The 57486-nt window shown below is 56.8% G+C and carries 56 protein-coding genes and 1 other RNA gene (2 of these 57 only partly in view); 28 read left to right on the top strand and 29 right to left on the bottom strand.

Features of this window, described 5'->3' with window-relative positions; all coding sequences use genetic code 11:
• A protein-coding gene (locus JM93_RS22325) for a hypothetical protein (protein ID WP_341873625.1) crosses the window boundary here: on the bottom strand, window positions 1-52 show its 5' portion. Its footprint begins 362 nt before the window's first position; 52 of the gene's 414 nt are visible here — the first part of the coding sequence; the start codon lies at window positions 50-52; its stop codon lies beyond the left edge, outside the window.
• 84 nt (window positions 53-136) lie between these two features.
• Entirely contained in the window at window positions 137-1426 is a 1290-nt protein-coding gene (locus JM93_RS06110) for a B12-binding domain-containing radical SAM protein (RefSeq protein ID WP_341873624.1), read from the bottom strand.
• A 616-nt stretch (window positions 1427-2042) separates the two neighbouring features.
• On the opposite strand from JM93_RS06110, the gene JM93_RS06105 reads away from it, so the two are divergent.
• Both JM93_RS06105 and ilvN read left to right on the top strand, forming a co-directional pair.
• The gene (locus tag JM93_RS06105; protein WP_145341320.1) at window positions 2043-3818 is read left to right on the top strand and encodes an acetolactate synthase 3 large subunit; all 1776 of its coding nucleotides are present in this window, start codon (window positions 2043-2045) and stop codon (window positions 3816-3818) included.
• 23 nt (window positions 3819-3841) lie between these two features.
• Entirely contained in the window at window positions 3842-4414 is a 573-nt protein-coding gene (ilvN, locus tag JM93_RS06100) for an acetolactate synthase small subunit (protein WP_145341318.1), read from the top strand.
• 78 nt (window positions 4415-4492) lie between these two features.
• Here the strand turns inward: ilvN and JM93_RS06095 are convergent, their stop codons facing one another.
• On the bottom strand, window positions 4493-5209 hold the full coding sequence (locus tag JM93_RS06095; RefSeq protein WP_145341316.1) for an SDR family oxidoreductase: 717 nt from the start codon (window positions 5207-5209) through the stop codon (window positions 4493-4495).
• A 167-nt stretch (window positions 5210-5376) separates the two neighbouring features.
• Here JM93_RS06095 and JM93_RS06090 point away from each other — a divergent pair, with 167 nt between their 5' ends.
• The gene (locus JM93_RS06090; protein ID WP_145341314.1) at window positions 5377-6204 is read left to right on the top strand and encodes an arylamine N-acetyltransferase family protein; all 828 of its coding nucleotides are present in this window, start codon (window positions 5377-5379) and stop codon (window positions 6202-6204) included.
• A 17-nt stretch (window positions 6205-6221) separates the two neighbouring features.
• Here the strand turns inward: JM93_RS06090 and JM93_RS06085 are convergent, their stop codons facing one another.
• Entirely contained in the window at window positions 6222-7118 is an 897-nt protein-coding gene (locus tag JM93_RS06085) for a DUF5996 family protein (protein ID WP_145341312.1), read from the bottom strand.
• Between the two features lie 247 nt (window positions 7119-7365).
• Between JM93_RS06085 and serA the strand changes: the two genes are divergently transcribed.
• From serA to JM93_RS06070, 3 genes are all read left to right on the top strand, one after another.
• The gene (gene serA / locus JM93_RS06080; protein ID WP_145341310.1) at window positions 7366-8610 is read left to right on the top strand and encodes a phosphoglycerate dehydrogenase; all 1245 of its coding nucleotides are present in this window, start codon (window positions 7366-7368) and stop codon (window positions 8608-8610) included.
• 334 nt (window positions 8611-8944) lie between these two features.
• The gene (locus tag JM93_RS06075) at window positions 8945-9739 is read left to right on the top strand and encodes a hypothetical protein (protein WP_145341308.1); all 795 of its coding nucleotides are present in this window, start codon (window positions 8945-8947) and stop codon (window positions 9737-9739) included.
• Window positions 9740-10152: 413 nt separating this feature from the next.
• A complete protein-coding gene (locus JM93_RS06070; protein WP_145341306.1) occupies window positions 10153-10584 on the top strand; it encodes a thiol-disulfide oxidoreductase DCC family protein in 432 nt (143 codons plus the stop codon).
• 60 nt (window positions 10585-10644) lie between these two features.
• Here the strand turns inward: JM93_RS06070 and JM93_RS06065 are convergent, their stop codons facing one another.
• Window positions 10645-11271, bottom strand: a complete 627-nt coding sequence (locus JM93_RS06065; RefSeq protein WP_145341304.1) for a DUF1826 domain-containing protein — start codon at window positions 11269-11271, stop codon at window positions 10645-10647.
• Window positions 11268-12482: a GTP-binding protein gene (locus JM93_RS06060; RefSeq protein WP_145341302.1), complete on the bottom strand. Its 1215-nt coding sequence runs from the start codon at window positions 12480-12482 to the stop codon at window positions 11268-11270. The genes JM93_RS06065 and JM93_RS06060 overlap by 4 nt, the downstream gene beginning before the upstream one ends.
• Before the next feature lie 237 nt (window positions 12483-12719).
• Between JM93_RS06060 and JM93_RS06055 the strand changes: the two genes are divergently transcribed.
• Together JM93_RS06055 and JM93_RS06050 are read left to right on the top strand one after the other, a co-directional pair.
• Entirely contained in the window at window positions 12720-13469 is a 750-nt protein-coding gene (locus JM93_RS06055; RefSeq protein WP_145341300.1) for a pyridoxine 5'-phosphate synthase, read from the top strand.
• Window positions 13470-13479: 10 nt separating this feature from the next.
• The gene (locus JM93_RS06050; protein WP_145341298.1) at window positions 13480-14103 is read left to right on the top strand and encodes a LysE family translocator; all 624 of its coding nucleotides are present in this window, start codon (window positions 13480-13482) and stop codon (window positions 14101-14103) included.
• Here the strand turns inward: JM93_RS06050 and JM93_RS22090 are convergent.
• Together JM93_RS22090 and JM93_RS06040 are read right to left on the bottom strand one after the other, a co-directional pair.
• Window positions 14100-14270 (bottom strand): hypothetical protein, encoded by a 171-nt coding sequence (locus JM93_RS22090; protein WP_244300772.1) that lies wholly within the window; start codon window positions 14268-14270, stop codon window positions 14100-14102. The genes JM93_RS06050 and JM93_RS22090 overlap by 4 nt on opposite strands.
• 214 nt (window positions 14271-14484) lie before the next feature.
• Entirely contained in the window at window positions 14485-15108 is a 624-nt protein-coding gene (locus JM93_RS06040) for an MliC family protein (protein WP_145341295.1), read from the bottom strand.
• 218 nt (window positions 15109-15326) lie between these two features.
• Between JM93_RS06040 and JM93_RS06035 the strand changes: the two genes are divergently transcribed.
• The 3 genes from JM93_RS06035 to JM93_RS06025 all read left to right on the top strand — a co-directional run bounded on the left by JM93_RS06035 (window position 15327) and on the right by JM93_RS06025 (window position 18723).
• On the top strand, window positions 15327-15977 hold the full coding sequence (locus JM93_RS06035; protein ID WP_145341293.1) for a TetR/AcrR family transcriptional regulator C-terminal domain-containing protein: 651 nt from the start codon (window positions 15327-15329) through the stop codon (window positions 15975-15977).
• 46 nt (window positions 15978-16023) lie between these two features.
• Entirely contained in the window at window positions 16024-17043 is a 1020-nt protein-coding gene (ilvC, locus tag JM93_RS06030; RefSeq protein WP_145341291.1) for a ketol-acid reductoisomerase, read from the top strand.
• Between the two features lie 513 nt (window positions 17044-17556).
• Entirely contained in the window at window positions 17557-18723 is a 1167-nt protein-coding gene (locus JM93_RS06025) for a GGDEF domain-containing protein (RefSeq protein ID WP_170230552.1), read from the top strand.
• A gap of 22 nt (window positions 18724-18745) precedes the next feature.
• Here the strand turns inward: JM93_RS06025 and JM93_RS06020 are convergent, their stop codons facing one another.
• From JM93_RS06020 to JM93_RS06000, 5 genes are read right to left on the bottom strand one after another with little or no spacing between them, the layout of a single operon-like run.
• Window positions 18746-19345: a GNAT family N-acetyltransferase gene (locus JM93_RS06020; RefSeq protein WP_145341287.1), complete on the bottom strand. Its 600-nt coding sequence runs from the start codon at window positions 19343-19345 to the stop codon at window positions 18746-18748.
• 25 nt (window positions 19346-19370) lie between these two features.
• Window positions 19371-20297 carry a D-alanyl-D-alanine carboxypeptidase family protein gene (locus JM93_RS06015; RefSeq protein ID WP_145341285.1) on the bottom strand — a complete coding sequence of 309 codons (927 nt, stop codon included), beginning with the start codon at window positions 20295-20297 and terminating at the stop codon, window positions 19371-19373.
• Between the two features lie 16 nt (window positions 20298-20313).
• Entirely contained in the window at window positions 20314-21075 is a 762-nt protein-coding gene (locus JM93_RS06010; RefSeq protein ID WP_145341282.1) for an ABC transporter permease, read from the bottom strand.
• The gene (locus tag JM93_RS06005) at window positions 21072-21569 is read right to left on the bottom strand and encodes a GNAT family N-acetyltransferase (RefSeq protein ID WP_145341280.1); all 498 of its coding nucleotides are present in this window, start codon (window positions 21567-21569) and stop codon (window positions 21072-21074) included. Before JM93_RS06005 ends, JM93_RS06010 begins: the two co-directional genes overlap by 4 nt.
• A 3-nt stretch (window positions 21570-21572) precedes the next feature.
• Entirely contained in the window at window positions 21573-22496 is a 924-nt protein-coding gene (locus tag JM93_RS06000; protein WP_145341278.1) for an ABC transporter ATP-binding protein, read from the bottom strand.
• Between the two features lie 222 nt (window positions 22497-22718).
• Between JM93_RS06000 and JM93_RS05995 the strand changes: the two genes are divergently transcribed.
• From JM93_RS05995 to JM93_RS05975, 5 genes are all read left to right on the top strand, one after another.
• On the top strand, window positions 22719-23624 hold the full coding sequence (locus JM93_RS05995; RefSeq protein ID WP_145341277.1) for a pirin family protein: 906 nt from the start codon (window positions 22719-22721) through the stop codon (window positions 23622-23624).
• Window positions 23625-23744: 120 nt separating this feature from the next.
• Window positions 23745-24923, top strand: coding sequence for a GNAT family N-acetyltransferase (locus JM93_RS05990; RefSeq protein WP_145341276.1), 1179 nt, complete (start codon window positions 23745-23747; stop codon window positions 24921-24923).
• A gap of 115 nt (window positions 24924-25038) precedes the next feature.
• Complete coding sequence (locus JM93_RS05985; RefSeq protein ID WP_145341275.1) at window positions 25039-25950, top strand: PhzF family phenazine biosynthesis protein; 912 nt, start codon at window positions 25039-25041, stop codon at window positions 25948-25950.
• 449 nt (window positions 25951-26399) lie between these two features.
• Window positions 26400-27950, top strand: a complete 1551-nt coding sequence (locus JM93_RS05980; RefSeq protein WP_145341274.1) for a 2-isopropylmalate synthase — start codon at window positions 26400-26402, stop codon at window positions 27948-27950.
• Between the two features lie 165 nt (window positions 27951-28115).
• Complete coding sequence (locus tag JM93_RS05975; RefSeq protein WP_145341273.1) at window positions 28116-29327, top strand: hypothetical protein; 1212 nt, start codon at window positions 28116-28118, stop codon at window positions 29325-29327.
• 187 nt (window positions 29328-29514) lie between these two features.
• Here JM93_RS05975 and JM93_RS05970 read toward each other — a convergent pair whose 3' ends face one another.
• The 3 genes from JM93_RS05970 to miaA form a co-directional block, all read right to left on the bottom strand.
• Window positions 29515-30057, bottom strand: a complete 543-nt coding sequence (locus JM93_RS05970) for a GNAT family N-acetyltransferase (protein WP_145341272.1) — start codon at window positions 30055-30057, stop codon at window positions 29515-29517.
• A gap of 185 nt (window positions 30058-30242) precedes the next feature.
• Window positions 30243-30785, bottom strand: a complete 543-nt coding sequence (locus tag JM93_RS05965) for a GNAT family N-acetyltransferase (protein WP_145341271.1) — start codon at window positions 30783-30785, stop codon at window positions 30243-30245.
• Between the two features lie 178 nt (window positions 30786-30963).
• Window positions 30964-31914: a tRNA (adenosine(37)-N6)-dimethylallyltransferase MiaA gene (miaA, locus tag JM93_RS05960; protein WP_145341270.1), complete on the bottom strand. Its 951-nt coding sequence runs from the start codon at window positions 31912-31914 to the stop codon at window positions 30964-30966.
• A gap of 21 nt (window positions 31915-31935) precedes the next feature.
• Here miaA and serB point away from each other — a divergent pair, with 21 nt between their 5' ends.
• Window positions 31936-32826, top strand: coding sequence for a phosphoserine phosphatase SerB (serB, locus tag JM93_RS05955; RefSeq protein ID WP_145341269.1), 891 nt, complete (start codon window positions 31936-31938; stop codon window positions 32824-32826).
• Window positions 32827-33156: 330 nt separating this feature from the next.
• Complete coding sequence (locus JM93_RS05950; RefSeq protein WP_145341268.1) at window positions 33157-33495, top strand: hypothetical protein; 339 nt, start codon at window positions 33157-33159, stop codon at window positions 33493-33495.
• Between the two features lie 96 nt (window positions 33496-33591).
• On the opposite strand, the gene JM93_RS05945 is transcribed toward JM93_RS05950, so the two are convergent.
• The 6 genes from JM93_RS05945 to JM93_RS05920 all read right to left on the bottom strand — a co-directional run bounded on the left by JM93_RS05945 (window position 33592) and on the right by JM93_RS05920 (window position 38728).
• The gene (locus tag JM93_RS05945) at window positions 33592-35076 is read right to left on the bottom strand and encodes a DegQ family serine endoprotease (protein ID WP_145341267.1); all 1485 of its coding nucleotides are present in this window, start codon (window positions 35074-35076) and stop codon (window positions 33592-33594) included.
• Window positions 35077-35199: 123 nt separating this feature from the next.
• Window positions 35200-35385 carry a DUF2065 domain-containing protein gene (locus tag JM93_RS05940; RefSeq protein ID WP_145341266.1) on the bottom strand — a complete coding sequence of 62 codons (186 nt, stop codon included), beginning with the start codon at window positions 35383-35385 and terminating at the stop codon, window positions 35200-35202.
• On the bottom strand, window positions 35382-36320 hold the full coding sequence (hflC, locus tag JM93_RS05935) for a protease modulator HflC (protein ID WP_145341265.1): 939 nt from the start codon (window positions 36318-36320) through the stop codon (window positions 35382-35384). The genes JM93_RS05940 and hflC overlap by 4 nt, the downstream gene beginning before the upstream one ends.
• 2 nt (window positions 36321-36322) lie before the next feature.
• Window positions 36323-37510 carry an FtsH protease activity modulator HflK gene (gene hflK / locus JM93_RS05930; RefSeq protein WP_145341264.1) on the bottom strand — a complete coding sequence of 396 codons (1188 nt, stop codon included), beginning with the start codon at window positions 37508-37510 and terminating at the stop codon, window positions 36323-36325.
• Window positions 37511-37725: 215 nt separating this feature from the next.
• Entirely contained in the window at window positions 37726-38208 is a 483-nt protein-coding gene (locus tag JM93_RS05925) for a GNAT family N-acetyltransferase (protein WP_145341263.1), read from the bottom strand.
• Entirely contained in the window at window positions 38201-38728 is a 528-nt protein-coding gene (locus JM93_RS05920) for a dihydrofolate reductase (RefSeq protein ID WP_145341262.1), read from the bottom strand. Before JM93_RS05920 ends, JM93_RS05925 begins: the two co-directional genes overlap by 8 nt.
• Window positions 38729-38947: 219 nt before the next feature.
• On the opposite strand from JM93_RS05920, the gene JM93_RS05915 reads away from it, so the two are divergent.
• Complete coding sequence (locus JM93_RS05915) at window positions 38948-40312, top strand: GH1 family beta-glucosidase (protein WP_145341261.1); 1365 nt, start codon at window positions 38948-38950, stop codon at window positions 40310-40312.
• A 9-nt stretch (window positions 40313-40321) separates the two neighbouring features.
• Here JM93_RS05915 and JM93_RS05910 read toward each other — a convergent pair whose 3' ends face one another.
• A complete protein-coding gene (locus JM93_RS05910; protein WP_196220750.1) occupies window positions 40322-40636 on the bottom strand; it encodes a hypothetical protein in 315 nt (104 codons plus the stop codon).
• A 265-nt stretch (window positions 40637-40901) separates the two neighbouring features.
• Between JM93_RS05910 and JM93_RS05905 the strand changes: the two genes are divergently transcribed.
• Complete coding sequence (locus JM93_RS05905) at window positions 40902-42293, top strand: multicopper oxidase family protein (RefSeq protein ID WP_145341260.1); 1392 nt, start codon at window positions 40902-40904, stop codon at window positions 42291-42293.
• A 42-nt stretch (window positions 42294-42335) separates the two neighbouring features.
• Here the strand turns inward: JM93_RS05905 and JM93_RS05900 are convergent, their stop codons facing one another.
• The gene (locus tag JM93_RS05900) at window positions 42336-43616 is read right to left on the bottom strand and encodes a hemolysin family protein (protein ID WP_145341259.1); all 1281 of its coding nucleotides are present in this window, start codon (window positions 43614-43616) and stop codon (window positions 42336-42338) included.
• A 186-nt stretch (window positions 43617-43802) separates the two neighbouring features.
• Window positions 43803-44573, bottom strand: a complete 771-nt coding sequence (locus tag JM93_RS05895; RefSeq protein WP_244300771.1) for a DUF2161 domain-containing phosphodiesterase — start codon at window positions 44571-44573, stop codon at window positions 43803-43805.
• A 185-nt stretch (window positions 44574-44758) separates the two neighbouring features.
• On the opposite strand from JM93_RS05895, the gene JM93_RS05890 reads away from it, so the two are divergent.
• A complete protein-coding gene (locus tag JM93_RS05890) occupies window positions 44759-46480 on the top strand; it encodes an AMP-binding protein (protein ID WP_145341258.1) in 1722 nt (573 codons plus the stop codon).
• A 5-nt stretch (window positions 46481-46485) separates the two neighbouring features.
• Window positions 46486-47367 (top strand): bile acid:sodium symporter, encoded by an 882-nt coding sequence (locus tag JM93_RS05885; protein WP_145341257.1) that lies wholly within the window; start codon window positions 46486-46488, stop codon window positions 47365-47367.
• Window positions 47368-47422: 55 nt separating this feature from the next.
• Here the strand turns inward: JM93_RS05885 and JM93_RS05880 are convergent, their stop codons facing one another.
• Together JM93_RS05880 and JM93_RS05875 are read right to left on the bottom strand one after the other, a co-directional pair.
• On the bottom strand, window positions 47423-48217 hold the full coding sequence (locus tag JM93_RS05880; protein WP_145341256.1) for a thymidylate synthase: 795 nt from the start codon (window positions 48215-48217) through the stop codon (window positions 47423-47425).
• A gap of 115 nt (window positions 48218-48332) precedes the next feature.
• On the bottom strand, window positions 48333-49052 hold the full coding sequence (locus tag JM93_RS05875; RefSeq protein ID WP_145341255.1) for a copper homeostasis protein CutC: 720 nt from the start codon (window positions 49050-49052) through the stop codon (window positions 48333-48335).
• A gap of 109 nt (window positions 49053-49161) precedes the next feature.
• Here JM93_RS05875 and ssrA point away from each other — a divergent pair.
• The 4 genes from ssrA to JM93_RS05855 all read left to right on the top strand — a co-directional run bounded on the left by ssrA (window position 49162) and on the right by JM93_RS05855 (window position 50746).
• Window positions 49162-49532, top strand: a transfer-messenger RNA (tmRNA) gene (ssrA, locus tag JM93_RS05870).
• Window positions 49533-49699: 167 nt separating this feature from the next.
• Complete coding sequence (locus JM93_RS05865) at window positions 49700-50287, top strand: SspB family protein (protein WP_145341254.1); 588 nt, start codon at window positions 49700-49702, stop codon at window positions 50285-50287.
• Between the two features lie 12 nt (window positions 50288-50299).
• Window positions 50300-50500 carry a DUF4169 family protein gene (locus JM93_RS05860; RefSeq protein ID WP_145341253.1) on the top strand — a complete coding sequence of 67 codons (201 nt, stop codon included), beginning with the start codon at window positions 50300-50302 and terminating at the stop codon, window positions 50498-50500.
• A gap of 18 nt (window positions 50501-50518) precedes the next feature.
• Window positions 50519-50746 carry a ribbon-helix-helix domain-containing protein gene (locus JM93_RS05855; protein ID WP_145341252.1) on the top strand — a complete coding sequence of 76 codons (228 nt, stop codon included), beginning with the start codon at window positions 50519-50521 and terminating at the stop codon, window positions 50744-50746.
• Between the two features lie 22 nt (window positions 50747-50768).
• On the opposite strand, the gene JM93_RS05850 is transcribed toward JM93_RS05855, so the two are convergent.
• Together JM93_RS05850 and JM93_RS05845 are read right to left on the bottom strand one after the other, a co-directional pair.
• Window positions 50769-54866: an AsmA family protein gene (locus tag JM93_RS05850; protein ID WP_145341251.1), complete on the bottom strand. Its 4098-nt coding sequence runs from the start codon at window positions 54864-54866 to the stop codon at window positions 50769-50771.
• Between the two features lie 103 nt (window positions 54867-54969).
• Window positions 54970-56385, bottom strand: coding sequence for an FAD-binding oxidoreductase (locus JM93_RS05845; protein WP_145341250.1), 1416 nt, complete (start codon window positions 56383-56385; stop codon window positions 54970-54972).
• Window positions 56386-56495: 110 nt separating this feature from the next.
• On the opposite strand from JM93_RS05845, the gene JM93_RS05840 reads away from it, so the two are divergent.
• A complete protein-coding gene (locus JM93_RS05840) occupies window positions 56496-56987 on the top strand; it encodes a thioesterase family protein (RefSeq protein ID WP_244300770.1) in 492 nt (163 codons plus the stop codon).
• Between the two features lie 174 nt (window positions 56988-57161).
• Window positions 57162-57486, top strand: the 5' portion of a protein-coding gene (locus JM93_RS05835; protein ID WP_145341249.1) for a chloride channel protein. 1319 nt of this gene lie beyond the right edge of the window; the window shows 325 of its 1644 coding nt (coding positions 1-325); its start codon is at window positions 57162-57164; the stop codon falls past the right edge of the window.

The following is a 57486-nucleotide window of genomic DNA, read 5'->3' as shown; positions in this document are numbered from 1 at the left end:
CATAGAGCCGCGCCGCCTCGCCATAGAGCAAAAGACGGTTGGCGGTTGTCATCTTTTTATCGCTCCCCAACGCGGCTGCACGCTTCAACACCGTTGCACAGTGATCCCGCGTATAAAACCTCTGCCAGGCTTCGCGTTAGACCTTGTCGAGCTCCCCCGGCGCAAAGTTCGGGTGGTCAAACACAGAGTGCGTCAAATCATATTTGTTGAGATCCGGATCCAGGGTGTCTCCGCGCGCAACTGCGTTTTTATGGTCGACCGAGCCATGCAACGGGGTCAGGACCGAAAGCGAGAGGATATCGACGGCAAGCTCACGCTTGATGATATCGATGTCTTCAAGGATTGATTGCCGTGTATCATTCGGAAATCCGATGATGTACCCGGCCGTGATGACCACTGGGTGTTGCTTCCAGGCCAAAAACATGTCCCGGTAGTCCGTGATTTTGTTTTGACGTTTTTTGGATGCCGCCAGATTATCCGGATTGATGTTCTCCAGCCCGACAAACACCTGATCCACACCAGCACGCACGCATTTTTCGATAAAATTCGGGATCTTGTGGCACAAGGTGTCCACCTGAATGATCAGTGTGAAGTCGAAACCGGAATTTTCGCGCAAATCGATCAGTCTATCCAGAAAAGCCTCCCAGTTCCGGTTGCGCGCAAAATTGTCATCCGTGATGAAAAACTTGGTAATGCCTTTGGCCTCGTTGTCGCGAATGATCTGTTCCAGGTCTTCCGGAGAGCGAAAACGGCTGGTGCGTCCCTGCACATTGATGATGCAGCAAAATGTGCATTCGAACGGGCATCCGCGGCCAAGATCGAAACTGCTGTACCCCAAGGTCGACCGCTCGATCACCGCTTGATCGACCCGGGGGATGGGAGAACCTGGCAAATCAGGAAGGTCACGCACGAAATTATACGTGTCTTTCAACGTCCCGGAGTAAGCGTCTTTTAGAACAGGATCAAAACGGCCACCTTCGGCTTCGCCCAAAAACATGCTGATCCCGAGAGTTCGGGCCTCGACCATCTCTTCCGGCATCTCATTCAGCATTGTCATGCAGCCGGTAACGTGAAACCCACCAATGGACACGGGAATCTCAGCCTTCCGGAAGGGGCGGGCGAGATCCATAGCGCGCGGAAACTGGTTCGTTTGAACACCGACGAAACACACCAGCGCTTTGCTGCCTGCGGCCCTAATGTCTCGAATGATATCGGCCGGAATAATCCGCGTATTGCCCTCATCAAGACTGTGGATCTGCAGATCCACGTTGTCGCCAAGTATGTTCCGGTCGCGGCAATCCTCCGCAATACCATAAAGGCAAGCAAGGGAGTTGGCTGGAATGGTTGTCCGCAACCAATGGACCGGATACCCATTGTCGTCATACCGCGTCGGCCTGATCAGGTACAAACTGAAAACCTCCCGCATATGCCCCCCCCAGTCCATCCCGAAGAATTATACGTTTCAGCAAACACACCAAGACATGCCGCAACGAGACTTTCATCAGGTTACGTGGATTAAGCGTCTCCAACAACAGCCCGTATGCATGAAAAGTGACACTCCAATGCCTTCTCGACCGGTATCAGACGTCGCCCCCACCGCCGGAACACAGAACGTATGGGAGTGGCGGGACTTTGCTCAATTATACGCCATCCGCAATTTTCAAAAACGCCGAACGAATATCACGCAATATTTGCAATTAAACGCTTGACCGCCCCAGCCCCCCTGACTAGGGTGCATCGCATCACGAACCGGTCGGTACCGGACGTGTACGGACCAGTTGTTTGAGGAACCGGGCGACATGCCAATGTCTCTGATCCTAGTGGTAGGAAAGCGCACCGCCGGAACGGGTTAGCCCGTTCGGAACAGGCAGGTGCGCATGAAGGTCCCTCAGGGGCCTTTTTTTGTACCCCGCCCCTTCCGAAAGCTCCGAGCGACTTTCACCCGGCAAACTGCTGACCGTTTCGAAAGGACACGAGTTGAAAGCCAGACGTCTGAAAGCGGACATGACCCGCAAGACAGGGCAAATGCGAGGAAAGCGAGCATGACACGGGAAATGACCGGCGCAGAAATGGTAATCCATGCGCTGAAAGACCAGGGAGTTGACACTGTATTCGGCTATCCCGGCGGCGCCGTGCTTCCCATATATGACGAGATCATTCAACAAGACGGGCTCGAGCACATTCTGGTGCGTCATGAGCAGGGCGCGGGCCACGCAGCTGAGGGATATGCACGTTCCACCGGCAAGCCGGGTGTCGTTCTGGTCACATCGGGTCCCGGCGCGACTAACATGGTCACCGCGCTGACCGATGCCATGCTGGATTCCATCCCGCTTGTCTGCCTGACCGGCCAGGTTCCGACCCATTTGATCGGAAACGATGCGTTCCAAGAGTGCGACACGGTCGGCATTACGCGGCCCTGCACCAAGCACAATTGGCTTGTGCGGGATGTAGAGGACTTGCCGCGCATCCTCCACGAGGCTTTCTATGTCGCGACATCTGGCCGCCCAGGACCGGTCGTTGTCGACATACCGAAAGATGTTCAATTTGCCACCGGCACGTATCAGGGCCCCAACGCCAATCCGGGCGCCGGCCACAAGAGTTACCGGCCACAGGTCAAGGGCGATGCACAGGCCATCCGCATGGCCGCGGAAATGATCTCCAAGGCGAAAAAGCCGATCCTGTATACTGGCGGCGGCGTGATCAACTCCGGTCCTGAGGCCGCTCAGCTGTTGCGCGAATTGGTCAGCCTGACAGGCTTTCCGATCACCTCGACTTTGATGGGTCTTGGCGCCTACCCGGCCTCCGGCGACAATTGGCTCGGCATGTTGGGCATGCACGGAACCTATGAAGCCAACATGGCCATGCATGACTGCGACCTGATGATCAACATCGGAGCGCGCTTCGATGACCGCATCACGGGCCGCCTGGACGCTTTTGCACCCAACTCGGTCAAGATACACATCGACATCGATCCCTCTTCGGTCAACAAGACCGTCAAGGTCGATCTGCCGATCATCGGAGATGTCGGTCATGTTCTGGAGGATTTGGTCCGGATCTGGCGCACATCCTCCATGAAAACCAACGAAGCGGCACTGAAAGACTGGTGGGCGCAAATCGACGCCTGGCGTGCACGCAACTCGCTCGCCTACCGGCCAAACCAAGACGTTATCATGCCGCAATATGCCATACAGCGGCTTTATGAACTCACCAAGGACAAAAAGACCTTCATCTCAACCGAAGTCGGTCAACACCAAATGTGGGCCGCCCAATTTTATGGGTTCGAGGCGCCCAACCGCTGGCTGACCTCCGGCGGCCTTGGCACCATGGGGTATGGCCTGCCCGCGGCTATCGGCGCACAGGTCGCGCACCGGGACGCGCTTTGTATCGACATCGCAGGGGATGCCTCGATCCTCATGAACATTCAGGAAATGTCGACCGCCGTTCAGTATCAGCTTCCGGTCAAGGTCTTCATCTTGAACAACCAGTATATGGGCATGGTTCGTCAGTGGCAGCAGCTGCTGCACGGCAACCGGTTGTCGCATTCCTACACGGACAGCCTGCCGGACTTCGTCAAACTGGCCGAGGCCTATGGCGGCGTTGGTTTCCGGGTGGACAAACCGGCCGATCTCGACGGCGCGATCGAGGAAATGGTCGCCATCGACCGCCCTGTTCTGTTCGACTGCCGGGTCGCCAATCTGGCCAACTGCTTCCCGATGATCCCGTCCGGAAAGGCGCATAACGAAATGCTGCTGCCCGATGAGGCCAATGACGAAGCGGTCGCGAATGCCATCGGCTCCGCCGGCAAGGCACTTGTTTAAGGCGAAAGTGGAAAGACAAGACAATGAACGCACAAAATCTATCCGCTCCGTCCGCCTACTTTCTTGCTGACGTCAGCGACGAGAACGAAACTCATACCTTGTCGGTCATCGTCGACAACGAACCGGGCGTGCTGGCGCGCGTGATCGGTCTGTTTTCGGGGCGCGGCTATAACATCGACAGCCTGACAGTGTCGGAAACCGAGCATGAGCGGCACCTGTCGCGCATCACCATTGTGACCACCGGGACTCCGATGATCATCGAGCAGATCCGCCATCAGCTCGACCGGCTGGTTCCCGTTCACCGGGTGACGGACCTGACCGTTCAGGCGAAGCAGGCCAGCCAGGACAAGCCGCTGGAGCGCGAGCTGGCGCTTGTGAAGGTCGCGGGCACCGGAGAGAAACGTCTGGAGGCACTCCGTCTGGGCGATGCCTTCCGGGCAACGGTGATTGATGCCACCACCGAGCATTTCGTCTTCGAAATCACCGGACGGACCAACAAGGTCGAACAGTTCATCTCGATCATGAAACCGCTCGGGCTCGTCGAGGTGTCCCGCACCGGCGTCGCCGCCGTCCAGCGCGGACCGGAAGGCCTCTAAGGCCCGAAAGAAAAGACACAAGACGTAAATCAAACCCCGGGCCAATGACCCGGGGTTTTTTCTTGGGGCTTGACCGGGCTATTCGATCACCAACGTCGGCACCGCGACATTTGGCGGAAGATTGAGAATGAACAGGATCGCCTCGACCACCTCGCGGTTGCTGAGCGCATGCCGGGAGCCCGGCGGAACAGACCAGGCAGGATCGGCAGGCGATATGTCGTCGATGTAGCTGGGAAAGACGGACGTGACCCGGATACGGGTTTCGGCAAGTTCATCTGCCAATCCCTGAACCATCCCGGCTTGGGCCGACTTGGCCGCGCGGAACGGGGTGCCCCCGCCCGGCTGGCGGCGGTTTTGAAGACCGCTAGTGGAGACCACCGTGTGAATATCCGCGTCCGGACGCGCCTTCAGACCCGGCAGCACATGGCGTGTGAGGATCAGGGCCCCGATGGCAGCTGAGGCAATGCACGCCTCGATGCCGGCATCCGAAACATCGTCCAGCCTCTCATCAAGCCACATCGCGCCGTTGTGGATCAGACCGTCCAGATCGGGGTGACCGGCCGCAAGACGGGCTCCGGCGGCAGCGCTGCTCTCCCGGTCGGCAAGATCGCACAGCAGTGTGTCCACACCCCTTCCGGTCCTGTCGCGGATGATCGCGGCGGTTTCGCCCAAGGCCGCCTCACTGCGCCCCAAAAGCACGAGGTGGCTTCCGGCATCTGCCATGACGATTGCCAGCGCCGCCCCCAGACCCCGGCCGGCGCCAGTGATCGCGTATTTGCGTCCCGTAACTCTCATTTGTGTCCCGTCTCCCGAATAAACTCTGTGGTTTGTCTGGCTCGACGGGAGCCCGGTAGCAGCTCAAGTTAAGGTGAGGTCAAGCGTGTTTCAGTGCGCAAATCCCAAGCCCATTTCACCAAAAAATCGGCTGGGACCGTTCCTTGTTCAGGGATAGGCTCGCGCGCATGACCACAGACTTTGACCTTTCAGCCTACCTTGCCCGCGTCGGTCTTGAGCCTCAGACGACCGGCAGGCCACGTCTCGATCAGCTGCAGCAGGCACAGATCCGGACCATTCCGTTTGAAAACATCCTGCCGTTTCTGGGGCGCGTCCCGGAGACCGGCCCGGCCGATGTTTTTGCCAAGCTCGTCCCCGGCCGGTGCGGCGGCTTTTGCTTTGAGCTCAACACCCTGTTCGCCGAAGCCCTTACGGCGCTGGATTTTTCCTTCAGGCCGGTGATGGCCCGGGTGCGGATGGGGGCCGAACGCGGCGGTGCGCGAACCCATCTGGCCTTTGTTGTCGATCTGGATGGTGACGAATGGCTCGCCGACACCGGGTTCGGCGGTCAGGGACCGGCCCTCCCCTTGCGGCTTGCCGAAACCGGTGAGCAAACCGCCGGCGGGAAAACGTACCGGATCCACAAGGACGATGCGGAAGGCGAACAGGTGCTGGAGGTGCGGCTCGACGGCGACTGGTTCCCGCTTTATGGGTTCGACAGGGTGCCGGTGAAACCCGGCGATATTGAAGCGGCGACCTTTGTCTGCGCGCTGTCGCCCCGGCAGTCTTTCCGCAACACCCTGAAGGCATTCCGCCGCACCGAAACGGGAACGGTGAGCTTCCTTGACGGCCGCGCACGCTGGACCGGCAAGGGCGATGAACGCGAAGAAAAGCTCTGCTCCGCCCGGGAGCTCATTTCCTTCATGCATGAGGACATGGGGCTGGCCTACCCTGAAGAGAACTTGACCGCCGCATGGGACCGCCTGCAGGATCTTCACACCCAACAGGCAGGTTAGACAAGACGCACTGCCTCTCAGGCATGGGCGTGCACAAGATCCCCGGCCGGCCAATTGGCCTTGACGGCAGCCCCGTCATAGAGGCTGTCGAGGAACGCCAGAATGGCCGCCGACGGGTCCACAGCGTTCCGTGCGTCCTCATATTTCAAGATGGCCAGCGCTCCGCCGTTCTTTTCCGCCCAAAACGCATTGGCGGGCTGGAGCGGCACCTTGTTCATGCCGTCCGGTTCCGGATAGGCATAACCGTAGAAGGCGGCTTCCGGGAAGGTGTCGTCACCGGGCCAGAACCCCACCGAGATGACCTCGTGGGAATAGGCTTCCCGGTCGGACTGGCGGCCGCCCTCGAGCGGATGCGCGCGGCCGGAAAACCGGGTCACCACCAGATCGAACGAGTGCCAGTACAGCTGGACCGGGGTCTGTTTGCCGGCAAACCGGGTCCGGAAAATTTCGAAGACGCTGGAGATCCGACACAAAGCCCGCCAGAACCGGGAGACGGCTGCCGCGTCATAGGCCCGCGCCCTGGTATCCTCCGGAAACGGCGTGGTGGACTTGTTGTCATACGGCACCGGCACAATCTGAGCGAAGATCCCCATGTCGGACAGGCGCGAGAACAAGGCCTCGTAGAAAGCGGCAACGGTCAGGCCGGGCACGGAAAATTCCGACTGGTGGCCATCGTTGCGGGTGATGACGACCTTGTGGTCAAGCATGTCGTAGAGGATCTCAAAGCCGCTGTCGCCATAGGGTATCCGGCCGGTCGTGAGCCCGCGGACATGCGGATAAAGCGTTACATGCCACCAGTGATTCAGCTTCGGATGAACCTTCATCCGGATCTTGCCGATGATTTGCAGATATAGATGCAGCGTATCCTTGGTTTCGGACCACTCGGAAAAGGGCAATGGGGGCAAACTGATCATGAACGGTTGCTCCGAAAGAATGAACAAACGAGTGGCAAGGATGCGCTAGTACCCTCGGTGGCCAGCGTTACCAAGCATAACACAAGGCTGGAAGTCCACCTGTCAACGCACCCCACCCTAGACGCGACACAGCTTAGCGCGTATACGACGCGGGCGCGGATGGCGCCATCCGCAAATCCGTTTTGAACGAATCCGTTGATTGCCCCGCCCGCGATCCGGATCAACCCGACAAAAAGGCTTGTCCGCCATGATGCACGGTCTGTCCCGGCCGAAGAACCAGATCCGTTGGCTGCTGCTGGAAGGCATTTCCCCAACAGCTCAGGCAGTGCTGAAAAAAAGCGGCTATACCAATATTGAGGTGCTGCAGCACGCGCTTGAACAAGACGCGCTGATCGAAAAACTGCAAGGCGTCCAAATGCTGGGCATCCGCTCACGCACCCAGGTCACCAAGGAAGTCCTCGAGGCCGCCAAGGCCCTGGTCGCGGTTGGCTGCTTTTCCGTAGGCACCAATCAGGTTGATCTTGAAGCAACCCTGACCCGTGGCATTCCGGTTTTCAACGCACCGTTTTCAAACACGCGCTCGGTTGCTGAGCTGACGATTGCCGAAATCGTTATGCTGTTCCGCGGTGTCTTCACCAAGTCATCTGCGGCGCATGACGGCAAGTGGATGAAGACGGCTGCCGGGTCCCACGAGGTGCGCGGCAAGACGCTCGGCATTGTCGGCTACGGCAACATCGGTACGCAGCTGTCCAATCTTGCCGAAGCTATGGGGCTTCGCGTCATCTACTTCGACACGATCGACAAGCTGCAACATGGCAACGTGATGCCTGCCGAGAGCCTTAATGCCCTGCTGGAAGCCTCGGACGTCGTTTCTCTGCACGTGCCCGATACGCCGGAAACCCGGAACATGTTCGGCCGCGATCAGATTGCCAAAATGAAAAAGGGCGCGTTCCTGATCAACAACGCACGCGGCAAGGTCGTGGATATCGATGCTCTTGCTGATGCGTTGAGTTCAGGACATCTGGGCGGCGCGGCAATCGACGTGTTCCCGGTGGAGCCGAAGTCCAACAAGGATGAATTTCTTTCTCCGCTGCGTGGTCTCGACAACGTCATCCTGACCCCGCATGTCGGCGGTTCGACAGAAGAAGCTCAGGCCCGGATCGGCGAGGAAGTCTCCAAGCGGCTCGTGGAATATTCCGACGTCGGCTCGACGATCGGCGCGGTCTCCTTCCCGCAGGTTCAATTGCCGAAGGGCACGGAAGTCACTCGTTTCATCCAGGTGCATCACAACGCACCAGGCGCCATGCGGACGTTGAATGATCTCTTCACCCGGCACGACCTGAACATCTGCGCCCAGTATCTCCAGTCTTACCATGAGATCGGCTACGTGGTTCTGGACATCGACAGCCAGGTTGAGAATCCGGTGCAGATCCTGGAAGAAATCCGCGCCCTGCCCAACACCATCCGGGCACGGCTGCTCAACCGGGTGTGATGCGCCACACGAAAAGACAGCCATTCGCAACAAGGCACTTGGTCAAAGGGTGCCTTGTTTAGTATTTCGAGCCGAAACAATTCGAGACTGAAGCTTTCATTATACAAATAAATTTCATTGAAATAACTACGGATAAACACTCGCAAAGGACGCAATACTATTCTATAAGCAACTAAAAATACCCCGAAGAAGCTTTTGATAAACTATTTTATTAAAATCCCATTTTGGTAGACTGTAAAACTAAGCCACGAAAACTATAATCCCCTTAGGTTAGAGAGAAAATCACTGCAGCGAATGTGTATAAAACAGCGCGCAGCACCTCGGGGGCTAGGGTTTGACCACCATAGACGGCACAACATTCAGCACAATCGATACACCGACCGAGGCCAGTCAGACCCGCTATGTCTATTTTTACGTGCCAGCCCATTCCGACGACGATAGTGAACCGGACGCCAGCAGGCCACCAGGCGCATTCTTAAGGCTTGGAAACTACTCAGATTTGGAGCAAACCGCGTCAACCTGTCAAAACGACATGACCGGGTTCTACCCAGCCCAACACATCAGCGATGAAGGGGGCGACAATCTGACCAAGGCCGCTGGCGCTGCGGGTGCAAATGCCCGCGGGATCGCCCTTGCCTGTGACGGCAGGATCCTCATCAAGTCAGCCGAAAAAATCTACATACACGCCAACGAACAGGTTCACATTCACTCAAATGACAATATCAAGCTGGTTGCCGACAGCGGCGCGATCGACAACACCACAGGGGACAAATTCACTGTCAAGTCGCGCAAGAAAATCAGCATGAGATCCGGCGTCGGCACAAACGACAACTATACAAAGCCTTCAGAAAACACGTCCGGAGATAGGGGTATCGAGGTGATCGCCGATGAAGGCAAGTCAAACATCTTTATCGAGGGTAAGTCACTCTACCTAAAAGTAAACGGCACCTCGACATCCGACATTACCGAAAACAACTCCACGATTATGCGTGCTGACAATTTTGAAGATATCTGGGGTGACAATTTTACAATTTTCCGTGGAACGAATGTCGGTTTCTATTTCGGGGTTGGTTTCACATACTGCCAGCGCGTCCTTAAACATCTACACGGCGCTCGATATCGACATTAAACTTTTTGATGTCGGGCTTACGGCCTTTGAATTCACTGCAAACGGTAAGGAAATCAAGGCTTGGCTATCAAAAAACAAGATTGGCGCGGTTGAAACCGACACTGTAGCGACACGCGCCAGATCTGACGCAGTAAGCGTAAGAAGCACTGCGACTGAAGCCGAGTCCGGGGTCGTCACCGCTAGTATGGGCAGTGTGAAGTCACTGATTGCACTCTGGGAATCCAAGATAGCGTCGACCAGTCAAATCTGATTGCCAGTCCCTGCCGCGCCTATTGGCGATGAGGGAATACACGGAAAGCCTCAACCCCGTGTGTGCAGCGGATGGGCACGGCTGCTCAACCGGGTGTGACCGGAGGCCCCATGGATAGGTCCGTTATTTTCACCTCAAGATTGCATGTAGCAAGGATCAAAACATGCAATCCAACCAAACCACATTTTCCGAAGATGGCATTCCGGAGGGAAACCTCATCGTGTTCGATGGGGTTTGCATTCTTTGCTCGGGTTTCGCCAGGTTCATGGCCAAGCGGGATAAGCATGCCGGCTTCCGTTTTGTCGATGCGCAAAGTCCGCTCGGCAGATCGATTTACCGGCACTACAAGCTGGATCCGGACGCGATGGAAACGAATATCGTGATCCAGAACGGCAAGGCGTTCGTGAAAATGTCCGCCTTCACGGCCGCTATGAAAAGCCTTGGCTGGCCTTGGAAGGCCCTCACCGCTTTGGACCACCTGCCCACCGCCTTCAGCGATTGGATGTATGATCGAATTGCCCGAAACCGGTATCGTTTCGGCCGCAGAAGCTGCTCTTTACCCTCACACGAGTTGAAAAAGCGGCTTATCGAGTAAGCTTCAACCAATCTAAGGTCCATGGTTTGGCCCAAAGCGCGACCTCGTTCGACCGAAACGCTAGTCTGCCGGATCAATCACCAGAAGCAGCCGCGCACCATCTTTGGGATCGACACTCGGCGAACGGTGCAACAAGCCTGTCTGCTCACCGCCTTGCGAGGCCGCCCCGCGAAAGAGAGCAGCAGCGCCGCGCGGAACCGATCGGATGCGCTTGGGGTCCGCTTCAAAGCCAAGCGGAACATACTGCGTCCCCGCCCCGCGATAGGTGCACAAAAGGCGTGCCTGCACATTGTCCTGATGAAACTTGGGGCACATCACATCGCTCGCCACATCCAGACGGATACGGACCCGCCGGGTGTTGAGAGCTTTCGCGAGCATCAGGGCCAGCGCCGCGATGTCGCCCGTAAGCATATCAAGCTCTGGACCCGCCGGAATTTTCGCCTGATCGCAGGCTGCAATTGCGGCCGCTTCAGCCAAATGAACGGGAACAACAGTTCGAATTTCCGGTAGGCATGCTTCCGGGATGTTGTCGATCCACCGCTCAAAATCGTCGTCACACCGCCGTGTCCAGATTGCAGCGGCGACGCCGGGAGACCAGATATCATATAAGATATCCGCATCACGGCCTGTTAAAACGTCGCGGGCCAGGATCTTGTTTGAGATCGAAGATGTGGGCTGAGCGATCACGCAGCAACCCTCCCCTGACGCCAAACGGGGAATGGATCTGGCAAGTCGGCAAACGCGCCAAGACTATCCCCGGCAGCTGCGGAAATCAGGCAAGCATCCAACCGCGCTGTTAGGTCCGCCCAGTCGATCCCAGCGCCAATGAACACGATTTCCTGGCGCCGGTCTCCGAACGGCTCGGCCCAGTTTGACCGGGCATAGGCGCGCGCACGTTCATCCTGCGGCCAGCGATGTTCTGGCACCGAGGCCCACCAGGTTCCGATGGGACTGACGCTCGACAACGCGCCGGCAAGCGAGAACTCGGCCACGAAATCCGGCCGGGTGGCAAGCCAGAAATGCCCCTTGGCCCGGATGACACCCGGGAGCGGACCGTTCAGCACAACATGGATTTTTTGCGGATCAAAAGGACGCCGTGCTCGGTAGACAAAGGACGCCACGCCGTATTCTTCAGTCTCCGGTACGTGATCAGCAAATCCATAAAGTTCTTTCGCCCACATGGGATGCTCGTGCGCTTTATGAAAATCGAACAGACCGGTGTTGAGGATCTCGGAAGGTGCGATTTGCGAATAGTCGGTTTCCAGAATTTTCGCATCCGCATTGAGGCTGCGGATGATTTTCCGAGCGGCATCCACCTGGCCCGCGTCCGCAGCACTCACCTTGTTGAGCACTACAACATCGGCGAACTCGATCTGGTCGGTCAGCAGATGAACCAGTGTTCGCTCATCCTCTTCACCGAGCGTTTCTCCGCGATCCTTCAGAAAATCATGGCTCGAAAAATCATTGAGCAGGTTCACCGCATCAACGACCGTCACCATGGTGTCGAGGCAGGCAACATCAGACAGACTTTGGCCGTCTTCGTCGCAAAATTCGAAGGTGGCGGCAACCGGAAGGGGTTCAGAAATGCCAGTGGATTCAATTAGAAGGTAGTCGAACTTGCCCGCTTCCGACAATCGTCGCACTTCATTCAAAAGGTCATCTCTCAATGTGCAGCAGATGCAGCCATTCGACATCTCAACCAAGGTTTCATCGGTCTGGCTAAGCTCTGCGCCTCCCGCCCGGACAAGATCTGCATCGATGTTAACCTCGGACATGTCATTGACGATGACCGCGACCTTAAGACCTTCGCGATTGTTCAAAACGCGGTTGAGAAGTGTTGTTTTTCCAGCACCCAAAAAGCCTGACAGCACGGTAACGGGAAGGCGGGAAGTGGACATGGCGGCCTCATTTGTAATGTTATTACGTTACATATTTATTCTGTTTTGGCCTTTCAGTGCAACACCATTCTAGCCTTGTTGAAAAAGCGGTCTGCGTGGACACTCACTGCCAAAAGCAAAACATTGTCCCTAGCGACAATTTCCCGTTTGACTTCAATGCTATTTGGCACAATTTTCAGCGAGCGGCAGCACATTGCCGTCCCTTCCTGGCTTCAAATCAAGCTTCTGGTGTATGCCATGACCGCCGTTTCGCGCCTATCTGTGAATGTTAATGCCGTTGCTGTGCTTCGCAACCGACGGGATTTGCCGTGGCCGAGTGTAACGGATCTGGCTGCCATCGCTTTGGAAGCCGGTGCAAAGGGAATTACCGTGCACCCGAGACCCGACGAACGGCACATCCGGAAGACAGACGTCCATGACCTGTCAGAGCTGATCGGAGACCGGTTCCCGAACAAGGAACTGTGCCTTGAGGGCTACCCTTCGGCCGATTTTCTGGACCTCGTCGACCAAGCCCGGCCAGATCAGGTGCTGTTTGTCCCGGATGATCCTAATCAGTCGACATCCGACCACGGCTGGCAATTCGACCAGGACACGTCCTTGCTCGAACACGCTATTGCCAAAGCAAAAGACTGGGCGGTGACGGTCTCATTGTTTTGTGATCCCGACCCATCCGCACCGGATCATGCCGTCCGGCTGGGCGCCGAACGCATTGAGATTTACACTGGCCCATATGGTGCCTGCTTCGACGATCCTGCCAGGGCAGAAAAAGAGCTTGCCAAGGTCGTCGCCACCGCCGAGGCTGCTCGCGCTGCCGGTCTGGGGGTGAATGCGGGGCATGATCTGACGGTGGCAAACATTCCGGCATTGATCGTAAGTGCACCCTTCATTCGAGAAATGTCAATCGGCCATGGCTTTACGGCCGATGCGCTGATCCATGGTTTTGCAGGAAGCGTTGTCCGCTTTCGCAGGGCTCTGGGAGAAATTTAGGTCGACTAAAATGCCTTTGGAAACCTGGCTGCTATTCATCCTGGTTGCGCTTGTCCCCGCAATCAGCCCCGGCCCAGCTGTGCTGCTGGCCATAAGCAACACTTTGAGGTTCGGCCGCAATGCCACGCTTGCCTCGGCAACCGGCAATGCGATTGGACTGATTGTTCTCGGATTCGCCGTTGCCTTCGGATTTGGCGCCATCATGGCGACATCCGCCCTCGCCTTTACGGTGCTGAAATTTGCCGGGGCCGCCTATCTGATTTATCTCGGCACCAAGGTTTGGCGCGACAAAACAGGCTTCAATACACTGGACGGCGCTTTGTGCACCCGGAAGAGCCACAGCGCGCTCTTCATCCAGGCTTTGGCAGTGTCGGTCACCAATCCGAAGGCAATACTGGTGATTTCGGCCTTGTTTCCGCAATTCATGTCGAAATCCGGCATACAGATCGATCAGGTGGTTATCCTGTCGCTGACCTATGCCGCGCTATGCTGGCTCAATCACGCAGCAATCGCGGTTGCTGGGAACCACCTGCGCCGGTTCATCATATCACCGAAACGCATGCGCCTTGCGCGCCGTATCACAGGCGGCCTGTTTGTTGGATTCGGCGCAGCCATGGCCGCGGCCAGCCGCTAGGCGATGCCGGTTGTGCGATAATCAGTTGCATGCTGGCGCCAGTGCGCAAGCGCCGTTTCCCAATCCGGTATTTCGGCGGTTTCATAACCGCAGGTATTTCCTGCCCCGATGTTATCTGCTTGCCGGATCGCTTTCCGATGTGCCCCTCGGTACAAAAAGCGCTTCATGGCTGTCTCGCTGTTCCAAACAGTCAATGTGTGCTGCACATCATCAACCGAGCGCGCATCGGCAAAGAGATTCCCGTCGGCTGATCTGGCCTGAGCCATTCACGCAAAAGCGTACAGCCAAAATCGGGGGGTGTGGAGCCAGCTATACAGCCGCAGCCCTGTGATGGAGACGTAAACCCTAGACATGACGTATTGGCATGGTGGCCTGTGTAGGTTACTTGCGCACCTCGCATGTGAACTCGGCTTCCTGCGGCCATGTCACCATTGCCTCATCGCCCTTGACCCAGAAAACAAGGCCGAAATTGCCGAGATACCGGGCTCCTGAGCCGGAAACAGCCTGCACCGCAGCTTCCACCGTATCTCCCCGCTCCAGACGCACAGACGCCGGTGTTGACGGATAGAAACTCGCAACGATTTCGTCGGCAGGGTTTCCATTGCACGTGTAGAAAACCGGCTCGACATCCGGGATAAGCATGTAGCGGGCCGTGAGCATTCCAATCCGGCGTTCATAGGCCTCTTTGATACAAGCCTGTTCATCGGACGCTTTCCAGCACTCGTCACGGCCCTTCACCCAACCACGCTGGGTTGCCTTCAACCTATTCAGCGCCTGTGTGGCATCAGCCGCTTGTCCCAGCGCAGAAACCGCCTTGGCGTAGGTCCCGGCGAGCTTTTGATCGAGTTCGGCGAGATCGCTGTTGGAACAAACGAGTTTTTCCGCAGAACTCTCGGCAAGCGCACAATCAAAAGAGGGTGCTTCCGCCGCAACGGGCGCATATGCGGAGAGAGTGACTGCACCAAAAAATGCCAAGACACCCCATAGACTATGTGTATCTGCCATCCTGCTTCTCCATCAATCAACCCATCCGGCCCCAGGCCGACAAAGCACAAATGGCCATGCCCGGCAAGAATACGGCCCATCTAATGGACCGCACAGGCCAATTCAGCCTGTTTTAAAATTCGATACGAAAATGGCTTGACCGTCGGCAGCAAAAACACGATAACCAACACGAACCGTACGGTACGGTTCTTTTGATTTCCGGTTCCCACCACGTTGCCATGACCAGTTCCGCATTCGACATTTCCACATCCGCCCCGGACGCCGCGCCGGAGTTCACTCCCCGCCAGGAAGCTGTGCTCGCGCATGCACTTACCCTGTTGGTGGAAGGCGGTGAAAAGGCACTGACAACGGCCGGCCTTGCGCGCACAGCAAACTGCTCCAAGGAAAGCCTCTACAAGTGGTTTGGAGATCGGGACGGCCTATTGGCCGCGGTTGTCGCCTTTCAGGCGAGCAAGGTTCATTTTCCATCGGAAGCCGGAGCAACCGCCGACGCGCAGACATTCCGGCGGCACGTCACAGCCTTTGTGAAAGAGCTGCTAACCGTTTTGTTCGGCGAATCCTCCTTGGCACTTAATCGATTGTCGATTTCCAATTCGACGCGTGAGGAAAACCGGTTGGGAAATCTGCTGCTGGTGCGCGGCAAACACATGATCAGCGCCCGCGCCAGGTCGCTGTTGGAAGCCGGCCGCCACAAGGGCCTTTTGAAATTTGACGACCCGGAAGAGGCCTACCAGATCCTCTACGGGCTCGCCGTACGAGACATCCACATCCGTCTGCTCTTGGGCGATACGGCAAGCGCCGCCGAGCGCGACCTCGATGCCCAGGCTGCAACGGCCGTGGATCAATTTTACCGGCTGTACGGCGCTTAGGTGCCGCGCCGCCGGATGAACAAACAACGGGAGAAAGGACAACCCCATGCGTGTTTATTATGACCGTGATGCCGATCTGAATCTGATCAAATCCAAAAAAGTCGCCATTATCGGTTACGGTTCTCAGGGTCGTGCCCATGCAATGAACCTGAAAGACAGCGGTCAGAGCGAAATTGTTGTCGCTCTGCGTGCAGGCTCAACAACGGCTCTGAAGGCCGAAGCCGACGGTTTTAAGGTCATGACGGTTGCTGAAGCAGCTGCATGGGCGGATTTGATGATGATGGCAACTCCAGACGAGTTGCAGGCCGACATCTACAAGGACCACATCGCTGACAACATCCGGGATGGCGCAGCCATCGCGTTTGCCCACGGCCTCAACGTGCATTTCGGCCTGATCGAACCCAAAGACACCGTCGATGTTCTAATGGTCGCGCCGAAGGGTCCGGGCCACACGGTGCGCGGCGAATACCAAAAAGGCGGCGGCGTTCCGTGCCTGGTGGCCGTCCATCACGATGCATCCGGCAACGCACTGGACCTTGGCCTGTCCTATGCCTGCGGCGTTGGCGGCGGCCGGTCCGGCATCATCGAGACCACCTTCAAGGAAGAGTGTGAAACCGATCTCTTCGGGGAACAGGCTGTATTGTGCGGCGGCCTGGTCGAGCTGATCCGTGCCGGGTTCGAAACCCTCGTTGAAGCCGGCTATGCCCCGGAAATGGCCTATTTCGAGTGCCTGCACGAAGTGAAGCTGATCGTCGACCTAATTTACGAAGGCGGCATCGCAAACATGAACTACTCGATCTCCAACACGGCAGAGTGGGGTGAGTATGTCACCGGTCCGCGCATCGTGACCGAAGAAACCAAGGCCGAGATGAAGCGCGTTCTGACCGACATTCAGACCGGCAAGTTCACCTCCGACTGGATGCAGGAGTACCGGGCCGGCGCTGCGAAGTTCAAAGCGACCCGTCGCCTGAACGACGCGCACCAGATCGAGGAAGTTGGTGAGAAACTCCGTGGCATGATGCCCTGGATCAAGTCCAACGCCCTCGTCGACAAGACCAAGAACTAACGCAGACCCTCCCGGGTTCGTCCAAGACATCAAAGCCCGCCCTCAGGCGGGCTTTGTTCATTTTGGCCTGTTTGGAAGACCGATGATCCCGACGGGTAACAAACGCCTATTGTCCACGCGAGTTTGCACCTTTCGCCCGGTCGTCGAGACGTCCGACAAATGCATAAATCTGACCTTAGGTAAGACTCTGGACGGAACAACAGCCCAAAACGGGAAATTCGTAAAGTTCCAAAGGCTTGCAACGGGCGAAAATATATTAAAAAAAATGCAAGATGACAGGCTGTCAGCAAACTCCTGAAGTCATCGGAGCTGGGTAGATTCTTGCATTTTTTCAGAGCTCTACCTCATGGTCGCTTCCGTCAGAAGGTCGAAACAATTCCGTCAAACAGCACAACAAAACGGGTTTAGGGGCATTTGTTTCAAATCGCATTCTTTTCTCTAACCGGACAGTGTCGCCTCTCTCCTAAAATACCAATGTCGGCTGGGGGGCTGAGCGCAGATAAAAGAGATCGAATGGACATCCCAACACTATATGCCGCAAATCTTGTGGTGCTGTTCATATTTGCATCTTGTTTCGCAGCGCTGGCTCGCCGCATAGCGAATGCGCCCTACTGGCGTTCCTGGGCAACCGCCAATCTTCTCCTCGCTGCTGCCCTCATCGCATATTCCTTGGAAGCGCGGCTGCCGCTGTCGTCGATCTATATCTTACCGAATTTCCTTCTCATGCTGGGCTTTGCCTACCATGTTCATGCTGCCCGCCAGATCTGTGGCAGTTCCTACGATGGCTCGGTATTCTGGGGGCCGCTTGCTGCACTCGCCGTGGCAACCCTTCCAGCCATGGTCCTCGGCGATTACAGGCTGGTTTATCTGGGCACAAATATGCTGGTCACCGGTCTCGCCGTAAATGCCATGTGGACTTACCTGCACGCCGGCCGCCAGGGCCTCATCTCGGCCTATGGCATGCTGGGTGCATTTTCTCTCATGGCTATTGAAGGGCTCATTCGGACCGTGCACGGACTGGTCCTGGATCCGTCGGCCGATGCCGGGCTCCGCTCCAATATCGTTCTGACAACGCATTTGTTTACAAGTCTGGTTTTTTCAGCGCTCACAGGGGCCTGTGCCCTGTGCCTGTCGTTCGAACAAAAGGCCCATGACTATCGCGACGCCTCACGCCGCGATCCGCTGACAGGCATTTTCAACCGGCGCGAGTTCGAACGGCAGCTGGCAAGGTTGGTTGCAGCGCAGGACTACCCTTTCGCGGTGGTGCAGTTTGATATCGATCATTTTAAATCGGTGAACGACCGGTATGGCCATGTGATCGGTGACCGAATACTTGAAGAATTCGCCGAACTCATCGAAACTCACCTTAGGGATCATGACTGTTTCGCGCGGCTTGGCGGCGAGGAATTCGCGGTATTGATGCCGAATGTCAGCGAGGCTAACGCCATTAAAATAGCTGAGCGCCTGCGCAGTCTGGTTTCTGGGCATATTTTCGATTTTGCAGACGAAGACTTGCGCATCACCGTTTCCGCTGGTGTTTTCCACGGGACGGGCGCAAACCGGACACCGGACGGGATCATGAAGGCGGTTGACGAGTGCCTGTACAGATCAAAAAATGCGGGTCGCAATCGCGTTTCCGTTTCGCGTCCGCACACAAGCGCAGAAGAAGCGGCTGCTTAACCGACGCCCTCGGCTGCCGCTGTCACGGCGTCAGAACGCGGCGCATCAAGAACCACGTTTCCGGCACATCAATATCGCGGACGGGCGGACAGCTTCGTTCCTCCACAACCCGGAATCCCGATTTGAGGTACAGCTGAACCGCCGAGGCATTCGACTTGGCAACAATCAGCGTCATCTTCCGGTTTTTCTCCGCCCGGGCGCGCTTGGCCGCTTGCTTCATCAAAGCCTTGCCGTAGCCAAGTCCGCGCAGTTCCCTGTAAACCCCGATCACGGCCAGATACCAGGAACCGCCGGTCATCGCTTTGAGTTCCAGCTCATTGCGCATGTCCGGACCATACTGTTCGGGATCGACGGTTTCGCCGTAGTCTTTGGCGCGGGTCATCCCAAACACCGCACCAACGACCGCCCCCTCAACAAGGGCAACACTTGCATGCTCCATCGACAAATCATGTCCAGGGATCAGCATGCCTTGTCGGCCAATTTCAAACACAGATTTGGATTGCCCCTCATCCACGGCCTTTTGCCAAAGCGCCGCATTGCGGCCACGGGATGCGATGTCGCAAAGCGCAGCCAGATCGGCAGCATATTTCTTGTCACCTGGGACGAACTCAGGGGTGGTCATGTTATTGGCCTTTGGCGTGTAGACTTTAAAAATGGGCCTCGATGAGGCGGGTGACTTCGGTGTCGCGTGCAGCTTCACTGCGGCCACCCATGACAATCACCATCCGCTGTTGGCCGCCGCGCCGGGCGGTCGCGACCAGATTGTAGCCTGACAAGCGGATGTATCCCGTTTTCAATCCGTCAACGCCGCGCACTTTGCCGAGCAGATTATTTGTCGCCCGGTAGGTTCGGCCATTAAAGGTGAAGGATTGAGCCCGGTAGTAACTGGCATATTGCGGAAAGCGGCGCTTCAGCGCCAGACCGAGTTTCGCCATATCGCGCGCTGTTGTGACCTGGGCGGTGTCGGGCAGCCCGGAAGGGTTTGTAAACCGTGTCCGGGTCATCCCGAGACTGCGCGCCTTCGCGTTCATCCGGCGCACAAACGCGTCCTCACTGCCCGCAACCGTTTCGGCAACGGCGATCGCAACGTCATTGCCAGACTTCACCGAAAGGGCCCGGGCTGCCTGATCAACCGTCATTGTCATACCCGGCCGAATACCGATTTTCGAAGGTGGCTGCGCCGCAGCGTTTTCCGATATCTGCAAAGGCGTAGACCGCGACAACCGGCCTGACGCGATTTCCTCGTACAACAGATAAAGCGTCATCATTTTTGTGAGCGATGCCGGAAACCGGGCTGCATCGGCATTTTCAGAAAACAGTTCCCGTCCGCTGGACATGTCGATGACGAGCGCAGAATAACCCTGCGGAACAGCTGTTGACGGCGCGTACGCGACCGGCGCGATTTGAGAGGGCGCTGAAATCGCAGCCGATTGAACGGGCGCGCCTTGGACGGGCGCTGTCTGCGAAACCGTCCCGGCGGTTTGGCACGCCGCAAGGCTGAGACATATGGCGGCAATCGCAATCAAACGTACAGGCCAAGAGGCGGCGTGCCGAATTCTGTGTGAGATTGTCATTGCCCCCAAGTCCACTCTAGGCTCTCAACCGGTACCCGGATTTGAATATCCGCCTGATGAGCACCAGACAAATACCAAGGAAAACAAACGTCATCCCGAAGCTCAAGAGCACATTTACATCGGCCTGACCATAAAAGCTCCAGCGGAAACCGGAGATCAAATAGACAGCGGGGTTGAGCAGCGTCACCTTTTGCCAGAATTCGGGCAGCATGTTGATCGAATAGAAGCTCCCACCAAGAAATGCCAGCGGTGTGACGACCAGCAGCGGAACGAATTGCAACTGCTCGAAATTGGCGGACCAGATGCCGATTATGAACCCGAACAGGGAGAAAGTGATGGCGGTGAGGAGCAAGAACGCCACCATCCACACCGGGTGCTCGATACGCAGGTCAACGAAGAAAGTCGCCGTGATCAGAATGATCGACCCAACCAGAACAGCCTTCGTGGCTGCCGCACCAACATAACCTATGACGATTTCGATGAACGATACCGGTGCCGACATGACCTCGTAGATCGTGCCGGTAAACCGCGGAAAATAGATCCCGAATGAAGCATTGGAAATGCTTTGGGTCAGGATCGACAACATGGTCAAGCCCGGCACGATGAAAGCGCCATAGCTGATCCCTTCAACCTCCGAAATCTGGCTGCCGATCGCAGCGCCGAAAACGACAAAATACAGCGCTGTAGAAATGACCGGCGAAACGACGCTTTGAAAGATCGTCCGTTTGGTGCGGTTCATTTCAAACTGATAAATGGCGAGGATGGCACGGTAATTCATGCGCTCGGTGTCCGATCCTTGTTCGGGGACATGCAAAGTTCCGTGAGAGGCAAAAAGCGCCCGGGAATAGACCCGGATGGGGTTTCGTCAATCACCTGAAACCCCATTTTCTCGTAGAATGGCACGGCATTTGGATCAGCGTCCAAAACGATGCTGCTGAGCCCGCTGCAATTTGCACTCTCCAGAAGACGGTTCATCAATCTCCGGCCAATGCTCTTGCCGTGGTGATCCGGATGAACAAAGCACGTGGCGATTTCGCCTTGTGTTGAGCCCTCGAAACGCAATCGGGCACAGCCGACAAGTTCGCCGTCTTGTGTCTCGGCTAGCCAGAATTCATCCTCCAGCCAGTCAGGGCGCACCCTCAGCTCTTCAAGACACTGCGCCATGAACGCGTCATCGTAACCATTAGACTGTTTCGACAACAGACACAGCGCTGTAAGACTGCCGAGATCCAAGACGGTCGCACGCCGGAACCTGTGGTTTTCTTGCGACATTTCTCAGTCCTTGTGCACCAGATCAACGAATATTTTTTCTAGAGAATCCTGTTTGGTCTGGAGGTCCTTCAACCGCAGGCCACTGTCTCTCAAGTCATTCATCAAGTTGGTGATACCTGTTCGCCCGCCATGTGTGTCGTACGTGTAGACAAGCTCGTCCCCCTGGCCGGAGAGTTCCAAATCATAACTGGCAAGACCATCGGGGATGGCACTAATTGTCGATCCGAGCTGAAGGATCAGCCGCTTGCGGCCAAGCTTTTGCATCAGCTCAGATTTTTCCTCGACCAGTATTATCTCGCCATTGTTGATGACACCTACACGATCGGCCATTTCCTCGGCCTCTTCGATGTAGTGCGTTGTCAATATGATGGTGACACCCGACTCTCGGAGGCCGCGGACGATTTCCCACATGTCCCGTCGCAATTCGACATCCACACCGGCGGTCGGCTCATCCAAGAAAAGCACCCTAGGCTCGTGGGCGAGCGCTTTGGCAATCAGAACACGGCGTTTCATGCCACCTGACAAGGTTATGATCTTGTTGTCGCGCTTGTCCCAAAGTGAGAGCTGCCGAAGAACGTTCTCAACGTGGGCCGGGTCTTTTTTAAGACCGAACAAGCCACGGCTGAAGCTCACCGTCGCGCGAACCGTTTCAAAGGCTTCGGTCGTCAATTCTTGCGGCACCAGACCAATCAGCGACCGTGCCGCGCGGTAGTCGGTGACAATGTCATGTCCTTCAACCTTGACCGTACCGCCGGTCGCTTTGATCAAGCCGCAAACGATGCTGATGAGCGTGGTTTTACCCGCTCCGTTGGGGCCCAAAAGCGCGAACAATTCGCCACGCTCAATATCAAGATTGACACGCTTTAACGCCTCGAACCCGGTTTCGTATGTTTTTGAAAGGTCCTTGATGGCAATCGCCGGAGCCATACGCCCTCGCTGTTTGAAATGAAGCCGGCCAAATCACCAGCGGACAGTCCTAGAAATCGCCGCGATCATACAGCTATTCAGCCTGGGCGAAAGGGTTTCGAGCACAGCTGAAGAGAAATGACTGTTCGAGATTCGGAAACAGTTCGTCCAATATTCAGATGCTGTCCCAACGTCAGAGCTGGATTATGTAAGGATCTAACCGAAACCGAACAGGAGACTTTGATGTCCATTCGCCCTGTCACACATGTCGGCAAAACTCAGCCAACGCTTGAGGGCGCCGGCGTCAAGCTCGAGCGCGCGTTCGGGTTTCAAGATCCGACCATGCTCGACCCCTTCCTGTTGCTGGATGACTTCAGAAACGAGCGCCCTGACGATTTTTTAAAAGGCTTTCCCTGGCACCCGCACCGCGGCATTGAGACCATCACCTATGTGCTGGCCGGGACGGTGGAACACGGCGACAGCCTCGGCAACACCGGAAACCTTGGCGCCGGCGATGTTCAATGGATGACGGCCGGCCGCGGAATCATGCACCAGGAAATGCCGAAAGGCGACGCGAACGGCCGCATGCACGGCTTTCAGCTTTGGGCAAACCTGCCTTCATCCCTCAAAATGACAGAGCCGCGTTATCAGGACGTTCAAGGAAAAGACATTCCCGTGGTTGTGGACGACGACGGCACGTCGGCTCGGGTGATAATTGGCGAATTCTGGGGCAAAACAGGTCCGGTCGACGGCATTGCAGCCGATCCGCAATATCTCGACATCCATGTTCCGGCCGGAAAGAGGAAACGTTTCAAGGTCGATACCTACAAACAGACCTTTGCCTACATCTTCGAAGGATCGGGCACTTTCGAGGGCGCATCCAACCCGGTCGGGGTGTTGACAGAGAAGGAGTTTGGCGGCGAGGAACTGAAGATCCGCGACCAGACCGGCAACAGGACACTTGTAATCTTCGGCACCGGTGACGAGATTGTTGTTCAGGCCGGGGACGAAGGGATCCGGTTCCTGCTGGTTTCCGGCGCTCCGATCAAAGAACCCGTCGCTTGGCACGGGCCAATTGTCATGAACACCCGGCAGGAACTGATGCAAGCCGTCACCGAGTTGCAAAACGGTACGTTTATCCGTCCATAGCATGGCAAATGCCCTTAGAAGGCCGCTCCCGTCAGCGGCCTTGTTTTGCGTGAGGCTTCTTTCCAAAGACACATTCGGTCTGTAGCACCTTGCGCACTGTTTCGATTTGAAAGTTGTTTCATGCCGCTCAAACTACGCCCGGCCGTGCTGGAAGATGCCCGGACTTTGACGACGTTAATGCATCGTTCGAAAGCAGCCTGGGGATACACAGCGGATCAATTGGCTTTGATCGAAACTCATGACAGCGTGACCGAAGAACAAATTGCCGCTCAGAGCGTCGTCGTCGCGGAACAGGACGGGACCGCGCTCGGCTATTTCGCGGTCGAACCGATCGCTGAGAAAACATTGCTGCTGGACCACCTGTTTGTCGCCCCCGAAGCCCAGCGGCGCGGGCTGGGCAAGCTGCTCTTGATGCGCGCCGAAGACCACGCGCGCACCCTCGGTCGCCAGCGCGTCTATCTGGAGAGCGACGTCCACGCAGGACCGTTTTATGAACATTGCGGTTACACGACCATAGGCACGCAACCGAGCAAGCTCATGCCAGGCGCGCAGGCGCCACTAATGGAAAAGCGCCTCGAACCACAGGTGCATCCCCTGACGGACTTGAAGGTGCGCCTCTCGACCGCGCCGTGGCATTTCGAGGAAGACAACTCGGAGGCAATTGCTGCGCATTTTGCGCAGGCACAAGCCAAGAACCCGCATATCTGGAACGGCCGCACTCTCAAGCTCACCGGATACACCTTCAAAAAGGGCGTTTTTGCCGGCACTTGCTGCGAGACAAGTTTTGCGGCCTATCTCGCCTGGCGGGACTGGGGGGCTCCTGATGCCTCAGCCTTTAATCTGTTCGGATCCGCCGTCCTGATCAGCTCCGACGGAGCGCTGCTTTACGGGGTGATGGCGCCTCACACAGCGACAGCCGGGCTGATTTATCCGCCCGGCGGCAACCTGGATCCGAGCGATGTTGACGCCGATGGTTATGTGGATCTTGAGGCGGCAATTTATCGTGAACTGGAAGAGGAAACCGGGCTCAGCAGGAATACAACGACGGAAGGACCACTTTACTTAGCGTCGGACGGCCCTCGGATCTCCATTGCCAAAGTGATATTTGTCGACCTGAATGCGCACAGCCTACGCACCCAGATACTACACCATTCCAAAGCTTCCGATGAACAGGAACTCTCCGACATAAAGATCTATCGCCGGCCGGAGGAACTCACCGATCCAAGTATGCTGCCTTATGCGCGCGCGCTGGGTGCACATGTTTTATCCACCATTGTTCAGTATGCACCATCCTCCTGAAAGAATTTGTTTACTGAACCAATGAGATGGAGGCTGGCGATCCGCAACTGTCCGTGCCAAAGTCGCCGCGACTCGCCAAACAAGCTCACCTGACTGCTTAAGGGAGACCGCGCTGATGGGCCGCCGCTATGCCATTCTGGACGTTTTCACCAACACACCGCTTGCTGGAAATCCGCTTGCCGTGGTGCTTGATTCGGAAGGTTTGAGCGACGAGAAAATGTTGGCGATCGCCGGTGAGTTCAATCTGTCGGAAACCGTGTTCGTGTTTCCGCCGGAAAACCCGGGGCACTCCGCAAATGTGCGGATATTCACGCCAAAAGTCGAGCTGCCGTTTGCCGGCCATCCGACCATCGGAACGGCGATCCTGCTGGCGACCGAACGCTTCGGTGATATCGAAGGCGAGCAGGACGCGGTCGTGGTCTTGAAACAGAATATCGGCGTCGTTCGCTGCGCCGTGGTGCTGAAGCAGAACGCCGCCGCATTTGCGGAGTTCGATGTGCCGAGACTTCCGGAACCAGCGGGTCCGACACAAAACAACGAGCTGATCGCCGAAGCGCTCAATCTCGACCCGAGCGATATCGGATTTGAAAACCATGACCCTTGCCGGTTCAAAGTCGGCTCGCCGTTCAATTTCGTCCCGGTCCGAAACCTTGATGCATTGGCGCGGGCCAAACCGGTTCTGTCCCGCTGGAAAGCCGGTTTCGGTCATGATGAACACAATGATGCCTATGTCTACTGCCGCGAGACAAGATCGCATGACAGCGCGTTTCAGGCTCGGATGTTTGCCCCGGATATGGGTATTCCGGAAGACCCTGCGACAGGCTCGGCCGCGGCAGCCTTCGCAGGCGTTGTCCACTATTATGATGGCTTGAAAGGCGGCACGCACCACATACGCATCGAACAGGGTTTTGTCATGGGACGTCCATCGCTGATCGATCTGGAAGTCGATGTTGACGGCACCAAGATGCATGCTGTGCGCATTGGTGGGCAGGCAAAACTGATTGCCCGCGGCGAGTTGTTTATCTGATAAAGCAGGAAAACGCCTCGGAAAGTTGCCGGGTTCGCGAACCGATGCGGTGTGTCAACAAGGGGAGCGTGGCAGGCGGCGGCTCAAAATGCCGAACGAACGGTTGCATCGGTGAAAAAGCTGATCTAATAGAAATATAGATTTACCGAGGGGTCATGGTTCTGGCGCACACTCGCTTCCGTGACACGAGAAGGCCGAGATGTTATCCGCATGATCGCAACACGCGACATTGCCACGTTCTCCAGCGACGCGCTGCCCCTGCGCGGCGGCCTTCTTCTACTTGGCGACCTCCTCCTTAGATGCCCCTGAGCGTCGGCTGATCCGTTTGAATTTTGAAGGACGGGCACTCAGGGGAGAAAAGCGCAACACAATCTTGACATGACAAGATCGCGCCGGGACCCTGATGGCTAAAACTGTCCGGGCAGCGATCAAGGGTAAGGAAAAACGCCATGACCACCAATTCCAATCAGGTCCGGATCTTTGATACGACCTTGCGCGACGGCGAGCAGTCGCCTGGCGCGTCCATGACGCTGGAAGAAAAATTACAGATCGCCGAAATTCTCGATGAGATGGGCGTTGATATCATTGAGGCTGGCTTTCCGATCGCCTCCAACGGCGACTTTGAAGCGGTCAGCGAGATCGCCCGCAATTCAAAGAATTCGGTGATCGCCGGCTTGGCACGTGCGATCCATGCCGACATTGACCGGTGCGGCGACGCCGTCACGCACGCCAAGCATGGCCGGATCCACACCTTTGTTTCGACCTCGCCGATCCATCTGAAATATCAGATGAACAAGACCCAGGAACAGGTTCTTGAAATTGTTACCGACACAGTGACGCGCGCCCGTAATCTGATCGACGATGTGGAATGGTCGGCGATGGACGCAACCCGCACACCGCTCGACTATCTGTGCCGGTGCGTTGAAGAAGCGATCCGCTGCGGCGCAACGACCATCAATTTGCCCGACACAGTCGGCTATGCCACGCCTGATGAATACAAGAAAATGTTCGAGGATATCATCGAGCGAGTGCCCAATTCCGATCAGGCGATCTTCTCTGTTCACACTCACAATGATCTGGGCCTTGCGGTCGCGAATTCGCTGGCCGGTGTCGCTGGCGGCGCACGCCAGATCGAATGCGCGGTGAACGGGCTCGGCGAGCGTGCAGGCAATGCATCCCTGGAAGAGATTGTCATGGCCATCCGCACCCGAAGCGATGCCCTGCCCTATACGTGTCAGGTGGACCCGAAATTCCTGATGCGCGCCTCCAAGCTGGTGTCTGGCGCGTCCGGCTTCGCTGTTCAGTACAACAAGGCCATCGTCGGCAAGAATGCGTTTGCCCATGAGAGCGGCATTCACCAGGATGGAATGCTGAAAAACGCGGAAACCTATGAAATCATGCGTCCCGAAGATGTGGGGGTTAAGGCAACTTCTCTGGTGATGGGCAAGCACTCCGGCCGCCACGCCTTCAAGGACAAGCTGCGTGAGTTGGGGTACGATCTGGGTGACAACGCACTGCAGGAAGCTTTCCGGCGGTTCAAGGATCTCGCCGACCGCAAAAAACACGTTTATGACGAAGATATTGAAGCCCTGGTCGAGGACGAAATCGCAATCGCCGGAGAAAACACAAAGGTTATTGCGTTGACGGTCATTGCCGGAACCGGCGGACCGCAGAAGGCGATTTTGACCATGGATGTCAACGGCAAGCACGAAACCCGCGAGGCGACCGGCGACGGCCCGGTCGATGCGACGTTCAACGCGATCAAAGCCATCTGCCCGCACGAGGCAACGCTGCAGCTCTACCAGGTTCATGCCGTCACTGAAGGCACCGATGCTCAGGCAGAAGTGTCTGTCCGGCTGGAGGCCAATGGCCGGATCTCCACCGGCAAAGGCGCGGATACCGATACGCTAGTCGCGTCGGCGAGAGCCTACGTTTCGGCAATGAACAAGCTCGCCCTGCGCCAGCAAGGGTCGAACCCAGGCGCGCTTCAGGCAGTCTAAGCTTGGACCAAAAAGGCATGGCCGGGCGGTGGCGTCGCAACCCGGCCATATTCGTCGCGCTCACAGGACAGGAAGAACTGGTGTTTTCGTGATGCGGATTACATACATGGGCGCGAGGACGCCGCGTCCAGCCGGCACTGCGCCCGAAAACGAGATACCGGAAGTTTGAAACGTCTTGTCATCTATTGCCCCGGGTACGATATTCGCCCCGTCAAACAGACCTTCGGCCTGATCAATCGCGAGTTTTCCGCCTTTTTGAAACTGAGGCGGATTACCGGCGCGCTGAGCGATCTTGAGGACCGCCCCGCGTGCCAACTTGCATCGGCGAAATGGGAGGTGCAAGTGGAATGGCCGTCCGGACCTGTAACGGCCCGCTTTCTGCAGCTTGGTTGGCGCGATGTTATCAAGCCGGATTTTCAGCGTTCCTGGCCACGTATGGCAGTCGATGCAATCAGGTCGTTCTGGCTTTATGCCAGGGCGGACGGATATCGCGCGGTGCTTAAAAGCAATTGGGCGCATGGTCTGTTCTGTCTGTATCCTGCGGTTGGTCTCGTGCTCTGGATTCTTGTCGCATTTGTACCGCCGCTGCTTTTCGCTATTCCGGCCTTTCGCCTTGCAAATTCCCTGCTGCCGGATGAGACGTCAGGCCTTTTCGCCGGGGCAATTGTAGTCGGTGCAAGCTGTTTGTGGATCGCGGCATTCCAACGGTTCATGTCTTGGTTGGAGCCTCGCATATATCTCCGCTATCTGATCAACAGCTGGCATTTCATGGCCCGGCTGGCGCACCAAAAACACGGACCGATGCAATCAAAGATCGAAGAGTTTGCAGAAAAAATCGTGGCCTTGGAGGCACAGGCAGACGCCGACGAGGAGATCGTTTTCGTATCGCATAGCTGCGGAACCTTTGTTGCAATCTACATTCTCGCTGCCATATTGCAGCGTCGGCCCGGTTTCGGACAGCGCCGCGGTGGCTTTGCATTTGTAACGCTTGGACCCGCATTCGACTGTTTGGGCGGCTTTGGAAACCAGGGCAGCTTCAGCGAAGCAATGTCGGCCGTGGCCCGGTCGGATGTCGACTGGACAGATATTTACTCCCCGCACGATCCGATTTGTGGGGGACGCACACCACCTGTCGCACGCTATGCCACCATGCTGTCAAACACGGAGACCCGCCCGGAACCGAGACGGTATAGCGCACGCATTCCCGACAGGATGCCCAAAGAACTGCTCAATCACCTGCGCTATCGGTTTTTCAAACTGCATTTTTGCTATTTTTTCGCTTCGATACGACCGGACCTGTTTGATTTTTACGAATTGACATTCGGCCCTAAAAAGGCGCGCGACATGCTGGAAGCGTGGTCAAGGGTCAAAAGCTGATACACCGCGCGTATTGGGCGCCGAACGGACACCCCTTGTTGCAACGCGTAAAATAGGTAGAGGCCCGCAAGACCTGACGCGCAGGTGTTCGGGCGCCGTTTTTATTTCCATAGCTACAGTAAAGCCAGCCGCGCAAGGTCCAGCCGACATAGTCGTGCAGCCAGAGCAGGACAACCAGAAACCGCTATCAGCCCGCTTTCAGATAGCCGGCAACGATCGGGCTGAGCACCTGATAGACGTCGACCGTTTCACCGGCAATTTGCCGGGTTTCGCGGAAAGAGAACTCCAGCTCTTTCAGGTGTGCCGCGAGCTTTTCGTCTCCGCGCCGCGCCAGACACACGAGATGCGTAAAGTACGTACTGTCAAAAAATACGTCGATCACGTCTTTGCAGATATCATGCGCGATCTTTGGGTCTACTTTAAGCGCATGCTCGGAAAAGCAGTAGGTTAGATTGACCTCAGACGTCTCCTCCATAACAGAGAACCCACTCAGGCCAAGCAGCGTGCCGTCGTTAGCCAGCACTTTCCATGTTTGCAAGCCGAATGTGCTTCGCGTTTCCAAGGCTGAACTTAATCGCCGCAGGCACATTTCGGTATCGACCATGCGCTCGGTCATCCCATTCCTGGAACACAAGCGTGGCTGGCTCAACAATGCAGCCATGTCGGATACATCGGTCGGTTCGAGCGGAACCAGCCTGTATTCACCAGCCACTCGCGAGAAACTTTGCACAGAACCCTCCACTGTGTTGTCTCTTGGCTTCCCCACCCTGCGGCTGCGAGAGCTAGCAGGGATATGTGTGCCATATGCGACAATTCAATGATCTTTTTGGGGATCAGGTTTTTCCCTTAATTGTGATCGCGCCGCCGAACCCGCCCAGATTGCACCGGCGGCACAGGCGTTTCCCCCTGCCTCGCTCAGGCGGACAAAACAAAGCTCTGCATCGACGGACTGAGCATTTGGAACACATCACATGGCATGCCGTTGATCCGCCGGCTCTCCCGATAACAGAAGCCGCATTCGAGCATGACGTTGCGGACCATCCTGTTGTCCGTGCGGACAACCGAGACCAGATGCGAGAAATACGTGTTCTCAAAAAACCAGTCGATCAAGTCGCGGGAGATCCGTTCGGGCATGCCCGGGTCATCCTCAATTGCGTCCAAGAAAAAACAATAGTCGAGCTCGACTTCTGAAGTTTCATCGAGGATGGCAAAACCTGCCCAGCCAATTAATTCGCCGAACACTGTGACGACTTTCCATCTTGAAAACCCGTGCCTTTCCTGATCGGCGATCGCGTCTGCAACAAATGTCTCTGCTGCGTCGCACGACCATGCATTGTCGTCAGACGACAAAAACCGCGCTACGCGGGGATCCGACCAAAGATTGCGGACAAGGTCCACGTCGTCTTTTTGAAACTGCTCAAGACGCACGGAGCCGTTCTGCATAACCAAGTGTTGCACCTCTGCCTCCCTTGGCCCCGACCCCACTACATTTGCGGACAGGCGGACCTGCCATCCAAGTGAATACAACCAAAAGGCGCATTCACTCGCTACCGGGCTTCGGACCCAATGATTATTGCTGGCAACAATAAAGGATAATCCAGAGGATTTCACGCGTAACTTACGTTGCGGCGCACAATCAGGGATAGGCTTGTTCAATTTTGCGCATGAAATCAATCGCCAAAGCCTGTGAACAGTTTTGTGACGGATCGAGCCTTGGCCAATGGCCCATCTGATTTCGAAACCACGTCTCTTGCCGCTTGGCATACTGGCGCGTCGAGATAGTCAACTGTTCCGCTGCCTCGCCGGCTGATAACTCCGCCTTCAAGAGAGCTGCCGCCTCGGACACACCAATAGCCCGCATGGCCGGGAGAGTTGCCGGCAAATCCATGTCCAGCAGCTTGCAGACCTCGGAAAGGCCCTCCTCCCCCAGGATAATCTCTGCCCGCTGCCGGATACGCGCGTGCAACCAGGGCCGCGGCGGCGCGAGAACCAATTGCGCAGTCCCGGTTTCATCCAAGACTGGTGCACCATGAGCTTCTTGTTGCCAGTCAGCAAGGCGACGGCCGGTCGAACGGACGACTTCCAGAGCGCGGGTCAGCCGCTGCAGGTCTTCAAGAGTGTTCGAAGCTTCAGGATCAAGACCCGCCAAGGCCGCGCGAACTGCAGCGGTGCCGCCTTCTTCGGCCAGCTGCCGGCATTCAAGGCGAACAGCTGGGTCAATGTCCGGGACCTTTGCCAACCCGCCGGTCAATGCCTTGAAATACAGACCGGTGCCGCCCACGACAATCGGCAGCCGGCCGGACGCGCAAATGGCCTCGATTTCCCGCTTTGCAGAGCGCTGCCAGTCGCCGGTTGAAAAGGCTGTTGAAGCCGGCACGAAACCATACAGCCGATGCGCTGCTCGTTTTGTGTCCTGCTCATTCGGGCGGGCGGTCAAGACACGCAATTCGGCATACACTTGCATGGAATCGGCATTCACAATCACGCCATCAAGACGTTCTGCCAATTCCAGCGCCAAGGCCGACTTGCCGCTTGCTGTCGGTCCAGCTATCAAAATAGCCCGAACACTCACCATTGCTTTGCCCATTCCAAACTCAGGATCCGCTCCATGTCTCTTGTTGCAACGCTCGTGTCAAATCCGGCAAGGCCTGCCGTCAACGAGGCGCTGCTGGAGGCGGCCACCCATGCCCTCAACCTGTCGAGAGAGCCGGTGATCCTGGCCGACGGAATCGCTGCCGATCTCTTTGTCGATAACCTCGACAAAAAGTCGCTCGAGACACACCTGCGGCGGGTTACCGGCGATGCAAAAGTGGATGTGTTTGTTCAGCTGCAGGACGGACGGCGCCGCAAACTCCTGATCGCTGACATGGATTCCACGATGATCCGGCAAGAGTGTATCGATGAACTTGCGGCAGAGCTTGGCTTGAAGGACCGTATTTCCAAAATCACCGAACGTGCCATGCGCGGAGAGATCGCATTTGAGCCGGCCTTGCGTGAGCGGGTATCCCTTTTGGAAGGCCTGCCGACATCGACCATTGAAACGGTCTTGTCGACACGCATCCACCTGATGCCGGGGGGGCGCACGTTGGTCCAGACAATGAAGGCCAATGGCGCCTATTGCGCGCTGGTTTCGGGGGGCTTTACGCACTTCACAAAAGCCATTGCCAATCTGGTCGGGTTTGATGAACACCGGGCGAACACACTTTTGGAAGAAAACGGCAGACTAAGCGGAAAGGTGGCTGAGCCCATACTGGGACGGGACGCCAAAAGAGACCGCCTTGCGGAACTGCTCAGCGAAAAGCAATTGACGCCCAACGATGCGATCGCGGTTGGCGACGGTGCAAACGATCTGGCGATGATCGATTTGGCCGGTGCTGGAATTGCTTACCGCGCGAAACCGGCTGTTGCGGAAGCCGCGGATTTCCGGATTGACCATGGCGACTTAACCGCCCTGCTGTATTTTCAAGGCTACTCAAATCGCGACTTTGCACTGAGCTAAGGGGCTGTCGGCACCAGTGTGTGATGTTGAGGGACCTGCCTTGCAGAGGCCCGGATACTCCCAAGAAACCGTACAAGCTGCGCACAAATCGCTACTCTACCTAATTGTAAATTCGGCGCTTTTCGCAGCACAACACATCGAAAAAGGGTTGAGAGGCATGGCAAATGGCGCGCGTGTTGGCGCCAGCCAAAGCAACAGTGTTTCACCTAGCTGCATAATTAAGATGCATCATTTCATATTACTCGTATAAAGTGTAATTTCCGAAGCACGGCCGTGAGGCGTCAGTGAGCTTCGGACATTGCAACAACAAGATAGAGTGAGGACAAGGAAATGGGCTGGTGGACTTCTTTCAAATCAATTGCAGACAAAGTCATTGATGCAGTCGCGACCGGAATTGAGGTTGTTGGTTCGCTCATAGGGGACGCTGCGACCGCGACACGGGTCGCCGACATTTTTGAGACAGTTGCCGATGCGGTTGTGAACGTGGTTGTCACTGTTGCCGAGGCTGTAAATGCTGTCAGGAGTGCAACCTCCAATGCGAACGCTCCAAGCAGTGTTGAAGCGATTGCAGAGCAAAGTTCCTTGCCGGCGCTTGAAATGGGCGCCGCGTCTATTGATCCTGTTGGCATGGCATTGCCAGCGGCCCAGGACGATTTTTCCTTCGTTTAGCCAGCTGCACTGCCCGCAGACAGCCGCAAATGCCGAAGTATTGATGAACAAAAAAGGGCGCCACCGGCGCCCTTTTCAATGATCAGCCAGCAATTGCTATTCTTCAATCCGGACGGGTACAAACCGGAGTTCGCCGCTTTCATTCGCCAAAAGCAGCAAAGCTGTCCGGCGGCCGTCTTCTTTGAGTTTTTCAACCTGCTCGCCAACTTCGGCTGGTGTCGACACAGGCTCTTGGGCAACTTCCTTGATCACATCGCCGGCCTGGATCCGTTTTTCCTCTGCAGATGAGCCTGGAGCGACCTCGCGCACGAGGACACCTGTGACATCACCGTCAATGCCGAATTCCTCACGGCCGGCTTCGTCAAGCTCCGATAGGATCATGCCCAGCATCTCCCGCTGCGCAGGTGTCTCAGCATCGTCTTCGACAATGTCCTCAGAGGCTTCGCCATCAACAGAAGCTTCTTCGAGGCGGCCTAGGGTCACATCCAGGGTCACTCTTTCGCCCTTGCGCAGAACAACCACGGTCACCGCCTTGCCGATCGCCGTTTCAGCTACCATCCGCGGCAGCTCACGCATGGATTCCACTTCCCGGCCATCAAACTCGAGAATAACGTCGCCCGGTTCTATCTCGGCTTCTTCTGCAGGCCCGCCAGCAGTAACACCGGCAACAAGCGCGCCCATTGCCTCGTTCATATCGAGGCTCTCGGCAATTTCATCGGTGACTTCTTGAATTCGCACACCAAGCCAGCCCCGCCGCGTTTCGCCAAACTCGCGCAGCTGAGCAATTACACGGGTCGCCGTTGTGGCCGGAATTGCGAAACCGATGCCGATTGATCCGCCGGACGGCGAAATGATTGCCGTGTTGATACCAACCACGTTGCCTTGCATATCAAACAGCGGCCCGCCGGAATTCCCCCGGTTGATCGACGCATCTGTCTGAATGAAGTTGTCGTAAGGACCTGAGTTGATGTCGCGGTTGAGCGATGAAACGATGCCAACGGTGACCGTACCGCCAAGGCCAAACGGGTTGCCGATCGCCATAACCCAATCGCCGACCCGCAATACATCGGAATCGCCGAAATTGACCGCCTTGAGCGGGCTTTCAGGCTCGACTTTCAAGACCGCAATATCGGTCTTTTCATCCGTGCCGATCAGTTCGGCCTTCAGTTTGGTTCCGTCATTGAAATTTGCCGTTATCTCGTCGGCGCCTTCGATGACGTGGTTGTTGGTTATGATGATGCCTTCTTCGCCATCAATCACAAAACCCGATCCGAGGGACTGAACCCGGCGCGGGCGGTCGTCATCCCGGTTCTGACGGTTGAAAAACTCTTCAAAGAACTCCTGGAACGGCGATCCGTCCGGAACCTGCGGCATCGGCACTGACCGCCGCCCTTCTACAGTCTGCGCGGTTGAGATATTCACAACCGCATCAGCGAGGTTTTCCGCCAAATCGGCGACCGAAGCTGGCCCTTGCGCAAAGGCACTGCACACCGGTTGCAGGGCAACCAGTCCGCCGAGTAGCGCAGCCGCACCAACCGTACGCAAGGCCGCGAGGCTTCGTTGAATCATCTGAGGGGCCATAGGGCGTCTTCCTCCATCCCGTTTTTAGGGTCTGTCCATAGACAGACACTATCAGCATTAAAACTGAATTCGAATATAAAACGGGCGGTCAAAAAGTTGACCGCCCGTTTAACAACATTTGCGTTATCCGCGCACAAACCACACAACGAGAACTCCGATCGCAAGGGCAACAAGCCCCGCACCCCTTAACACGCCATCCGGTGTTTCAAGGGCGCTGCGCATCATGGACTTGGCGCCGCCTGGTGCAACTGCATAAAGGGTTCCCTCAATCGCAAGCACCAGACCGATCCCAGTAATCAGATCGTTCATTGCGCCTGTGCAGGACGGGTCGCCGCCAGGTTAGGTGCCGTTGTCGTATCAGACGGCGCCGTCTCCTGTTCCAACGGCTGACCCATCGGGTTGTTGAAATAGCGGAAGAAGCTGCTGTCCGGTGACAGAACGAGACTTGTGTCGCCCTGACGCAGACCGGCTTCGTAAGCTTGCATGGACCGGTAGAAGGCGAAGAAGTCCGGATCAGCGCCAAAGGCATTGGCAAAAATCCGGTTCCGCTCGGCATCCCCGTCACCGCGGATGATCTCGGAGTCGCGGCGTGCCTCAGCGACCAGAACTGTCGCATCGCGGTCAGCGCGCGACCGGATTCGGCGAGATTGCTCTTCACCCTGTGCCCGGATTTCAGCTGCTTCCCGCTGACGTTCGGTCTGCATGCGTGCAAAGATGGCCTGCGAGTTCGCCTCCGGAAGATCCGCACGGCGGATTTTTACATCAACAACTTCGATGCCGAGATCCGCAGCACTCGCACTAACATCACGGCGGATATTTTCCATGAGGCCTGAGCGGTCATCCCGAACAACTGCCGTAAAGGACGCCGTTGCAAGAACCGAGCGCAAGGATGATTGCAAGAAGGTCGACAAGCGCTGGTTTGCTTCCCGGATATTGTTCACACGCTGATAGAACAAAACCGGATTGTCGATTTTGTACCGGGCAAAAGCGTCAACGACGAGGCGCTTTTTGTCGGACGCAATAACTTCCTGCGGAGACATGTTCAAATCAAGGATCCGCTTGTCCAGATACACGACGTTCTGGATCAAAGGGTACTTGAAGTTCAAACCGGGCTCGGTGACGACCTTGTCAATCTGACCAAATGTCAACACGAGGGCCTGTTGGGTTGGGTTTACGATGAAGAGCGACATGTAGCCACCAATGGCTGCAATCGCCAGTACAATCGCTAGGATAGCGCCGCGCATGATCAATTACCTCCCGACCGGTTGGCTTGCGAGCCACCGCGGTTCAGTTCGTTCAGCGGCAGGTAAGGCAAAACACCTTGACCTGTTGAATTGCTGTCGATGATGATCTTGTTGTTTGAACCCAAGACTTTCTCCAATGTCTCCAGGTAGAGACGTTCACGCGTCACGTCCGGAGCATTTTTGTATTCCTCATAGATCTTCGTGAACCGCTGGGACTGACCAGTTGCTTCCGCAATGGTTTGGTCCCGGTAGGCGTTGGCGGCTTCCAAAACCCGGGCAGCTTCACCGCGCGCCTCGGGAACTACCCGGTTCGCATAGGTTTGCGCCTCGTTCTGAATACGTTCCTGGTCGGCCCGAGCTGCCTGAACATCACGGAATGCATCGATGACCTGCTGGGGCGGGTCCACCTTCTGCATTTGCACTTCGGTGATCTCGATGCCGGCTTGGTATGTGTCCAGAGTCTTTTGCATCAGCGCGTCAACATCATTCTGGATGGCCACGCGGTTTTCGGTCAGGATCGAGTCAATGTTAGACGATCCAACAACCTCACGCATTGCGCTTTCAGCCACCGCCTTTACGGTCCCTTCCGGGTTTTGAACGTTGAAGAGGTAGTTGTTGATGCCCTCGCGGGTGTTTTTGATACGCCACTGCACCTTGAAACCCACATCAACAATGTTTTCATCACCGGTCAGCATCAAGCTTTCCTGCGGAACATCGCGTGCGCGCACCGAAGTGCCGCTCAAGAACTCTTCAACGCCCACAGTCAGCTCGCGCTGACGCTGGACTGTCGGTTTGTAAACCTCACCGATCGGATATGGCCAGTTGTAGTTCAAGCCCGGAGCGGTCTGGTCGACAACCTTACCAAGAACGAGCTCAACACCAACCTCGCCTTCATCAACGCGGTAAAAGCCGGACAGCATCCACACAACGCCCACGACCGCAATGATTGCAAGAACCCCGAAAACGCCGAGACCACCGCCGCCGCCCGGCAATACGGTCTTCATACGATCTTGGGTTTTTTTCAGCAGCTCCTCCAGGTCGGGCGGATTGCCGCCGCCTCCGCCGCCACGGCCAGGGCCACCACCGCCCCAAGGGCCGCCGTTATTGCCACCGCCGTTGCCCCACGGGCCACCATTGTTCCCGCCACCTTTCCAGGGGCCACCGCCACCTGACTGATTGCTCCAAGGCATCCAAACTTCCTTCTTAGTGGTGAAGAACCTGACAGATTAGCCTGTTAGGTCCCCTCTTCATCACCCGTTTGTCATGCCGCAGGTTATAGGGGGGTTACCGGAGCCTTTCAACGACAGCACCGACCTCCTCCAAAGTCTTTGCGGCAATGGTTCATATCCCCAATTGGTCGCGAAAAAGCCCAGTTTCAAGGTAGAACTGGCCGGTTTCCGCAGGTTTAGGCAGAAAGCCGCATGTCTATATGCGGAATATCGTCTTCCAGATACATCTCCGAGACCGTCGTGAAGCCCAGGCTTCCGTAAAATTTCTCCAGATGCGCCTGCGCAGAAACTTCGATCAAACAGTGCGGCGCCGTGCCGCGCGCCTTCTTGATCCCCTCCTGCATGATTTTCCGTCCTAGCCCTGTGCGACGCTGGCTGGGCGCGATCACAACGCGCCCGATGCTCGCCGGGTCGGATTCCGTTGCCGGAAAAAGACGGACAGTTCCCACAAGCGTGCCATTGCCGTTGTTCTGCGTCTCCGTCTGCGCCGGGTCGAATACAAGTAGATGCAGGGCTTGTGGGTCCCGCCCGTCGATTTCGCCAAAGGCACAGGCTTGCTCAACGACGAACACATCTTGTCGCAGCTTTAAAAGGTCATGGACCTCCCGAGCCGTCATTTCATCCAGTGTACGCCATTGCCAAACAAGAGTCTCAGTCATTCTGGGCTTTGCCCTTTCTGCGGTAGGTCACGAATTCGAAATCAGCCGTGTCGCGCTGTCTGCGCTCTCCTGCTATCCTCTGAACGACTTCCCACGTTTTTGTATCAATTTCGGGGAAATGGGTATCGCCATTGGGTTCCGCATCAACCTGCGTGATTTCCAGCCTGTCGGCGAGATCAATCGCTTGCGCGTAGATCTGGCCGCCGCCGATGATCGCAATCTCGCCCGCACCAGTTTCACGCGCGATTTGATGGGCACGATCCAGCGCAGCAGGCAAGGAAGGCGCCGCTTCAGCGCCGTCTGGCGCATATCCAGCATCACGAGAAATGACGATATGTGGACGTCCCGGCAAAGGTTTTCCGCCAAACGACAAAAATGTCTTCCGTCCCATGATCACCGGTTTTCCGAGCGTTAGCGCCTTAAAATGCTTGAGGTCAGTGGACAGCTTCCAGGGCATGTCATTGTCCGCCCCAATAACCCCGTTTCGGGCAACCGCTGCAATTATAAACAGTTCCGGCAAGTCCGCCTCCCTTTGACGGCAAAATGGACCGTTGGCGTATCATGGCTTTGAAAAGGGACAAAGAGCCTTCGAAGCGCATATGACGACGAAAATCTCAAAAAACACATCCGCCCTCCGCCAGGCATGGCATGCCACTTCTTGCCGATGAACAGAAACCGCTTGCCTCAAAGCGCTTTGGATCATACCAACGAAACTCAAGCACCAACTTCAGGTCTATGTATGCCCACCCTTCAAAGCCTTGCCGCCCGCTTTCCAAATGATTTTTTGTTCGGTGTAGCAACCGCCGCCTATCAAATCGAAGGCGCCGCGAAAAAAGACGGCAGGGGGCCAAGCATCTGGGATGCCTTTTCAAAGATGCCGGGGCGGGTCTACAAGCAGCACTCCGGTGATATAGCTTGTGACCACTATCACCTGTGGGAGAGCGATCTGGACCTGATCAAATCGCTGGGGGTTGATGCCTACCGGTTTTCGATTGCCTGGCCACGGATCCTGCCGGATGGAAGAGGTCCGGTGAACGAAAGGGGCCTCGATTTCTACGACAGGCTAATCGACGGCATGGTCGCACGCGGGCTCAAGGTCTATCCGACACTCTATCACTGGGATTTGCCTTTGACGCTCGCCGCCGACGGCGGCTGGACGGCGCGCTCGACGGCTGAGGCCTTTGCCGAATACACAGACATCGTCGTGCGCCGCCTTGGCGACCGGATGGATGCCCTTGCCACTATCAACGAGCCTTGGTGCATTTGCCATTTGAGTCACCTCTACGGAATACATGCACCTGGCGAGAAAAGCCGCGAGGCATTTGCTGCGGCCGTTCACACATTGAACCTGGCCCACGGCCTGAGTGTCCAGGCTGCCCGCGCGGCGCAGCCAGACCTGCCCTTGGGAACCGTGTTAAATGCGTATTCCATCTATCCGGCAAGCAATGCTCCGGAAGACATGGCAGCATCGGAGCGCGCATTTCGGTTTCACAACGACATTTTCATGTCGCCAATCTTCAACGGCGTCTATCACGACGACATTCTTGAAAATTTTGGAAGCATGATGCCGATCGAGAGCGGCGATCTTGCGATCATCAACCAGCCTCTGGACTGGTGGGGCCTGAACTACTACACGCCATGGCGCATCAGCGAAGATCTGGCCTCCGAAACCGGCTACCCCAAAGCTGTGGCCAATCCTCCCAAGGACGATGTGCCCATCACTGACATCGGCTGGGAAGTGGACGAAGACGGCCTGTCAGACCTGCTTAAGGCGCTGTACCAACGCTATGACTTGCCGCCGGTCTACGTGACAGAAAACGGCGCCTGCTACAACGAGGAGCCTGAAAGCGGCGTTGTGAGGGACACCCGGCGCACGGATTATCTTGAAAAACATCTTGCTGCCTGCGCCGATGCATTAACCGCCGACATCCCGCTGAAAGGCTACTTCCTGTGGAGCCTGATGGACAATTTCGAGTGGGCGGAAGGCTACAAAATGCGTTTTGGCATTGTTCACGTGGACTACAGCACACAAGTGCGGACCCTAAAGAACAGTGGAAAATGGTACCGGGACCTGGTCGGTGCCCACCGGGCGGACCGCCCGTAGGATCACTGATCAATATGCGGGACAATTGCAGCCTGGATGAGCCGGCAAGCCGCGTTCATCCCCCGAAGCTTTGGATAGAAATCGCGCCTGCGTAAATGCAAGCGATGCGCGGCCGTCCAGAGCGGCGGTGATCGACACCACCATTCCCGACGGAGACGTGGCCGCGCCGAGCAGTACAGCGCCAACAAGCGCTTCGCCGAACCCAGTCCGATCTGCGATGCGGTCGGCGAGGCCGGTCATGTAAGTCCCGCCGATCAATATGACCAAAGCGGCGCCCGCGAACAGAACCAACAGCAGCAAAATGGACATTTCGGCAAACGGCATAAACTATCCCACTTTTAATGAAATTCTGGCACGCACCAAAACTGAAACGGACAGGAGGCGGGCATGGTTCCGCAAGGCGCCAGCGAGTTCGCAAACAAGGGATTGGTGGAACGTCAAGAACGGGTCCCCGAAACGTGTGTCGAATACCTTTTCCGGGTCTTGACCTTCCAGTTGCAGGAACCCCCAATTTCATGGCTTCAGATCTGGCGTGGCACCTTTGCAGCGCCAATTGTCTGCCAAAGAAAAACATCGCTTGGAGGCTTTGATGATGGACCGGCGTGCATTTCTGAAATCCGCATATTGTGCGGCGGCTTTGGCTGCCCTGCCGCGGTTGGCGCTGGCCAGAGCACCTGATGGCTTTTTCGAGCTTACCGCTGGCACGGGACAGGCACGGCTTTACGGAGAGGACGGAGGCCTGTCCGATCTCTGGCTTTATAACGGTTCCTTTCCCGGCCCGGAAATCCGGGTGAAACGCGGCGAACGGGTGCGCGTACGGTTCACGAATGAGCTTGACGAGCCGACATCTATCCACTGGCATGGCATCCGCATCGACAATGCGATGGACGGGGTTGCGGGATTGACGCAGCCAGCGGTGCAACCCGGCGAAAGCTTCGAATACGACTTTGAAGTCCCGGATGCCGGCACATACTGGTACCACGCGCACAACATGAGCTGGAACCAGGTCCCGCGCGGGCTCGCCGGCCCTCTGATTATCGAGGATGAGCAAGAGCGGTTCTCTCCGCAGACGGACATCACTCTTATGCTCACAGACTGGCGGCTGAGCAACAAGGGCGTGCTGGACACCGAGACCATCGGGTCACTGCACGATTTTTCCCATGCCGGCAGGCTCGGTAACTGGCTCACGGTCAACGGCGTGTCCCTGCCGGACATTCCGCTTCAGGCACAGCGCTGGCACCGGCTCAGACTGATCAATTCCTCAGCATCACGCATTCTCGACCTTGATCCGTCTCGGCTTGGTGCAAGGATTATCGCGCTTGATGGGCAGAGCTTCGATGAAGCCAGGGCGGCGGAAGGGCCGGTTCAGCTGGCTCCTGCCCAGCGTATGGACCTGGCATTGCGACCTGAAAATGAGGGGAATATGCCGTTTGAGGCGACAACGGGCCGGGCCTTCACCGTCGCGAATTTCAAGGTTGGGGCTCCAACAGTGCCGGACATCCCCCTCACCTTGCCCGCGAAGAACGCCCTTCCCGAGCCTGACCTTTCAGCTGCCCAGCACGTTCCACTCGTCATGGCAGGCGGCGCGATGGGCGGCATGCGTTTCCTTCTGTCCAGCGGAATCAGCCAGGAAGAACTGCGCGACATGATGCAAGACGGAAAGTTCTGGGCGTTCAATGGCCAGGCCGGCATGGGAGACAATCCCCTGTTCACAGCCAAACGCGGTGAAACGATCGTCATGGAAAGCCGCAATGAAAGCAATTTCCCGCACGCCATCCATTTGCACGGACATCACTTTAAAATTCTTGAACGTGATGGCGAACTCCTGCCCGAGCAGGATTGGCGGGACACCTTCATCACGACCCGTCAGGAAACGGTCAAGATCGCATTTGTCGCTGACAACCCCGGCAAATGGCTGGTTCACTGCCATATGCTTGAACATGCCGCATCCGGCATGATGGAGTGGTTTATCGTCGCATGATTGTTCAATGCGCCCGGTCTGGCGGTCACAAAGCTAGGACTGTTACGTGGCTGCTGCGACCGGAGCGCTTTTTTGAACCAGCAACTTATCTACCCTGCGGCCGTCCATGTCGACCACCTCGATTTTCCAGTCACCGGCACGGACCACCTGGCCGACCACTGGCAGCTCTGAGGAAAGATACAGGACAAGACCAGCTACGGTTTCGTAGTCGCCGTCATCAGGCAACTTGATCTCCAAACGATCAGCGAATTCATCAATCGGCATCCATCCGGCGATCAGCAGTGAGCCATCTTCACGTTCGACTACTTTCGGCTCGTCTTTCTCGGATTCGTCAAAGCCACCGGCGATCGCTCCCAGAACGTCCATGGCAGTCACAATACCTTCGAAATGGCCGTACTCGTCATAGACCAGCAGAATGTGTTCCGGCGTTGCGCGCAGGCGATCCACGACGTCCATGGCCGGAAGACCGTCATGAATTACGGTTGGCTTCATCATCAGATGGCGCGGATCGAAATCCTCGTCCGAAACGCCAAGCAAATCCCGGCTGTGCAGGACCCCAACGATTTCATCGGGGCCGCCGTCCCGCAACGGCAAGCGGGTTCTACCGGTCTCGATAAAGCGGTCAAGAATCTGCTGGCGCGTGTCGGTGATATTGGCGGCAACCACTTCGTGGCGCGGGGTCATGAGGCCGCGGGCCGTCCGGTCCGCGATCCGCATCACGCCTTCGATCATTTCGGTTTCGCCTTTTTCAATCACGCCCTCGGTCGCCGCTTCGGCTATGAGAAGGTGGATCTCCTCATCACTCACACCTTGCCTGCGCTCTCGATCCAGTCCGAGCAGGGATAATACGGCTTTCCCTGACGTATCGAGCACCCAAACCAAGGGCGCTGCGACCACTGCCAATAGCGTCATGGCAGGCGCGACGCGCGCGGCGACGGCTTCAGGATTTGACAGCGCGATTTGCTTTGGCACCAGTTCTCCGACCACCAGGGAGAGGTAGGTAACCACGACGACAACAGACCCGACACCGAGCGGTTGGGCAAGCCCGGCCGTCAGACCGGCTTGTTCAAGAAACCCCGAAACCCGCACCCCCAATGTCGCGCCGGACACAGCGCCGGATACAACGCCCACAAGGGTAATGCCGATTTGAACGGAAGACAGAAACCGGCCCGGATGCTCCGTCAGTTTGAGGGCCATCATCGCGCCGCGGCTACCTCGCGCTTTTAAGCGCGCCGGCCGGCACGACACAATGGCAAGTTCGGACATCGCCAGTGCGCCGTTGAGGAGGATAAGACAGAACAGAATTGCAGCTTCAAGGATCATGTTTTCGAATAGATCTTCTTCTTGGCTCGATCGCGGCCAGTGCAGGCTGATGGGCTGTCCATGGAGGTTCGGCCTGTGGCGTTATGGTTTCGTAGTCTGACCGTTGGCGATTACCGCCTTATATAGCGATGCGGCAGCGCCACATCCATCACTTCAGGCCCCCATTTCTCAACCGGCACCGGCAGCCTAGCCTTCCAGCGCGGCTTCGCCTTTCGGTGTCAGCGCATAAACCCCGCGCTCAGCCCGTTCAAACCATCCATAGTGATCGTCTGCCATCATTCGTGGTGCCCGTGATACGTTGGTCGCCTTCGCGACCTCCGCGCCCCGGCTTGGGCCATTTGCCTTCAGGTAGGCGGCACATTTGATCGCGTCCTGTCTGTAGGCGGTCATGAGCTTCACCTTGGACGACCCGCCGGTGTTGGGATCTCCCTCTCGCCGCGCAAATTCTCTGAGCAACCGCTCTTTGCGCGGTTTGGACTTTCTTGGGGTAAACGGCGCGGGATCGAGGTGCAGCTCCACAAGACCGTCCGCAGGTCTGACCGTCATAACGCCAATCCCAAGTCTTCTGGCGAGCTTGAGGCTGCTCTTGAGCGCGGCTTGAAACCGTCGCCCACGGCCTCGGGCAACCGCCACGTAGACCGCGTCGGTTATCGCTTGACGATCGACGGCCTGATAAAACAGGTTGAGAGTAAATCCGGTTTTCAATTCGACGATCACCGGGTCTTCTGACCCGCGGCACGCGACGATATCGGCAGAACCGACTTCGGCTTTCACCTCATAGCCCTGAAGCTGAAGAAGCTTTTTGACAGGCTGATAGAGTTCAGTTTCCAGTATGCGCCCCATACGGTCTACTTTAAAAGGCGAGAGTGCCTTCGGACAATCGCCTTCCAACCGATGCACGAAGATGCCCACGCTTCTTTTCGATTGCGGACCGGCAAACCGGATAAACCGGAACATTCCCTAAAGACACCCCTGAAACCCATTCCCTTTGGGAACGTCAAAATGTTCTAACCGACGGAGCATTGAGGGCTTTTACTTATCAAAACTGCCCCCTATGGTAGGTCTGCAATTTCTGGTGTTTGTGGAGGAGACAGCCCGTTTTGGCTGGCGCAAACAGAACAGAAAAGCGCAGGGAGACGATCATGACACCAGAAGACCGCCCATGGACGGCGTTTTACGGTCCCGACATGCGGATAGATATTGAAACCGCATCCTACCGAACAATTGGCGACCTGGTGAGATCGGCCTCAGATACCTATGGTAAAGCGCCTGCTTTTACCGCCTGCATGCCAAACGGCATGAACGGGACACTGACCTTCGAGCAAGTCGATGAAATGTCAGACGCGTTCGCGGTCTACCTGCGTGAAGTTGCCGGCCTCGCAAAAGGGGACAGGGTTGCCCTGCAAATGCCGAACGGACTTGCGTTTCCGGTCGCCGCGTTCGGCATCATGAAGGCAGGCTGCGTTCTGGTGAACGTCAACCCGCTCTACACGGCCGATGAAATGTCCCGCCAGTTTGCGGATGCCGAACCCCATGCGCTGGTTATCATAGACATGTTCGCCGACAAGATCCCGGCAGCCACCAGAGGGCACCCGATCCCGAATATTATCGTGACCCGGATTGCGGAGTTCTTGCCCACCCTGCCGCGCGGCATCATCGGCCTTGTCCAGAAATACTGGGACCGCAGCGTCAAGCCGGTTGAAGTTCCCCATATCCGGTTTCCCGATGCGCTGGCTGCCGGACGCACACACTTGGCGCAGGACCACGTGGAAGTCGATGCATATACCCAGGCCGTGGCGCCTAGTGATGTGGCTTGCCTACAATACACCGGTGGGACAACGGGCGTAGCCAAGGGGGCCATGCTCACGCACGAGAATATCATCATGAACATGGAACAGTCGCTGGAAATGATCCCGGCGATCGAGCGCGGCAAGGAAGTCGCGCTGACCGCCCTTCCGATGTACCATATTTTCGCCTTCACACTGAATTTGCTGGCATTTTACTGGCTGGGCGGGCGCAATATCCTGATTCCGAGCCCACGACCGCTCTCCAATCTCAAGCGTGCATTTGAGAACTACAAAATCACCTGGATGAGCGGCGTAAACACGCTCTTCAATGGCCTGAACAACGAATTATGGTTTCGCGACAGTCCGCCGAAACATTTGAAACTGGCTTCTGCCGGCGGGATGGCCCTGCAGGCCGAAGTTGCCAAGCGCTGGGAAGAGATCACCGGCAAACCGGTGCTCCAGGGATATGGGCTGACGGAAACTTCGCCGGTGTTGAGCTTCAACCCGCTCGGCAAGACGCGGGACGGGTCAATCGGCGTTCCGTTGCCCTCGACCTTCATGTGCTGTGTTGACGACAATGGTGTGCCTGTGCCTCAGGGCGAGCGCGGGGAAATCGCTGCCAAGGGGCCCCAAATCATGGCGGGCTATTGGAACAAACCGGAGGAGACGGCTAAAGTTATGAAAGACGGCTGGTTCCTCACGGGGGACATCGGCGTCATGGACGCAGACGGCTATTTCTCCATCGTTGATCGCAAGAAAGACATGGTCGTCGTCTCCGGGTTCAATGTGTATCCAAATGAAATCGAGGATTGCCTTGCGTCCCATCCGGGCATCTTTGAATCCGCTGTGATCGGTGTTCCGAACGAGGCGACTGGCGAGGCGGTAAAAGCCTTCGTGGTTCTGACGGACAAAACGCTCACACCCGACCAGATCCGGGCCTACTGCAAGGAGCACCTGACCGCATACAAAGTGCCCAAACGCGTGGAAATCCGAGAACAATTGCCGAAATCCAATGTGGGCAAGATCTTGCGGAAAGACCTGCGCACCGAAACTCAGCATTCCCAGGCCGCGGAGTAGTATTAATGGTTGGAGCTTTTGAGCAGGCGCTGCTAGCGGCCATGATTTTTGTCATCATGCTTGGCATGGGCGCGTCTCTGACACCGCGAGATTTCTACCTTGCCCTGCGCCGCCCCTACGGCCTGGGCGTGGGCGTGATTTCCCAATACGGATTTATGCCGCTCATTGGCTTCGTAATGACCATTCTTCTGGACCTGCCCGCCCCGATTGCGATTGGCCTGCTGATCATGTCCTGCATGCCGGGCGGCACAACATCGAACATTTTTACTTACTTCTCCAAGGGTAATCTGGCGCTGTCGGTCTTGATGACGGTAACCTCCACGGTGTTTGGCGTGGTTTTGATACCCTTGGTGCTTTTGCTGTATGCGTCAGCCCTTGATCTAGAAATTCCGCGCGAAAACATCATCGCGACCTTGGTAATCCTGCTCATACCGGTGGCAATCGGCATGGTCATGCGCCGCGTCAATGCCAATGCCGGCGCTGTAACGGAGTTTTTTGGATCGGTGCTCGCCCTGTTTTTCATCGCCTTTATCGCAATTTCCTGGGTGCCCCGAAACTGGCAGTTCTTGCTGTCGACGACCCCTGCCACCTATTTTGCAGCCATCATGCTCGGTGTTTTCGGAATCGCGGTCGGCTACATTTTTGCCCGGTCGTTGAAGCTGCATCCACGCAGTGTACGCACCGTGGCGCTGGAAACCGGGATCCAAAACGGTCCGTTGGCGGTCGCAATCATCGCATTGACATTCCCGAGCGAGGAGCAGCAGGGGATAATGGCCGTTGCAGCGCTTTATTCGCTGTTCATCGTGATCACATCTACCCTGGTGACGCTGATTTTCCGGCGCGCCAACACCGCAGCCGAACAAAAACTGCCCGACAGTCTGCTCTAGGACGAAGTGTCTTTGTCCAGACACGTTTAATGCGCGCAAAGGTGCCGGCCATAGGTCACACGGCGATCGGGGCCTTTATGTGCGGGTGTGGATCGTACCCAGTCAGCTCGAAGTCTTCGAACTTGAACGCAAATATATCCGTGACGTCAGGATTAATCCTCATTGCAGGGAGGGGTCGCGGTTCGCGGGTGAGCTGCTCGCGGGCCTGATCGAAATGGTTGCTGTAAAGATGTGCATCGCCAAAAGTGTGCACAAAGTCTCCGGGTTTGAGGCCAGTGACCTGAGCAATCATCATCGTCAATAGCGCGTAGGACGCAATATTGAACGGCACGCCCAAAAACACGTCAGCGGACCGCTGATAGAGCTGGCAGGACAACTTTCCGTCGGCAACGTAAAACTGGAAAAGGGAATGACAGGGTGGCAAGGCCATGTCATCGACCAAGGCCGGGTTCCAGGCCGACACGATCAGCCGGCGACTTTCAGGCCTCGTGCGGATCATTTCCAGAAGATTGGAAATCTGATCAATGGATCGGCCATCAGGCGCGGGCCAGGACCGCCACTGATAACCGTAAACCGGACCAAGGTCGCCGTGTTCATCGGCCCAATCGTCCCAGATCTTGACGCCGTTCTCCTGCAAATACTTGATATTTGTATCGCCGGACAGAAACCAGAGCAGCTCGTGAATGATCGATCTCAGGTGCAGTTTCTTGGTCGTCACCAGAGGAAAACCGGCGCCCAGATCGAACCGCACCTGATGTCCGAAAATCGACCGGGTACCGGTGCCCGTCCGGTCGCCCCGGTCCGTGCCCTCATCCAGGATTTTCTGCATGAGATCGAGATATTGCTGCACCTGGGCGCACCCTTCCGTCTGACTTTGCCGATAGTCCAACTTGTCAGATTCTAGAAAAAACACAGCCCCCAACCGGATTTTTCCCCATCATCCCAAAGAGAGCCCCTCTCCCTCGCTATGACGCAATCGCATTGCTCAAAGCCACGACCATCTTAGAGACCTCACCTTCATCGGTGACAAACCTCCCCCCAGCGGGGTCGAAGTCCGAAAAGGCCGGATCACCCGGCACACGAATTGAACACGCTGCATGCACTTCCAAAACGCCGGTTGCCCGGATCACATCGCCGACATTTTCAGGTGTGAGGCCACACCCTGGCATGATGGAGATCTGCCCGGCAGCCTGGTTGACCATCTGCTTGACAAGACCAACACCGTCAGGCGCAAAAGGCTCGGAACCGGACGTCAAAACCCGTTCGAACCCCAGGTCCATCGCGATTTGAAGTGCGGAGAGAGGGGCGGGCACCACATCTATGACCCTGTGAAGTGTGCGGCCCATGCCCGAAGCACCGGCACTCAGCCGCTCCAGAAGAGGCCTGTCCAAGTGTCCATCGCTTTGCTGCACGCCGAGCACAACTCCGGCAAGTCCCGCAGCTTTGGCTGCGTCTATATCGGCGAGCATGATGCCCTCGTCTTCGGGTGAGAAATGAAACAGACCGCTGCGCGGACGGATCATCGCATAGACCGGAACAGGCAGGGATTTTGCGGCCCGCATCAGGCCCGCAGACGGCGTCAAACCACCCTCGGACAGAGAAGAACACAGCTCGACCCGTCCGGCTCCGCCGCGAACGGCTGCCTGCGCCCCTTCCAGGGTATCAACACAAATTTCCAGCAACATATTGGTTCCTTGTTTGGTTTCACGCTACCGATCAGTTGCGGAAATCCGCTGATCATCATTTGCGTTGTCCAAAACAGTCAGACGGCAAATCAACGCCGACCAACGCTCTGCCCTTTCAATTTCAATGAGAAGCGCTTATATCAAGCGTGCTGGGCAACCAGCTATGGCAATAAATGGTCAGTGCAATAAACCTATCGGACCCGGGGGCGGTACCCGGCGCCTCCACCCAAGCGCAGAACGGCAAAGCCAGATGGCTTCTGCGTTTCGGCGGGGGCGAAACAGGATCGACGAGGGCGTAAAGACTGTGCTTTTGCTCGGCATTGTACCACCGTTATCGGGCTGTTCTAATAGTTGCAAACGACAACTATGCTATGGACAACGCTGTCGCTGCGTAATGCAGTGCCAGTAGTCCTTTGAAGCCCTGCTGGATTAGCACCGGCAGGCGGGGTTCGGAGGCGCCTGGCAACAGAAGCCTCCACTTTCTTTGGAAAGGCTTAGACTTTGGCATCAGCCTCAGCTGTATTTTGCCTGCCAATACCGTTAAACTCTTGTCATTCGGACTTTAAGGGCTTTCTTTTTTGGCAAGCTGCGGTCAAGGTGCCCCGAATAAGCTGTCCCCTATCAACTGATTCAAACGACGCGATAATATGGCTGAAGACCTGCTCCGATACGATATTCTGATACAGGACGCGCTAAGAGGCGCCGTGAAGAAGATCCTGGCGGAGGTGGGCCGCACCGGGCTGCCTGGCGAGCATCATTTCTACATCGCGTTTGACACCAATGCGCCAGGGGTGCGGATTTCGCAAAGGCTCAAGGACCGCTACCCGCAGGAGATGACCATCGTCCTGCAGCACCAGTTCTGGGATCTTGCCATTGGTGAGCACGCATTCGAAGTAGGGCTGTCCTTTGGCGGTGTACCCGAGAAGCTCCTCGTTCCGTATTCTGCCATAAAAGGCTTTTTCGATCCGTCAGTGCAATTCGCACTTGAATTCGATCCCGGAAAAACGGCTGAAGAGCTGCCAGAAGAACTTCTGGAAGCTGTTGAGGAATTGGCAAAGGCCGAGCTGGAATCCTCAGAGGCCCTAACCGACAAAACTGAGAGCGGTGATGTAAAAAGCACACCGGCCAAAAAGAAAAAGGGCGCGGCAAAGTCCGAAAACGATCAGCCTGACAGTAGCGCGGCGGACACCGGCGGCGAAGTCGTTTCATTGGACGCATTCCGCAAGAAAACCTGACGGAGGCTTCTCATGAGCGCAGAGGTTATAAATCTGCGTCAAGTTCGCAAACGGAAGGCGAAAGCCGAAAAGGAAAAGTCAGCCGAGCAAAACCGGCTGGCCTTTGGGCGAAGCAAGTCCGAAAAGGACGCCAGCAGAACCGCGCGGGAAAAGCTGAAAGGGCATGTGGACCAGCACAGGATCGATCATGACGACGATCCGCAACCAGCCTGAGCGCAGGTTTGCGGCCTGATGCCCCTTGTCAAACGCTCTGTAACACTAGACGGACACAGAACTTCACTGACGCTTGAGCCGGAGTTTTGGGAAGTCATCGACTGGATTAGCCAAGACCAAAACCGGTCAATGGCATCCCTCATTTCAAACATCGACAAAACTCGCTCTCCGGAGGACGGTCTGTCATCGTCGGTGCGCGTCTGGATCCTGAACCAGGTTCTTGACGGCAAAAATCCCGCGAATTGATGCGTCGGTCAAAGCGCTTGCGCTAGTTTGGGATCTCGAAAACCAAGCCGTTCGGCAAAGTTCTGTAGCGCGGCCGCGCATTGTCATTGTCCGGTTGCTGGTTGAGGAATTGCCGGCGGGCGGCCAGCGGATCTTGCGGATCCGGCGAAGCGTTTATCACCGGATCGGGAGGCCCGCCAACGGCTTCAGGCGGCAAACCAATGTCACGGGCCAGCACATCCTCAATCGTCTGCGGGCTATCCAGGTTATCCGTGCCCTCAAAACCACGCGCAGGCACGGCTTGTGGCGGATCTATGGGTGCCAGGCCGGCATCCAGACTATTGGATGACGTTCCCGGCTGAAGCGTGGCCGGCAGACTGCCCGTAATCGCATCAGTCTGAATGTCCGCTTCTCCGGTTTCAACTGCATTGGGCTGCCTAGTATTCACCCTGCCCAGAACCGAGCGGATTTGATCTGCAAAATCAACGCCCGGAGTTACGGCTGTTTCCGCTTCGGCAGGGGGCGCCGTTGCGGGTAAAGGGACCGGTACCGGCAATGCAGCCCTGTCTGCCCCGGGGTCTTCAGTCTCTTGCGGAATACCCGTTTGGGTGTCTTCAACCGGGAGGTCTTCGCTTTCGCCAGCCGCTTCTTCTGCAGCCTGCGCAGCTGCCTCGGCCTCGCGCGCCCGGCGGGCCCGCTCTTCCTTGAGGCGTCTCAACTCCCGGAGAAACTTGTCGTTTTCCAGGATTTCGCTCTGCAGCTTCTCAACCCGTTCAACTTCTTTTTCGAAGGCGCGCAGGGTCAGGTAAGCCGTAAATGGCGCGATATCGACCTGGCGTCCGGGTGACGAAGCGTCACCTTGGAACAACAGACCAACCTGAGGCTCGGCGCCGGTCACAGCTTCTTCGCCCGGATCGACTGTCAGGGAGAAATCGCTATCCAGTTCCCAGGTGTTTAAATCCAGCTCCGCGGAGCCGAACACTTCCGCGCGTTCTGCATCTACAGAAATGTTGCGCGCGTTGGCCCGCCCGCCCACGATTGTGATCGTGCCCTCCAGGTTGGAGAACGCGAGGTTTCCGGTATCCATGTGACTGAGGAAAAGGTCACGGATCCGGTCATCCCGTAATTCCAGACCGGCATCGACGGCCCGCATCACAAGCGGGAACGCCTGAGGGTTGATGCCACGTAAGGACCCATTTGACACCTCGAAAGTCCCCCCCCCTGTCAAACCCGAGATCATGGAGGAGATCGAGCGTCCGGCGCCTTCCGCTTCCACAAAGAGATCAAGAAGACCGGAACCGACCGGGCGCCCGGCACGCCGCCAGACCAGGTCGGAAACGTCAGCATTGCTGAGCTTTATCCGGCCGGAAAAGGCGCCCTCGGCCCCGGTTCTGCGGATCGTTAGCGCAGCTTCCAGCTTACCATCTGCATAGTTTCCAGTGATGCCCTCAAGGCGCAGATAATCCGGTGTCAGACGGAGCGCGGCGGTAACATTTTCGACGTTTGCCATGTCGTCGAACTGCATCAGGCCGGTGGTCAGGGACAGCGACAGATCGGTATCTGCCAAAAGTGGTGCACCAAATGCGGACGTTGGCCAGATGCTGGTACCATCACCGGCCGAGTACCACTGGTCGGGACCGAGCACAGCTTCAGACAACGCCTTAAGGTCGAGTTCGCTGACATCCACACTGCCCGTAAGCCGCCGGTATGCTTCACCGCTCAGCGGGGACAAGCGTCCCGCAATGCCGCCAAAAAACGACACTCCGGCGATCTCACCATCGAGTTCGAAAACGGAAATCTCAGAGCCATTTCCGGTCGCTTGAAACACAATGCGGGCGGGAATGTCCCCAGACATGATGGGCAGGACACGGCCTACAGCCAACGCAAACGGCGTAAGATCCGGCGAAGATGCGGAAACATCGAGCTCGTATGAAACCGGCTCGTCCTGCCCCAATACGACCTGCCCTTCTCCCTTCAGGCTGCTCCCACCGATTTCTGCGGAGACCGTCGTGCTGAGACCGTTTTCCGGACGGCCCGACGCGCGGACGGAAATTTGCCCAGCCGACAGGCTGTCGACCGGCAGAATATCGAGGCCGATCTGTTGAAGCAGCGTGCTGCCGCTTGGCCCGCTCAGCAAGGCATCGAGATCGATCTGCGCCTGCGGCCACGCGTCGACCCGCCCGTTAAAAGCGCCCGACAGGGTTAGTTCCGCCGAGCCGGCGGAACCATTAAGGGCAAGTCTGACATCGCTGGAGCTGCCTTTGGCCGCCGCGCTCAATTCGCCTTCAAAAGCAGTCGGCACTAGAAACGGAGCCGCCCGGCGCAAACGGGCGGTCAACGGATGATCCGGCGCCATACCCTCGACCAGCGCAATGATTCCGGTCAGATCGCGTGCATCGAGCGACCCCGAAAGACGGCCTTCCGGTGCACTCAACAGCGCATCGACTTCCCCGGACACATCGACATCGGCGCCGGCAAAATCGCGTGCAACCAGCCTGTCGATCCGCAAATCGCCCCCTGAATAAGCGGCCTGCAAACTCAGGCTTTTCCCGTCGATGCCGCGTACGCTCACCTCACGTGCACGCAACTGCACAGCGATATCGGCCGCGCGCTCTCGGCCTTCCGCAAGGTCCGGCCCATCCTGGAGCAATGGCAGCAGCAAACCAGCAAGAACCTCGGCCTCATCAAAATTGAGCTTTTGAGCGTCAAGCGTGAGGTCCAGCACCGGACTGCCCGTTTTCGGCACCTGGTAGGATATGCCGCCGCGGGCTTCAGCGCCGGCAAGAGACAGGTCAAGGTCATCCAAAGCGGCGCCATCAGGAACGACGGTCACCCGCCCTTCCAAGGCGATCGGCTGGATCGTCGTGGACCCTGTTTCGGATTGCTGCCACCAAGACACCAGTGCACCGGGCTGTTCTGAGGATACCGACAAACGCCCGCGGTAGGTCGTGTTCGGCGACAGACCCAGGTCGCCCTGCGTGGCAAACGTTGTACGGCCTGGTGCCCGTGCTGCGAACCGAGCCACACGCCAGCCGCCAAGCATGGTTTCGAGATCCAGCTTGACGTCCTGCACCAATCCGCCGCCAACAACAACGGCGGGAAAATCAAGCGCAAGCACGCCCTCCATGTCGGGCATAGGCACATTTTTCAAGGATGCGGAAAGGTCTGACGACAGGCTCGACAGTTTGGCAGGCTCTTGTGGGCCACCCCCTAAAAGCCTATCGAGATCCAATTGCTTGGCGCGCGCACGGATTTCAAATCGGCGCTTGCCCGCGAAATGAAGGTCAGCCGATCCATCCGCGCCCAAAAGCCTGTCTTCAGGACCGAACCGGAATTCGAATTCCGGGATGGCAATGCCTTCGACATCGGCATCAAAATTGCCGGAGGTCTGCCAGGTTCGGCTCACCTGCTCGTCAAAAGACAAAGACACCAGGTTGAACGTACCTTTGTAGGTCGGCACTTCTTCGCTATGAGACAACAGGCCATCGACGGCCAGATCAAGCGGCACATTTGTCGGTGTCAGCTGTGCCTTTACCCGAAGCGCGCCATCTGCCTGCCGCCGTCCGGTCGCAACACCCACCGTGTAAGGCGCGCGATTGTGCAAGAAAGTTCCGTCCACCTTGTAAGGCCCCGCCAAAGACCTGGCGCTGAGCGCCAATTGGGCGTTTTCCAAACGGTGGACTTCCCCGGATCGCGCATCCACGACCGAGACAGCGCCATCAACGACTGAGACCTTTTCAAACGTCACATTGTCCGGCGGCAATTCTGCCAGCATCCCGCCGGATGACATGGCGGTCAGCCAATCGAGCCGACCGTCTTCATCGAGAGACACCGTCAAATGGGGACGGTCAAGCGTCATATCCAAGACACGTATCTCGCCCTTCATGAGCGGCGGCAATTCCACGCGCATGTCGAAGCTCGACACCACCAACAAAGGGTCTTCAGCCGCGCCGACACGGACATCGGAAAACGTGATGGCAGGAGACGGCAGCAGCCTAAGATCCGCTTCGCCAAGTACGGTCACCTTGTGACCAAGCACCCGTTCCGCGTAGCTCTCGAAGGTCGATCTATAAACCGTCCAATCGACAAAAAACGGCCCAACCAGCGCTGTTACAAGCACCAAGATAACGGCAACACCGATGGTTATAAAAACCGAGTTCAGAACTGCTCTCCTTCACCGCAGCGTCCCAAATCCGCTCGCATCATCGATGCTATCGCGATTCGGACCGACACGCGGCTTGCTGCTATTGCGAAGGCACGATTTTACCAGGATTGAAAATGCCAAGCGGATCAAGTGCCTGCTTGATCGCGCGCATCATATCAACCCCGCCCCCATGCTCCTTGCGCATGTATTTCATTTTACCCTGTCCCACACCATGTTCACCGGTGCAGGTACCACCCATGTCGATGGCCCGCCAGTTCAACCGCTCGATGAAGGATTCAGCCCGCTTGATTTCATCGGGAGTATCTGGATCAACCAAGACAAGCACGTGAAAGTTTCCGTCGCCAACGTGGCCCACAATGGGTGCGATGAGGCCGGCATCCTCAATGTCTTTTTGTGTCTCGCCGACACAGTCGGCAAGTCTTGAAATCGGCACGCACACATCCGTTGCAATCCCCTTGGCTCCTGGCCGCAAGGTAAAGGCCGACCAATAGGCATCATGCCGGGCGGACCATAGTTTCGTGCGTTCCTCGGCTTGGGTTGCCCACACAAAAGGCCCGCCGCCTTGGTCCTGGGCAATCTCAGCAAACAGCTCGGCCTGTTCCTTCACTCCGTTTTCAGTACCGTGAAACTCCAAAAACAGCGTAGGTGTTTCTTTAAGCTCAAGCTTGGAATAGGTGTTGCTCGCTCGAACCTGTAGCGGATCCAAAAGCTCGATCCGGGCGACGGGCAAACCACACTGGATGGTCAAAATCACGGCCTGGCAGGCCGCCTCAAGTGTTGGAAACGGACACACGCCACCAGACACAGCCTCCGGTTGACCGTGAAGGCGCAGCCTCAGCTCCGTGATAATCCCGAGCGTGCCCTCAGACCCGATCATAAGACGGGTCAGGTCATATCCTGCCGACGATTTGCGGGCGCGCCCGCCGGTGTGAATAATGTCTCCGCTGGCAGTAACAACCGTCAGACCCAATACCGCGTTCTTCATGGTTCCATAGCGTACAGCATTGGTTCCGGACGCGCGCGTCGCCGCCATGCCGCCAAGACTGGCGTCGGCACCCGGATCAATCGGGAAAAACAAACCCGTATCGCGCAAATAGCTGTTCAATTGCTTGCGCGTGACGCCGGCCTCCACCCGGCAATCCATATCCGCCGCATTCACTTCAAGCACAGCCTGCATACGCGACAGGTCGACAGAAATTCCACCGCCCGGCGCATTCACATGCCCTTCCAGGGACGAACCGGTTCCAAACGGAATGACGGGTACACCATGTTGTGCGCAGACCTGGACCGTTTCCGCCACCTCTTCCGTGGTAAGCGCGAAAACAACCGCGTCGGGCGCCTGGGTCGGCAGCCATGTTGTCGTGTGGCCATGCTGCATGCGGATGGCTTGCGAACGCACGCACCGTTCACCAAACCTTTGCGCCAAAATATCAACCGCCAGCGAAATCGCCGCATCATTGCGCGTGACCGGTGCCTGAAGCGCGGTTATCGACATTGGATCTGTCCTCGTGTGTCTAGGCAATGACTATGCACCTGTACTGTGGAATATGTTAGGCGCAGGTGCAAAGGTCAAAAATCAAACTGAAACAAGCATTGGAGGGCAACATGGGGTTCACATGGCCGGCCGGAATGGTGCGGAGCAGCATCATGACAGTCATGGATGACTGGATCGACTACAATGGCCATTTGAACATGGCCTACTACAATGTGTTGTTCGACACAGCCTGTGATGAAGTGTTCATCAAACTCGGTCTTGGCCCGGACTATGTGAAAAACCGTAACGCATCGTATTTTACCGCAGAAGTCCACGTCTGTTATCTCGCCGAATTAAGCGCCGGTATGCCGGTGATCGTGGACTTGCAACTGATCGACTTTGACGCAAAACGCGCCCATTTTTACCAGGAGCTTCGGCATGCCGAGGAAGGCTGGCTGTCCGCAACATCCGAGCAGATGAGCCTCCATGTCGATATGGAAAGCCGGAAAGTCGCGTCCTGGCCTGAAGACATTCAGCAAAATTTCGAAGCGCTCAAGGCCGTTCAAGACGAATTGCCGGTTCCAGAACGCGCAGGGCGGCAAATCGGCATAAAGCGTCGCTAGAGGCCTCCGGCCGCCACATCGATTGTTGGCACCCATGCGAGCTTGTCTAGGATAAGCTGGTTTTCTGGGACGGTGGGGTTGCGTTCCCGCGGCATCTGAAAAATTAACAGGGAAGCAATCGATTTTGTGACACACTGCCGGTGAAGGCTCATTCCGCTCAGCTCCAGCAAGCCCATGCACGCAATTTTGCAAACCATTCGGCGCCTGCCAAAGATCCTCAGCACATGGATCTCGCCAAACGTGCGTCTGTTTCTCAACAGCCGACTGCCCATGGTTTGGCTGCTCTCGCTGATCATCGGCGCGCTGGTTGCCATCGCTGCCATCCTGTTCCGGTTGGCAATCGGTCTGCTGCAGTGGCCATGGCTCGGCACCACGTCGGAACGCATCATGGCCGCAGCCGCAGCCCAACCCTGGTGGTTGATTCTGTGCGCTCCGGCTTTCGGCGGTCTAATTGTCGGGTATCTGCTGCAGAACCATACCAACAAGCAAAGAGCCGGCG

It is taken from the genome of Roseibium hamelinense (genome assembly GCF_007830545.1).
Classification (GTDB): domain Bacteria; phylum Pseudomonadota; class Alphaproteobacteria; order Rhizobiales; family Stappiaceae; genus Roseibium; species Roseibium hamelinense.
This window is presented reverse-complemented; position numbering and strand designations above follow the sequence as displayed.

Coding starts and splice junctions, on each gene's coding strand:
- JM93_RS05845 (WP_145341250.1), bottom strand. CDS start 56,385: ATGTCGATAACCGCGCTTCAGGCACCGGTCACGCGCAATGATGCGGCG.
- JM93_RS06040 (WP_145341295.1), bottom strand. CDS start 15,108: ATGGCAGATACACATAGTCTATGGGGTGTCTTGGCATTTTTTGGTGCA.
- JM93_RS05950 (WP_145341268.1), top strand. CDS start 33,157: ATGGGCTGGTGGACTTCTTTCAAATCAATTGCAGACAAAGTCATTGAT.
- JM93_RS05905 (WP_145341260.1), top strand. CDS start 40,902: ATGATGGACCGGCGTGCATTTCTGAAATCCGCATATTGTGCGGCGGCT.
- JM93_RS06085 (WP_145341312.1), bottom strand. CDS start 7,118: ATGATCAGTTTGCCCCCATTGCCCTTTTCCGAGTGGTCCGAAACCAAG.
- JM93_RS05915 (WP_145341261.1), top strand. CDS start 38,948: ATGCCCACCCTTCAAAGCCTTGCCGCCCGCTTTCCAAATGATTTTTTG.
- JM93_RS05885 (WP_145341257.1), top strand. CDS start 46,486: ATGGTTGGAGCTTTTGAGCAGGCGCTGCTAGCGGCCATGATTTTTGTC.
- JM93_RS05865 (WP_145341254.1), top strand. CDS start 49,700: ATGGCTGAAGACCTGCTCCGATACGATATTCTGATACAGGACGCGCTA.
- JM93_RS22090 (WP_244300772.1), bottom strand. CDS start 14,270: ATGAAGCGCTTTTTGTACCGAGGGGCACATCGGAAAGCGATCCGGCAA.
- JM93_RS06015 (WP_145341285.1), bottom strand. CDS start 20,297: ATGACAATCTCACACAGAATTCGGCACGCCGCCTCTTGGCCTGTACGT.
- JM93_RS05945 (WP_145341267.1), bottom strand. CDS start 35,076: ATGGCCCCTCAGATGATTCAACGAAGCCTCGCGGCCTTGCGTACGGTT.
- JM93_RS05890 (WP_145341258.1), top strand. CDS start 44,759: ATGACACCAGAAGACCGCCCATGGACGGCGTTTTACGGTCCCGACATG.
- JM93_RS06090 (WP_145341314.1), top strand. CDS start 5,377: ATGACCACAGACTTTGACCTTTCAGCCTACCTTGCCCGCGTCGGTCTT.
- JM93_RS05990 (WP_145341276.1), top strand. CDS start 23,745: ATGCCGCTCAAACTACGCCCGGCCGTGCTGGAAGATGCCCGGACTTTG.
- JM93_RS06105 (WP_145341320.1), top strand. CDS start 2,043: ATGACACGGGAAATGACCGGCGCAGAAATGGTAATCCATGCGCTGAAA.
- JM93_RS05940 (WP_145341266.1), bottom strand. CDS start 35,385: ATGAACGATCTGATTACTGGGATCGGTCTGGTGCTTGCGATTGAGGGA.
- JM93_RS05980 (WP_145341274.1), top strand. CDS start 26,400: ATGACCACCAATTCCAATCAGGTCCGGATCTTTGATACGACCTTGCGC.
- ilvC (WP_145341291.1), top strand. CDS start 16,024: ATGCGTGTTTATTATGACCGTGATGCCGATCTGAATCTGATCAAATCC.
- miaA (WP_145341270.1), bottom strand. CDS start 31,914: ATGGGCAAAGCAATGGTGAGTGTTCGGGCTATTTTGATAGCTGGACCG.
- JM93_RS06010 (WP_145341282.1), bottom strand. CDS start 21,075: ATGAATTACCGTGCCATCCTCGCCATTTATCAGTTTGAAATGAACCGC.
- JM93_RS05995 (WP_145341277.1), top strand. CDS start 22,719: ATGTCCATTCGCCCTGTCACACATGTCGGCAAAACTCAGCCAACGCTT.
- JM93_RS05895 (WP_244300771.1), bottom strand. CDS start 44,573: ATGTTCCGGTTTATCCGGTTTGCCGGTCCGCAATCGAAAAGAAGCGTG.
- JM93_RS06070 (WP_145341306.1), top strand. CDS start 10,153: ATGCAATCCAACCAAACCACATTTTCCGAAGATGGCATTCCGGAGGGA.
- serB (WP_145341269.1), top strand. CDS start 31,936: ATGTCTCTTGTTGCAACGCTCGTGTCAAATCCGGCAAGGCCTGCCGTC.
- serA (WP_145341310.1), top strand. CDS start 7,366: ATGATGCACGGTCTGTCCCGGCCGAAGAACCAGATCCGTTGGCTGCTG.
- JM93_RS05985 (WP_145341275.1), top strand. CDS start 25,039: ATGGGCCGCCGCTATGCCATTCTGGACGTTTTCACCAACACACCGCTT.
- hflC (WP_145341265.1), bottom strand. CDS start 36,320: ATGCGCGGCGCTATCCTAGCGATTGTACTGGCGATTGCAGCCATTGGT.
- JM93_RS06025 (WP_170230552.1), top strand. CDS start 17,557: ATGGACATCCCAACACTATATGCCGCAAATCTTGTGGTGCTGTTCATA.
- JM93_RS06020 (WP_145341287.1), bottom strand. CDS start 19,345: ATGACCACCCCTGAGTTCGTCCCAGGTGACAAGAAATATGCTGCCGAT.
- JM93_RS05860 (WP_145341253.1), top strand. CDS start 50,300: ATGAGCGCAGAGGTTATAAATCTGCGTCAAGTTCGCAAACGGAAGGCG.
- JM93_RS06035 (WP_145341293.1), top strand. CDS start 15,327: ATGACCAGTTCCGCATTCGACATTTCCACATCCGCCCCGGACGCCGCG.
- JM93_RS06095 (WP_145341316.1), bottom strand. CDS start 5,209: ATGAGAGTTACGGGACGCAAATACGCGATCACTGGCGCCGGCCGGGGT.
- ilvN (WP_145341318.1), top strand. CDS start 3,842: ATGAACGCACAAAATCTATCCGCTCCGTCCGCCTACTTTCTTGCTGAC.
- JM93_RS05840 (WP_244300770.1), top strand. CDS start 56,496: ATGGGGTTCACATGGCCGGCCGGAATGGTGCGGAGCAGCATCATGACA.
- JM93_RS06005 (WP_145341280.1), bottom strand. CDS start 21,569: ATGTCGCAAGAAAACCACAGGTTCCGGCGTGCGACCGTCTTGGATCTC.
- JM93_RS06055 (WP_145341300.1), top strand. CDS start 12,720: ATGACCGCCGTTTCGCGCCTATCTGTGAATGTTAATGCCGTTGCTGTG.
- JM93_RS05910 (WP_196220750.1), bottom strand. CDS start 40,636: ATGCCGTTTGCCGAAATGTCCATTTTGCTGCTGTTGGTTCTGTTCGCG.
- JM93_RS05875 (WP_145341255.1), bottom strand. CDS start 49,052: ATGTTGCTGGAAATTTGTGTTGATACCCTGGAAGGGGCGCAGGCAGCC.
- JM93_RS06060 (WP_145341302.1), bottom strand. CDS start 12,482: ATGTCCACTTCCCGCCTTCCCGTTACCGTGCTGTCAGGCTTTTTGGGT.
- JM93_RS05925 (WP_145341263.1), bottom strand. CDS start 38,208: ATGACTGAGACTCTTGTTTGGCAATGGCGTACACTGGATGAAATGACG.
- JM93_RS06050 (WP_145341298.1), top strand. CDS start 13,480: ATGCCTTTGGAAACCTGGCTGCTATTCATCCTGGTTGCGCTTGTCCCC.
- JM93_RS05855 (WP_145341252.1), top strand. CDS start 50,519: ATGCCCCTTGTCAAACGCTCTGTAACACTAGACGGACACAGAACTTCA.
- JM93_RS06110 (WP_341873624.1), bottom strand. CDS start 1,426: ATGCGGGAGGTTTTCAGTTTGTACCTGATCAGGCCGACGCGGTATGAC.
- JM93_RS06000 (WP_145341278.1), bottom strand. CDS start 22,496: ATGGCTCCGGCGATTGCCATCAAGGACCTTTCAAAAACATACGAAACC.
- JM93_RS05900 (WP_145341259.1), bottom strand. CDS start 43,616: ATGATCCTTGAAGCTGCAATTCTGTTCTGTCTTATCCTCCTCAACGGC.
- hflK (WP_145341264.1), bottom strand. CDS start 37,510: ATGCCTTGGAGCAATCAGTCAGGTGGCGGTGGCCCCTGGAAAGGTGGC.